The 44128-nt window shown below is 31.8% G+C and carries 42 protein-coding genes and 1 pseudogene; 41 read left to right on the forward strand and 2 right to left on the reverse strand.

The genetic code is table 11. From position 1 onward, the window contains the following. Positions 1 to 236: 236 nt before the first annotated feature. The 35 genes and pseudogenes from KSU54_RS13205 (at position 237) to KSU54_RS13370 (ending at position 36546) form a co-directional block, all read left to right on the forward strand. Positions 237 to 1706 carry a glycoside hydrolase family 1 protein gene (locus KSU54_RS13205; RefSeq protein ID WP_003535051.1) on the forward strand — a complete coding sequence of 490 codons (1470 nt, stop codon included), beginning with the start codon at positions 237 to 239 and terminating at the stop codon, positions 1704 to 1706. 2 nt (positions 1707 to 1708) lie between these two features. Then, positions 1709 to 3305: pseudogene (locus KSU54_RS13210) on the forward strand (PTS transporter subunit EIIC). Positions 3306 to 3309: 4 nt separating this feature from the next. Then, positions 3310 to 3495, forward strand: a complete 186-nt coding sequence (locus KSU54_RS18960) for a hypothetical protein (protein WP_003535049.1) — start codon at positions 3310 to 3312, stop codon at positions 3493 to 3495. 491 nt (positions 3496 to 3986) lie between these two features. Further along, positions 3987 to 4601, forward strand: a complete 615-nt coding sequence (locus KSU54_RS13215; protein WP_008792395.1) for a CDP-alcohol phosphatidyltransferase family protein — start codon at positions 3987 to 3989, stop codon at positions 4599 to 4601. Then, positions 4598 to 5458: a phosphatidylserine decarboxylase gene (locus tag KSU54_RS13220; RefSeq protein ID WP_003535047.1), complete on the forward strand. Its 861-nt coding sequence runs from the start codon at positions 4598 to 4600 to the stop codon at positions 5456 to 5458. The genes KSU54_RS13215 and KSU54_RS13220 overlap by 4 nt, the downstream gene beginning before the upstream one ends. Before the next feature lie 16 nt (positions 5459 to 5474). Next, entirely contained in the window at positions 5475 to 6245 is a 771-nt protein-coding gene (locus tag KSU54_RS13225; RefSeq protein ID WP_003535046.1) for a ParA family protein, read from the forward strand. Beyond that, complete coding sequence (locus KSU54_RS13230; protein WP_003535045.1) at positions 6235 to 7212, forward strand: ParB/RepB/Spo0J family partition protein; 978 nt, start codon at positions 6235 to 6237, stop codon at positions 7210 to 7212. Before KSU54_RS13225 ends, KSU54_RS13230 begins: the two co-directional genes overlap by 11 nt. A 163-nt stretch (positions 7213 to 7375) precedes the next feature. After that, on the forward strand, positions 7376 to 8149 hold the full coding sequence (locus KSU54_RS13235) for an EFR1 family ferrodoxin (protein ID WP_003535044.1): 774 nt from the start codon (positions 7376 to 7378) through the stop codon (positions 8147 to 8149). A gap of 176 nt (positions 8150 to 8325) precedes the next feature. Then, complete coding sequence (locus KSU54_RS13240; RefSeq protein ID WP_003535043.1) at positions 8326 to 9018, forward strand: ABC transporter ATP-binding protein; 693 nt, start codon at positions 8326 to 8328, stop codon at positions 9016 to 9018. A gap of 1 nt (position 9019) precedes the next feature. Then, positions 9020 to 10579 carry a putative ABC exporter domain-containing protein gene (locus tag KSU54_RS13245; protein WP_224209052.1) on the forward strand — a complete coding sequence of 520 codons (1560 nt, stop codon included), beginning with the start codon at positions 9020 to 9022 and terminating at the stop codon, positions 10577 to 10579. A gap of 247 nt (positions 10580 to 10826) precedes the next feature. Further along, positions 10827 to 12179: an MATE family efflux transporter gene (locus KSU54_RS13250; protein ID WP_003535040.1), complete on the forward strand. Its 1353-nt coding sequence runs from the start codon at positions 10827 to 10829 to the stop codon at positions 12177 to 12179. A gap of 136 nt (positions 12180 to 12315) precedes the next feature. After that, positions 12316 to 12744, forward strand: a complete 429-nt coding sequence (locus KSU54_RS13255) for a heme-binding protein (protein WP_003535038.1) — start codon at positions 12316 to 12318, stop codon at positions 12742 to 12744. A 35-nt stretch (positions 12745 to 12779) separates the two neighbouring features. Further along, positions 12780 to 13811 carry a Gfo/Idh/MocA family oxidoreductase gene (locus KSU54_RS13260; protein WP_003535036.1) on the forward strand — a complete coding sequence of 344 codons (1032 nt, stop codon included), beginning with the start codon at positions 12780 to 12782 and terminating at the stop codon, positions 13809 to 13811. A gap of 316 nt (positions 13812 to 14127) precedes the next feature. Next, on the forward strand, positions 14128 to 15432 hold the full coding sequence (locus tag KSU54_RS13265; protein WP_008792391.1) for a PTS sugar transporter subunit IIC: 1305 nt from the start codon (positions 14128 to 14130) through the stop codon (positions 15430 to 15432). Positions 15433 to 15542: 110 nt separating this feature from the next. Beyond that, the gene (locus tag KSU54_RS13270; protein ID WP_003535032.1) at positions 15543 to 15983 is read left to right on the forward strand and encodes a flavodoxin; all 441 of its coding nucleotides are present in this window, start codon (positions 15543 to 15545) and stop codon (positions 15981 to 15983) included. Between the two features lie 112 nt (positions 15984 to 16095). After that, complete coding sequence (locus KSU54_RS13275; protein ID WP_003535030.1) at positions 16096 to 17574, forward strand: 6-phospho-beta-glucosidase; 1479 nt, start codon at positions 16096 to 16098, stop codon at positions 17572 to 17574. Positions 17575 to 17980: 406 nt separating this feature from the next. After that, positions 17981 to 19288, forward strand: coding sequence for a PTS sugar transporter subunit IIC (locus KSU54_RS13280; RefSeq protein ID WP_003535028.1), 1308 nt, complete (start codon positions 17981 to 17983; stop codon positions 19286 to 19288). 15 nt (positions 19289 to 19303) lie between these two features. Next, positions 19304 to 19579 carry a hypothetical protein gene (locus KSU54_RS13285; protein ID WP_003535026.1) on the forward strand — a complete coding sequence of 92 codons (276 nt, stop codon included), beginning with the start codon at positions 19304 to 19306 and terminating at the stop codon, positions 19577 to 19579. 115 nt (positions 19580 to 19694) lie between these two features. Further along, complete coding sequence (locus KSU54_RS13290) at positions 19695 to 20546, forward strand: MurR/RpiR family transcriptional regulator (protein WP_008792388.1); 852 nt, start codon at positions 19695 to 19697, stop codon at positions 20544 to 20546. Between the two features lie 122 nt (positions 20547 to 20668). Beyond that, a complete protein-coding gene (locus KSU54_RS13295; protein WP_003535023.1) occupies positions 20669 to 22141 on the forward strand; it encodes a family 1 glycosylhydrolase in 1473 nt (490 codons plus the stop codon). Positions 22142 to 22246: 105 nt separating this feature from the next. Next, positions 22247 to 23074, forward strand: coding sequence for a MerR family transcriptional regulator (locus KSU54_RS13300; RefSeq protein ID WP_003535022.1), 828 nt, complete (start codon positions 22247 to 22249; stop codon positions 23072 to 23074). Positions 23075 to 23094: 20 nt separating this feature from the next. Then, a complete protein-coding gene (locus tag KSU54_RS13305; protein ID WP_117791913.1) occupies positions 23095 to 24066 on the forward strand; it encodes a serine hydrolase domain-containing protein in 972 nt (323 codons plus the stop codon). Between the two features lie 54 nt (positions 24067 to 24120). Continuing rightward, positions 24121 to 24534, forward strand: a complete 414-nt coding sequence (locus KSU54_RS13310; RefSeq protein ID WP_117791914.1) for a DNA helicase UvrA — start codon at positions 24121 to 24123, stop codon at positions 24532 to 24534. An 8-nt stretch (positions 24535 to 24542) separates the two neighbouring features. Continuing rightward, positions 24543 to 24731: an ATP-binding cassette domain-containing protein gene (locus KSU54_RS13315; RefSeq protein WP_003535017.1), complete on the forward strand. Its 189-nt coding sequence runs from the start codon at positions 24543 to 24545 to the stop codon at positions 24729 to 24731. 40 nt (positions 24732 to 24771) lie between these two features. Continuing rightward, positions 24772 to 24999 (forward strand): hypothetical protein, encoded by a 228-nt coding sequence (locus KSU54_RS13320; protein ID WP_029481898.1) that lies wholly within the window; start codon positions 24772 to 24774, stop codon positions 24997 to 24999. A gap of 191 nt (positions 25000 to 25190) precedes the next feature. Next, positions 25191 to 26900 (forward strand): bifunctional diguanylate cyclase/phosphodiesterase, encoded by a 1710-nt coding sequence (locus KSU54_RS13325; protein ID WP_003535014.1) that lies wholly within the window; start codon positions 25191 to 25193, stop codon positions 26898 to 26900. A 39-nt stretch (positions 26901 to 26939) separates the two neighbouring features. Then, positions 26940 to 27506: a DUF2232 domain-containing protein gene (locus KSU54_RS13330; RefSeq protein ID WP_003535012.1), complete on the forward strand. Its 567-nt coding sequence runs from the start codon at positions 26940 to 26942 to the stop codon at positions 27504 to 27506. 41 nt (positions 27507 to 27547) lie between these two features. Further along, positions 27548 to 29509 carry a DHH family phosphoesterase gene (locus tag KSU54_RS13335; RefSeq protein WP_003535009.1) on the forward strand — a complete coding sequence of 654 codons (1962 nt, stop codon included), beginning with the start codon at positions 27548 to 27550 and terminating at the stop codon, positions 29507 to 29509. Continuing rightward, positions 29509 to 29955 carry a 50S ribosomal protein L9 gene (gene rplI, locus KSU54_RS13340; RefSeq protein WP_003535008.1) on the forward strand — a complete coding sequence of 149 codons (447 nt, stop codon included), beginning with the start codon at positions 29509 to 29511 and terminating at the stop codon, positions 29953 to 29955. Before KSU54_RS13335 ends, rplI begins: the two co-directional genes overlap by 1 nt. Positions 29956 to 29964: 9 nt before the next feature. Further along, positions 29965 to 31338, forward strand: coding sequence for a replicative DNA helicase (gene dnaB / locus KSU54_RS13345; RefSeq protein WP_003535006.1), 1374 nt, complete (start codon positions 29965 to 29967; stop codon positions 31336 to 31338). A gap of 11 nt (positions 31339 to 31349) precedes the next feature. After that, positions 31350 to 31940 carry a thymidine kinase gene (locus KSU54_RS13350; protein WP_003535004.1) on the forward strand — a complete coding sequence of 197 codons (591 nt, stop codon included), beginning with the start codon at positions 31350 to 31352 and terminating at the stop codon, positions 31938 to 31940. Between the two features lie 363 nt (positions 31941 to 32303). Continuing rightward, entirely contained in the window at positions 32304 to 33380 is a 1077-nt protein-coding gene (gene prfA / locus KSU54_RS13355) for a peptide chain release factor 1 (protein ID WP_003535002.1), read from the forward strand. Then, a complete protein-coding gene (prmC, locus tag KSU54_RS13360; protein ID WP_003535000.1) occupies positions 33380 to 34237 on the forward strand; it encodes a peptide chain release factor N(5)-glutamine methyltransferase in 858 nt (285 codons plus the stop codon). Before prfA ends, prmC begins: the two co-directional genes overlap by 1 nt. A 47-nt stretch (positions 34238 to 34284) precedes the next feature. Then, the gene (locus KSU54_RS13365; RefSeq protein ID WP_009299395.1) at positions 34285 to 35034 is read left to right on the forward strand and encodes a MurR/RpiR family transcriptional regulator; all 750 of its coding nucleotides are present in this window, start codon (positions 34285 to 34287) and stop codon (positions 35032 to 35034) included. Positions 35035 to 35121: 87 nt separating this feature from the next. Next, entirely contained in the window at positions 35122 to 36546 is a 1425-nt protein-coding gene (locus KSU54_RS13370) for a 6-phospho-beta-glucosidase (protein WP_003534996.1), read from the forward strand. Positions 36547 to 36578: 32 nt separating this feature from the next. Here the strand turns inward: KSU54_RS13370 and KSU54_RS13375 are convergent, their stop codons facing one another. Continuing rightward, the gene (locus KSU54_RS13375) at positions 36579 to 37025 is read right to left on the reverse strand and encodes a hypothetical protein (RefSeq protein ID WP_003534994.1); all 447 of its coding nucleotides are present in this window, start codon (positions 37023 to 37025) and stop codon (positions 36579 to 36581) included. Between the two features lie 9 nt (positions 37026 to 37034). Then, positions 37035 to 37535, reverse strand: a complete 501-nt coding sequence (locus tag KSU54_RS13380; RefSeq protein WP_003534992.1) for a CarD family transcriptional regulator — start codon at positions 37533 to 37535, stop codon at positions 37035 to 37037. A 257-nt stretch (positions 37536 to 37792) separates the two neighbouring features. On the opposite strand from KSU54_RS13380, the gene KSU54_RS13385 reads away from it, so the two are divergent. From KSU54_RS13385 to KSU54_RS13410, 6 genes are all read left to right on the forward strand, one after another. Further along, positions 37793 to 39343 carry a prolyl oligopeptidase family serine peptidase gene (locus KSU54_RS13385; RefSeq protein WP_003534990.1) on the forward strand — a complete coding sequence of 517 codons (1551 nt, stop codon included), beginning with the start codon at positions 37793 to 37795 and terminating at the stop codon, positions 39341 to 39343. Between the two features lie 129 nt (positions 39344 to 39472). Further along, on the forward strand, positions 39473 to 39847 hold the full coding sequence (locus KSU54_RS13390; protein ID WP_003534988.1) for a YbaN family protein: 375 nt from the start codon (positions 39473 to 39475) through the stop codon (positions 39845 to 39847). Continuing rightward, positions 39840 to 41576, forward strand: a complete 1737-nt coding sequence (locus KSU54_RS13395) for an ABC transporter ATP-binding protein/permease (protein WP_009299401.1) — start codon at positions 39840 to 39842, stop codon at positions 41574 to 41576. Before KSU54_RS13390 ends, KSU54_RS13395 begins: the two co-directional genes overlap by 8 nt. Then, entirely contained in the window at positions 41560 to 43206 is a 1647-nt protein-coding gene (locus KSU54_RS13400) for an amino acid ABC transporter ATP-binding/permease protein (protein ID WP_003534984.1), read from the forward strand. Before KSU54_RS13395 ends, KSU54_RS13400 begins: the two co-directional genes overlap by 17 nt. Further along, positions 43206 to 43499, forward strand: a complete 294-nt coding sequence (locus KSU54_RS13405) for a nitrous oxide-stimulated promoter family protein (RefSeq protein ID WP_008792380.1) — start codon at positions 43206 to 43208, stop codon at positions 43497 to 43499. Before KSU54_RS13400 ends, KSU54_RS13405 begins: the two co-directional genes overlap by 1 nt. Positions 43500 to 43563: 64 nt before the next feature. Further along, positions 43564 to 44058: a GNAT family N-acetyltransferase gene (locus KSU54_RS13410; protein ID WP_003534981.1), complete on the forward strand. Its 495-nt coding sequence runs from the start codon at positions 43564 to 43566 to the stop codon at positions 44056 to 44058. Positions 44059 to 44128 lie beyond the last annotated feature (70 nt).

A 44128-nucleotide genomic window follows, 5' to 3' on the forward strand; every position in this document is an offset into this window, starting at 1 on the left:
AAAGAAATGAAGAAAGAAAACAAAAAAGAGAGAAGAAGATAACAAAAGGAGAAAGGAGGAAATAAATCCCTTTGAGGGATGGCGAGAGTCAAAAGCGATAGCTTGAACGAAGAGAAAGCAGCGCCTTGAGACGCGAGCAAGCAATATAGGCTTATAGCCTCAGAGAAAACCACGTCTTTTAGGCGTGGTTTTTATTATACTAACAGTGTGATAAGACAGGTACAGGAGGACAAAATATGAATTATCCATTTAAAATGTATTGGGGAAGTGCCAGTGCAGACTTTCAATATGAAGGTGGATTTAATGAAGGAAAAAGAGGACTCATTACACATGACATTGTGACTGATGGTTCGTACACAACCCCTAGAAGGCTTACATACAGATTGCCGGATGGAACGTTAGGTTCAGTTGCATATAGAGAATCATTTCCAGAAGGTGCAGTAGGGTGTATTCACGATCATGTTTATTATCCTAGTCATAATGCGGTTGATTTTTATCATCACTATAAAGAGGATATTAAGTTATTAGCAGAAATGGGATTATCAATGATGAGATTTGGAATCTGCTGGACAAGAATTTATCCTACTGGTGAGGAAAAAACTCCGAATGAAGAAGGTTTACAGTTTTATGAAGATGTCATTGATGAATGTTTAAAATACAATATTGAACCAATGATTACAATTTGCCATGATGAGCTTCCTTTATATCTTGCTAATAAATATGATGGCTGGTCTAATCGAATAATGATTGATTTGTATGAAAAGTTATGTAATGCGTTATTTGAAAGGTTTAAAGGAAAAGTCAAATACTGGCTTACGTTTAATGAACTTAATGTACTTCAAGGATTCTCGCATCTGGGTACAAGAAATTCAGATGCTCAAACTACTTGGCAGGCAATTCATCATTTGTTTATCGCCAGTGCCAGGGCTAAAATTTTAGCAAAAAAAATTATGCCAAAAGCAATGTTAGGAGCAATGTATGCAACTAGTCCATCGTATCCTAAAACGTGTCATCCTGATGATCAACTTGCATGGATGAAACAAAGGAGAAGACTATTCTATTTTTCAGATGTAATGCTTAGAGGTTATTATCCAAGCTTTGCACGAAGTTTCTGGGATGAATATAAGGTGACTATAAGAATGGAAGAAAATGATGAAGAAATCTTAAAAGAAGGAACCTTAGACTTTTATTCATTTAGCTGTTATAGATCAACAACGATTGGGAAAGACGATAAATTAGGAATCATCGCATTACCATTCGGTGAAAATCCATATTTAAAATCTACACCCTGGGGATGGCCTATTGATCCAGTTAGTATACGATATGTGTTAAATGAAGTGTATGATCGTTATCAAAAACCAATTTTTATTGTCGAAAATGGTTTGGGCGAAGTCGATAAACCGGATGAAAATAATTTTGTAAACGATACATATAGAATCAATTATCTAAATGACCATTTCTTAGAAATAAAAAAGGCGGTAGAAATTGATAGGGTACCAGTTTTAGGATATACCATGTGGGGAGGCATCGATCTAGTATCACTAAGCACTGGTGAGATGAAAAAACGTTATGGCTGGGTCTATGTGGATATGGACGATAAAGGAAATGGCTCTAAAAAGAGATATCCCAAAGCATCATTTTACTGGATGAAAGAGTTTATTAAATCAAATGGAAATATTTTAAAAGAAAATAATCAGGGGGAATGATCATGACTTATACAGAATTAGGAAAACAAATCATTGCGTATGTAGGTGGTAAAGATAATGTAAAAAATATCATGCACTGTATGACTCGCTTACGCATGAATTTAAAAGATAATACTAAAGTAGAAATTGAAAAACTAGAGGCTTTAAAAGATGTATTAAAAGTGCAGTTTAAAAATGAACAATTACAGGTAGTAATTGGACCACAGGTAAGTGAAATTTATCAGACGATTGAAAAAGATTTCAATTTTTCTGAAGCAGATAATTTAGAAGAAAAAGAGAAACAAGGAATTGTCAAAAGCTTTTTAAATATATTATCAAGTGTATTTGTGCCAGTTATTCCTGCAATTGCTAGTGCTGGTATGTTGAAAGCAATCATTGCATTAATTAAAGCATTTGAGATTATTCCTCAAGATAATGGTGTCTTTATCGTATTTAATATGATGGCAGATGTTGCATTTTATTTCTTACCAATCTTGTTGGCAGCATCAGCATCAAAGATTTTTAATACGAATCGAATGATTTCAATTGTATTAGCAGCTACTCTCATTCATCCGACTTTTACAACTCTTGTTGCTGATACAGAAGCATCATTATCATTCTTTGGTTTACCAGTACCTTTGATTAATTATGCTAGTTCAGTTGTACCGGTAATTTTGTCAGTATGGATTTTATCTTATATATATCGTTATGTAGATAAAATAATGCCAAATGCACTAAAAGTAATTTTTACTCCAACAATTTCACTTTTAATTATGGCTCCATTAATGCTGGTTGTGTTAGGGCCTCTAGGTAACTATGTTGGTGTACTTATTTCATATTGTGTGGGAGGACTATTTACATTTAATCGCTTTATTGGGGGATTTATCTTATCATTCATTAGACCATTGTTAGTAATTACAGGTATGCATCAGGCATTTACCCCTGTTATTTTTCAAAATTTGGCAGAACGCGGAGGAGATTTCTTGCTTCCTACAATGATGATGTCTACAATGGGTCAATTTGGTGCAGTTGCCGCAATGATTTTTAAAACAAGAAATAAAGAAAAAAGAACAATTAGAACTTCTGCAAGTATATCAGCTGTCTTAGGAATCACAGAACCAGCTTTATATACAGTTCTTATCCACAATAGAAAAGCATTAATATCAGCTTGTTTAGGTGGAGCACTGGGTGGTGCATTTATTTCGATGACCGGTTTTGAACTGCCAGCATTTGCTTCTAGTAGTATTGTTAGTTTACCAATTTATTTACAGGTAAATGTTACAAATGTAATTATTGCTTTCTTGATTAGTATTATATCGTCTTTTGTTATTGCAATGCTTCTTGTGAAAACTGAAAAAGACGAGATTGTTGAAACAAATGGTATAATTTCTCCAATAGCAGGAAAATTAATTTCACTAAGTGATGTTAATGATGAAACTTTTTCAAAGGAAGTAATGGGAAAGGGGTTTGCAATTATTCCGGCAGAAGGAAAAGTTATTGCACCGTTTAATGGTACAGTAAACGCAGTATTTCCAACTAATCATGCAATCGGAATCAGGAGTAGAGCTTTTAATTCATGTAGGTATTGATACTGTGGAATTAGGGGGGGAAGTATTTTGAAGCAATGGTAAAACAAGGCGCAAAAGTTAATAAAGGTGATGTCCTGCTAGCATTTGATTTAAATGAAATTAGTAAACATTACGATTCAACTACCTCAGTAATCTTTTTAAATAAACCGGATGCTCGCTTAAATTCGGATATCAATAAGGATGTTATGTTAGGCCAAACACTAAATATTGATTTTAACTAAAACTAAATAAACACATCTAGATAAAAAGCAGGTAAAGAGTTGTTCTGAACTGCTCCCTCCTAGGTGACAAGTCATTAATTTACTTGTCTACTTAGAAGGGAGCATATCATTCATCAGTTTACCTATTTTTTCTTTTATAATAATATAAATAAAATCACTTCATAAATATATAGGAAAAGTTTGGAAATGAGACTAAATCTATAGTATAAAAATTATAACTCATAATAATAAAGATTGTTTAAAAAGAAAATTTTGATATAATGCATAGAAGTAACTAAATATTAAGAGGTGCAAGATTGATAGGGCAATTAAAAATTGGTTAGAATAATTAAAAAATATGTTTAATTAGCGAACTGCTCAATTGCTTTATTTTATATCAATTAATCAAATAAATTTAGATTTATTAAGAGACAAAAGATAGATTAATGTACCTTATTAGTTAAATATGTGCTATACTGTTTTTGTTGAAAATTTTATTAGGGAGTAGAAAAATGATCGGTTATTATAGTTATACGGTTATTCTTACATATTTGTCATTGATATTTGCAATGGCAGGGATTCATTTATCTTTTAATGGGATGTATCAATGGGCATTTATTTGCTTAATTATGTGTGGTATTTGTGATACTTTTGATGGTATGGTAGCACGTAGTAAGAAAAATCGTACAGATGAAGAAAAGCGTTTTGGAATCCAGATAGATTCTTTATGTGATTTAGTGGCGTTTGGAGTTTTTCCGGCTATTTTAGGGTATAATGTTGGATTAAGTTCAATTGGATGGCTAGCAATAGAGATATTTTATGTTCTAGCTGCGGTTATTAGACTTGCATATTTTAATGTTAAAGAAGAGACAAGACAAAAAGAAACAACAGAAAAGAGAAAGTATTATCAAGGCTTGCCAGTGACAACATCATCATTTATTTTGCCGATGGCATATGCTTTGCGATATGTTATTTTTCAGTTGGATTATCTTTATGGTGCTTTGATGTTGATTACAGGGATTTTATTTATTGTTGATTTTAAAGTTCCTAAAGTACAGTCAAAAGGCTTAGCGGCTTTAGGGGTATTAGTTATTGTAGAGTTGATTCAAATCGTGGTGACAAAATGATAGTCGTTGATCGTTTAGGGAATGTTCAAACTAACGGTGAGGGCCAAAATAACTTATTAAAGAAACTTTATGGCACATTTCTTGGTAGATGTGCTTTAAAAATCCTTGTATGCAAGTTTGTTAGTGATTTAGGTGGCTGGTATATGAATTCTAGTTTATCAAAACGAAGAATTGCACCGTTTATTAAAGAAAATAAAATAGATATGTCGCAGTATGAACAAAGAGAGTTTAAGAGTTATAATGACTTTTTTACTCGTAAAATAGTTGATGGAAAACGCCCTTTTTTAGCTGATGATAATGTTTTGATTAGCCCAGCTGATTCTAAGTTATCATGTTATAAAATTGATCAAGATAGCCGTTTTATGATTAAAGATACAAGGTATTCATTGGGGGAATTATTAGAAGACGATGAGTTAGCTAAGGAATATATGAATGGTTATTGGATGATTTTTAGATTGACAGTAGATGATTATCATCGTTATAGTTTTATTGATGATGGGAAAATTATAGGAAATAAATATATTAAAGGTAGATTTCATACAGTTAATCCTATTGCTAATGATTATTATCCGATTTATAAGCAGAATAGTCGCAGCTATACGATAATTGAATCTAAAAATTTTGGTAAAATGATTCAAATGGAAGTTGGTGCGATGATGGTTGGTAGAATCGTTAACCATGATAAGAAACAATGTTTTAAAGGTGAAGAAAAAGGTTACTTTGAATTTGGCGGTTCAACAGTAATTATTTTATTAAAAGAAAATCAAGTTGTTATTGATAACGATATAATTGAAAATAGTATGAATGATAAAGAGACCGTAGTTAAACTAGGTGAAACTATTGGGAAGAAATATTAATGAGGGAGGCTAAATAATGACAAAGATAATTGCGATTACAAACCAAAAAGGTGGCGTTGGTAAGACTACGACGAGTATTAATTTAGCGGCCGCTCTAGCAAATGCTAAAAATCGGGTTCTTCTTGTGGACATGGATCCACAGGCTAACGCAACTCAAGGGATTGGAATTGACCGCGATCATATTGAATTATCAACATACAATATAATTGTTGAAGAGTGTAATATTAATGATGTTATCGTTCCTTCATATATTGCTAAATTAGATGTAGCACCAGGTAGTATTGATCTAGCAGGGGCGGATCTTGAATTAGCGAACGTAAAAAAAGGTCGTGAACAACGCTTAAAAAAAGCGCTTGATAAAATAAAGGATAGATACGATTATATTATTATTGATTGTCCACCAGCATTAGGTTTATTAAATACAAATGCACTTACTGCGTGTAATTCGGTTTTAATACCAGTTCAGTGTGAGTATTATGCATTAGAAGGATTGACACAATTATTAAATACTGTTTTATTAACTCAAAGTGTTTTCAACCCACAATTAACAATTGAAGGAGTATTACTAACAATGCTTGATCAAAGAACCAATTTAGGGGTTGAAGTATCACAGGAAGTACGCAAATATTTTAAAGAAAAAGTTTATAAAACAGCGATTCCAAGAAATATTAAATTATCAGAGGCCCCTTCTGAAGGACTAGCTATTTTTGATTATGATAATAATTCTGAAGGAGCTCGCGCTTATCGAGATTTTGCAAAGGAAGTGTGTAAACGAAATGCCAAATAATACAACAAAAAGTGCCCCAGCAAAGATGGCGGCTAAAAAAACAGCAACTAAGAAAACAGTAACTACAACTAAAAAGCCTGCTGCTCGTAAGCCGGCAACAACTAAAAATAAAAAGTTAGGTAAAGGGTTAGATGCTATTTTTGGTGGAGATATTAGTACTTTGATTGATGATATTGAAAAAAATACACCTGAATCAAAACAGATAACAGTTTCTTTAGAAGAAATTCGTCCTAATCCTTATCAGCCTCGTAAATTATTTGATGAAGAAAAGCTACAAGAACTTGCAATTTCGATTAAAGAACACGGTGTTTTTCAACCGGTGATTTTAAAGAAATCAATCCAGGGATATGAAATTGTGGCTGGTGAAAGAAGATGTCGGGCGGCTAAAATTGCGGGATTAGTAGAAATACCTGCAATTATTGTAGATTTTACAGATCAACAAATGATGGAAATTGCATTATTGGAAAATATTCAAAGAGAGAATTTAAATTCTATTGAAGAAGCTAAAGCCTACCAAATGATGATGGAGAGATTGAATCTTAAGCAAGATGAATTAGCTAAAAGAATTGGTAAATCAAGAAGTTATATTGCAAATACGTTAAGATTATTACAATTACCTGAAATGATTCAAAATTATGTACTTGAAGGAAAAATTACAATGGGGCATGCTCGTTGTTTAATTACTCTTCCTCAAGAAAAAGCCGAAAGTTTAGCTGCTCGTTGTATTGAAGAAGGCTTATCAGTTCGTGATGTTGAAAACATTGTTAAGGGAATTGAATTAGGCAATAGTCGTAAAGATCGTCCTAAAGTTGAAAAACCAAAGGAATATGTCTATGTTGAAGGGTTATTAAGAAAGAAATTTAGAACTAAGATCAAGGTTGATGAAAAGGCTGTAACAATCAAATATACTGATACTAAAGATTTAAATCGGATTTTAGAGTTAATGGGAGTAATTGAGGAAAGTTAAGCTTCGATATCATTAAGTTAAGTATTTGATGACACGTGAGGAGTTCATAAAAACATGAGCCCCTCTTTTTCTGTGTTTGAAAGAATACTATCAAAATTAGTTAATTTGGTTATACTTATAATTAAGAATTCTAAAAGTAGTAAAGTATTTATAGGGGGTTAATATGAAGACAGGAATCTATTATTTTTCAGCAACCGGCAATAGTTTGACAACAGCAAAACTATTAGCAGCATCTCTTGATGGGCAATGTGATGTTATATCGCTTGCAGCACTTCACAATAAACAAGATATCGAAGTTGATTATGAGCGAGTGGGGTTTGTTTTTCCAATATACTATGGGGATATGCCATATCTTATAAGGGATACTATTAGAAAAATGAAATTTAAGCAGAATACTTATATTTTTATATTCACAACATATAGAGGACATCCCGGAGATGTAGCAAAAAGATTTGATAATCTTTTACAAGAAAAAAATTTAAGTTTAGCACTAAGTAAGGGAATCCCAATGCCTGGTAATAGTTATTTGAGTACTGTTGAACAAATAAAAGACACATTAGCTAATCAAAAGACAAATATCAAAAAACTTGTAAAATCAATAATAGAACAAGATAAGATAGATTATTCATTATTACCTGAAGTTGAAAATTCTGCAGTATATAAAGCTTGTAATATGCGTGGAATTAAAGTTGACGAGAAGTGTATCGGGTGCCAAACATGTATAAAAGTTTGTCCAATGAATAATATTGAGTTGATTGAAGGAAAAATTAAAATTAAAGATAATTGTATGACCTGTTTAGCGTGTTTTCATTGGTGTCCAACAGCAGCGATATATATGTCTAAAGAAAAAGAAATTGAAAGAAGAGAGAAATATCATCATCCAGATGTCCGTTTAACAGATATTATCAAGCAAAAGTATAATGAATTTGTAGAGTAAGCTTCTTATTGTTGATATTTAAAATAGCTGTTTATTATATTTAAGCACAATAATTTATTTGGTGAGTATAGCTATTTAGTGCCATTTTCTTAAAAAGTATTAATTATTGCATGAATGGTTGACAGTGCCCTAGGTCGTTAGAGTATAGTGAATATATAGACTAGGGGGAATTTGAAATGATTGAAGTAAATGGTTTAACAAAAATTTATGATGGCTTTAGAGCTGTTGATAATGTTGATTTAGTTGCTAAAGGGGGAAAAGTCACAATCTTACTTGGACCAAATGGGGCTGGTAAATCAACAACGATCAAAAGTATTGCTAATCTTTTGAAATTTGATGGAGAGATTAAAATTTGTGGTTATCCTAATGATAGTATTGAGGCTAAACGTTGTTTTGGATATGTTCCAGAAACACCGATTTTGTATGATCTGCTTACTATTGATGAGCATATTGATTTTATTGGAAATGCGTATCGAGTAGACAATTATCACGAGATTGCGAATAAATATCTTGAATTATTTAAATTAACAGGGAAAAGGAAAAGCATGGCTAAAGAGTTATCCAAAGGGATGACACAGAAGCTGAGTATGTTATTAGCACTTTTAATCCAGCCACAAGCTTTATTAGTCGATGAACCGATGGTGGGATTAGATCCAGCTAGTATTGAAGATGTTTTAAAAATTTTTACGTTGCTAAAGGAAGAAGGTTGTGCAGTTTTTGTTAGTACCCATATCATTGATATTATTAAGGATATTTATGATGAAGCTTATATTATGAATAAAGGTAAAATTATTAAACACGTTTTACGTGATGAATTAGAAGATGAATCGTTAAAACAATATTTCTTTGAGTTAACGGATGGTGAGTAAGATGAAACCGTTATTAAAACTATGGTTATTAAAAATCAAAGGGACAATCAGAAACTTATTTAAACGTAAAGCAAGTGGAGTATTTGTTATTATTATGATTCTATTCTATGGTGCAATGATCGTTAGTTTATTCAATGTGGATGCAGGTCAAATTATGGCTGTTAATAATATAGATTTGCACATGGGAATTTTATTATTAATTGGTTTTCAAGCAATTATGCTATTTGCAACATTGATGCAGTCAAAAAAAGCTTTATTTACAGGTGAGGATGCATTCTATCTTTTTACAGGTCCTTTTACTAGAAGACAAGTAATGAGCTATTTAACTTTCCAAACAATTATTCAGGCCTTTCTACTTGCTTTGATTAGTTTAGTATTTTTAGCTGCATTTAGCGGTGGTGCCGGATTTAATTTTATTTTTATTGTGCTAGCTTACTTAGCATCTGTTATCACTGTTTTGTTTTTCTTATTATTAACAGATTATCTTTATGTTTTATCAATTGGGGATAAGAAATATCGTAAGTATTCGAAAATCATTCCTGGTATTATTATTGCTTTTGTTGTAATTATCGTTTTGGTTTTATATCTTCAAACGGGTAATTATCATACTTTGTTTATGGATTTTGTGCAATCAAATTTATTTTATGTAGTTCCTATTTTTGGGTGGATGAAGTTAGCTTTGATTGCTTATGTTGAGCATAACTATTTGTTAGTAACATTAGGATATCTTTTGTTGTGTGGAGCTGTAATCTTAGTATATGTTTTATTTATTGGTTATCGAGGTAATTTTTATGAACAGGCTTTACAAGATTCTCTAGATTTATCAAAACGAATGAAAGCGGCCAAAGCCGGAGATCAGGAGGCTTTAAGAAATAAGAAAGTAAAGCTTGGGATTAAGGGGGAGTTTCGCCAAGGGGCTTATGCTGTAATGTCAAAAAATATTTTATTAATGCGTAAAACTAATAGTTTTATTAGTGTTAGTGATTTGATTTCAATTGGAATATATATTGCAGTAACAATAGCAGTTGACGTTGGGTTTGGAATGTTTATTTATATGATGGTAATTTGGATTTTTTCTTCTTTACAAAATTCAGATTTATCTAAAGAATTAAAAAATTATCAAATTTATTTAATTCCTGATAAGCCGTTTAGTAAATTGATTGCGGTAATCATTCCAACATTTATAAAGATATTTGTTGTTGCAGCTGTTTCTTTTATTGCAATGGGCCTATATTATCATCAAAGTCTAATGATGATCATTGTCTATCTATTAAATGTTATTGGTTATACTAGTATCTTTATTAGTGGAAGTGTACTATCTGTTAGACTTTTAAAGAGTCGAACTTCACCAATGATGGAGAATTTTATGCGAATGATAGTGATGTTGATTGGTGCGATTCCAAGTGCTGTAATCACTACTGCCATCTTGTTGAATAGCGGCACTACCGTGGCGATGATGGCAGCTAGCTATGTTGCACTATTTGTAAACTTTGCAATATCGTTTTTGATTTTATATGGATGTCGTAATATGATGAATGGACGAGAATTAAAAAGTGAATAAATAATATGGGTATTGATTAGTTTTGATCAATACCTTTTTAATTTTGATATTACAGATATATTAACTATTTACTGTTATTAAAATTGTATATAATGAAGTATTCATAAAACGTAGTTGAATAAGTGCTACGTTTTATTTTTAGATAAAGTAAAACTTGGAAAATAAGCTTCTTTTCAGTTTTTGAAAATCCCTTGCCTTAAAGTATAGTAGAAGATTTATAATAAGTGAGAAAATTGGGGGATTTATTATGGAAAAAAAGAGAATTGATATTTTGAACGGAAGTATTTGGGATAAAATACTGGCATTTGCATTACCGTTGGCAGCAACAAGTGTGTTGCAGCAGTTATTTAATTCTGCAGATGTTGCTGTTGTAGGACATTTTTCAGGAAGTAATGCTTTGGCAGCGGTTGGGAGTACTAGCCCGATTACTAATTTATTTATTACAATATTTGTTGGTTTATCAATCGGAGCAAATGTTGTTATTTCGCGGTTTTTAGGGGCTCAAAATGAAAAAGATACTAGTAAAGCAGTGCATACTTCAATATTACTTTCGATTATTAGTGGGATTGTCATTGCTTTAATTGGTGAAGTTATTGCAGTCTGGCTATTGAAAATTATGTCAACACCAAAAGAAGTACTCGATCAAGCTGCTTTGTTTTTACGAATTACGTTTATTGGAATGATTTTTTTAACGATTTATAATTTTGAAGCAGCAATACTAAGGGCCGGTGGAGATACAAAACGACCACTATACTGCTTATTGATTTCTGGTGTTGTAAATGTTACTTTAGGACTATTTTTCGTTGTTGTTTGTAAATTAGATGTTGCAGGAGTAGCATTAGCAACACTGATTGCAGATGCAACTAGTGCTTTATTATTATTTTATATCTTAACTAAAGAACAGGGACCATTGAAATTATCGTTAGAAAAACTAAAAATAGATAAGACTATTACTAAAGATATCTTATTTACTGGGATTCCTGCAGCTATTCAAGGGATGTTATTTAATGTTTCTAATATTATTATTCAATCAGGAATAAACAGTTTAGGAGCTGATGTTGTTGCGGCTTCAACAGTTGGTTTGAATTTTGAAATTTATGTATACTATTTAATAACTGGATTTTCACAAGCTAGTATTACATTCAATAGTCAAAATTATGGAGCAGGCAACTATAAAAGATGTATCAAATCTACTCGAGGCTGTATGATCTTAGGGACTATTTTTACAGTCTCATTAAGTATGATATTTATTGTTTTTGATCGGTTCTTTGCAGGTATATTTACCTCAAATCCTAAAATTGTCGAGTTGGCGACAATCAGAATGACATATATATTAATTTTTGAAGTTTTAAATATGACAATAGAAATTATGTCAGGTAGTCTAAGGGGGTTAGGCAGTCCTATGATTTCAACATTATTATGTGTTATTTTTACTTGCGGGGTTCGGTTAGGTTATATGTTTTTAGTCTTCCCGCATTTCAATACATATAATATGTTATTGATTATTTATCCAATTAGCTGGGCTTTAACAGCTTCATCAATTATAATTGCATATTTTGTTACTAAGAAAAAGAAATTTAATAATTTAGTGGGAGTTTAATTAAACTCCTTTTTATTTAGGTCTAAAGGTACTTATAAATTGTTATTTATGGTTTTAAAATAGAACTTTAGATACTAAATAAGGGGAATAAACAAAACCTCTAAATATTTATGATATAAATAAATGGGGTGATAAAATGGAAAAACTAATTGCTTTTAATAAGTTTGATAATGAAGATGCTTTTTTGCTTGGTTGTAATTTAGTTGAAAAAGTAAAAAAAGAAAACTTAAAAAATATTAGAATCAGAATTGTTTTAAATCAAGATATTGTTTTTCAATATTTGATGAATGGCAAAAAAGGTGATCAATGGTTAAATCGTAAACAAAACACAGTAGAACTATTTAAATTGCCAACTTATCAAATTTGGCAAGAGAATGAACGAAGTCATTGTTATCAGCAATACACTAATGATGAAAGATATGTGATATGTGGTGGTGCTTATCCTATTATTGTTGGTAAAGGGATGATTGGAAGTGTTATTGTATCTGGATTAGCTCATAATGAGGATCACCAAATAATTGTTGATGTTTTATCAAAATATCATGATGAGAAAAATAAAATATAAATATTATGAATAATAGAAAGGAGTAGTATCTGAAAATGATTAATAATAGATTAGTTTTAGCTTATATTGGGAATGGCAAAAGTGCTAATCGTTACCATTTACCTTTTGTCTTACAAAGATCAGATAAGTTTATTGTTAAAAAGATATTTGATATTAGGATTAGACATGATTTATGGAAAACTATTGATGGAGTTGAGTATGTTGAGGATGTTAATAAGATATTGAATGATCCTAAAATAGATATGGTCGTTATTTGTACAGCTCATCACTTACACTATGATTATGCAAAAATGGTCTTAAATGCTGGAAAGCATTGTTTAGTTGAGAAACCATTCATGGAAAATAGTGCACAGGCTAAAGAGATTTTTGCTCTTGCTGATGAGAAAGGGCTGTATTGCTCAGCATATCAAAATAGGCGCTATGACAGTGATTTTTTAACGGTACAAAAAGTAATAGAGAGTGGGAAATTAGGAGATTTATTAGAATTAGAAATGCATTTTGATTATTATCGTCCGGAGGTTCCAGAAAAAATCAATCATTTTGATCCTGCAATGTCATATTTATATGGGCATGGTTGCCATACATTAGATCAGGTTATTAGTTATTTTGGAAAACCTGATACAATTAATTATGATGTTCGTCAATTATTAGGAGAGGGGCGTTTTAATGATTATTTTGATCTAGATATGTATTATGGAACGTTGAAAGTGTCTGTTAAATCAAGTTATTTTAGAGTTAAAGAAAGACCTAGTTTTGTTGTATATGGTAAGAAGGGAATGTTTATTAAACAGAGCAAGGATCGTCAAGAAGAACATTTAAAATTATTTTATATGCCGACGAATAAAGATTTTGGAGTTGATACACCGGAGCATTATGGTACCCTTATCTATTATGATCAAGATGGTTTTTATCACGAAGAAAAAGTGGTTAGTGTAACAGGGGACTATGCCCGAGTGTATGATGGTATCTATGATTGTATTGTTAAGCATCAGCCTCAGATTATTACTCATGAACAAACATTATTACAAATGGAAATATTGGAAACAGGTATTTCAAAGTTAAAATAATAATTTATTTGTTTTTAGGTTGTAAAGATTACTCAGTCGAGTAATCTTTTTTATTTTATACGATTTTAATAGTACATTACAATTTGTGTAAAACTAATTGAGTATCTAATTATTTACTAAAGATTTGAAAACTTAAATAGGACTAAAAGTACGAAATATTTTACTGATAAATCTAAATAATTGAACTTTTATTCCTGTATCTAGACAATTTATTATTTATGATTATTTTTTTGCTAAGATGAATATGGCTTGAAAAAACTTAATTATCTGCTAGCGAAGATTAAGTACAATGTTTTTAAAAGAGGAGAAGAATTTTATGGATAAATTTCAAGATATATTGATGAAAGTAGGCGTTTTTGCTGCTGAAAATCGTTATCTTTCATCAATCAAGAATGCATTTCAGACTTTTGTTCCATTTACTATTATTGGAGCAATTGGTGTATTATGGTCAAATGTTATTTGTAATGATACCACGGGATTAGGGGCCTTAGTACCAGCGGTAATGAATTTAAGTTTTTTAAATCCAGCTTTTAATGCACTAAATTTTGCGACAATTGGATGTATCAGTGTTGCAATCACATTTTTAGTTGGTGGTGAAATTGGAACAAGTCGAAAAAGCAGTCCAATGTTTTGTGGTTTATTAGCAGTCGTTTCATTATTAACTGTAACTCAAACATCATTAGATATTAAAGCGGGAGGTGAATTAATTCAAACTGTGAGTGGAATCTTTACTAGTTCATTAGGGAGTCAAGGACTATTTACAGGAATGATCGTAGCGATAGTGGCAGTAGAATTATTTTGTGGATTATTTAAACTTGATAAGTTAAAAATCAAATTACCAGATCAAGTACCACCACAAATTGCTAAATCATTTGAATATTTAGTACCTGCATTTATTGAAATTTTGATTATTTCTTTAGTTGGTTTGGGGGTAAATGCGGTATCGGGAGTCTACATTAATGATGTTATTTTTAATGTTATTCAAAAGCCATTACTATATATAGGTGGTTCTTTACCGGGTGTACTAACATTTATGTTTATTAGTTTAGTATTTTGGTCAATTGGATTACATGGTGATAACATGATTGGTGGTGTTTTCAATCCTATTTTAACAACTTTAGCTGTTGAAAATCTTGATGCAATTAAAGCAGGGTTGGAGCCAAGTAATATTGTCAATAATACATTTCATCGGGCTTTCTTCGCCACTGGTGGAACAGGATGTATGTTAGGTTTGACGATAGCTATGTTAATAGTTTGTAAACGTCCAGAAAATAAATCAATTGCACGAATTGCTTTAGTACCTGAATTATTTAATATTGGTGAAGTTAGTATGTTTGGGGTTCCTATTGTAATGAATCCAACTTTAATCATCCCATTTATTTTAGCACCGCTAGTTACTGTTATTTTTGGTTATGTTCTTACAATGCTTCATATTTGTCCAATTATGTATGTCGATTTACCGTGGACAATGCCACCGTTGTTAATTGCATTTTTAGGATCTGGGGGTAATTTTATGGCGCCAATTTGTCAATTAGCAGGAATCATTTTATCTGCATTGATCTATTTACCTTTTGTTAAGCTATATGAAAAACAACAGGCACAAATTGAACAAACAGCATAGATGCTTAATAAGCATTACTACTAATAAAAACTAAGTATTAGACTTTATTTAAAGTCATCTTATAATAAAGGTATAGAGATATACCTTTATTATTGTTTAGGAGGAAATGTATGAGTAAGAAATTAGTTGCGTATTTTAGTGCTAGTGGTGTTACAAAAAAAGTCGCACTTAGACTGGCTCAAGAAGAATTAGCGGAATTATTTGAAATTTGTCCAAAGATCGAGTATACAAGTGCTGATTTAAATTGGATGGATGATAATAGTCGCAGTTCTTTAGAAATGAAGGCGCAAAGCTGTAGACCAGAGATTTTAAACAAATTGGATAATCTTGATCAATATGAGATAATCTATCTAGGTTTTCCAATCTGGTGGTATGTTGAACCTCGAATTATTGATACCTTTTTGGAAAGTTATAATTTTTCTAAAAAACAAATTGTACCTTTCGCTACATCTGGAGGTAGCGGTATCAGTAATGTTGTAGAAAATTTAAAAGCTCATTATCCGGAGCTTAATTTTGCTGATGGCAGATTATTAAATAATTATATTGATTAACGAAAGTGGTAGAAAAATCTACTGCTTTTGTTTTTCATAAGATGAAACAAATAAGAAATTAATAATCAATAGTGCTAACATTAAAATAAATTAGAATACGGAGGTCGATAAAATGACAAAACAATTTCCTGAAGGATTTTTATGGGGTGGTGCCACTGCTGCTAATCAATTTGAAGGTGGTTGGAAAGAAGGTGGAAAAGGTATTTCGGTAAGTGACGTGGCATTATTTACGGATCCTAAAAGTTTAAAAGAGTTAACTGATGTACATGGATTATGTGATATTACTGATGAAATGATTGATCAGGCATTAGCAACGGATGATGAAGTTTATTATCCCAAACGACATGCTAGTGATTTTTATCATCACTGGAAAGAAGATATTAAATTATTAGGGGAAATGGGATTTAAGGTTTATCGTTTGTCAATTGCCTGGAGTCGGATATTTCCCAATGGTGATGAATTAGTACCTAATGAAGCGGGATTAAAATTCTATGATGACATATTTGACGAGTGTGCAAAGTATGGAATTGAACCATTAGTAACAATGTCACACTATGAACCACCACTAGAGTTTGCAAGAAAGTATAATGGCTGGTATGATCGTCGAGCAATAGATTTTTTTGTTAGATATGTTGATGTAATAACTAGACGTTATAAAAATAAAGTTAAATATTGGCTTACATTTAATGAGATAGATTCAATTATTAGACATCCATTTATGACTGGTGGTTTGATTGAATCAAGATTTAAACCGGAAGAATTTGAAGAAGTATGTTTTCAGGCTATGCACCATCAATTTGTTGCTAGTGCTTTAGCGACTAAGGTCACTCATGATAATATTCCTGATGCAAAAGTGGGGTGTATGTTGACTAAATTAACGTATTATCCATATACATGCAAACCTGAAGATGTTTTAGAAGCACAACAAAGAATGCGCTCAATTTACTGTTTCTCTGATACCCAAGTTCATGGTGAGTATCCAGCATATTTATTAAGTATGTATAAAAATAAGGGCTTCAATATTAATATGACAGAAGAAGATTTAAGAATTATGAAAGAATATCCAGTTGATTTTATTTCATTTAGTTATTATTCATCTAGCTGTGTGGCTAAAGATGATACTGGATTAAATAAAACTGCAGGTAATACTGTAACTGCAATTAAAAATCCTCATATTCCTAGTTCTGATTGGGGTTGGCAAATTGATCCAATTGGTTTAAGAGTATCATTAGTTGATCTATACGATCGTTATCGTAAACCGTTATTTATTGTAGAAAATGGCTTGGGGGCTAAAGATGAATTGATTGATGGCAAGGTACATGATGATTATCGAATTGATTATTTAAAACAACATTGTCAAGCAATGTATGAAGCCATTCATGAAGATGGTGTTGAGCTAATGGGTTATACCACATGGGGATGTATTGATTTGGTATCTAATTCAACAAACCAAATGTCTAAACGTTATGGTTTTGTGTATGTTGATGTGGATGATTATGGTAATGGTTCATATAAACGTTATAAAAAAGATTCGTTTGACTGGTATAAACAAGTTATTGCGACAAATGGGGCATCTATACTAGAGGACTAAGTCCTCTTTTTATTATTTTATGATTCAAGTTGTTTATAAAAAATGATTACAATTAAAGATAAGCATCATGATAATGGATTCAAAGAGGTATAACTGAAGGTATGAGGATTGGACTCAAATTAGGAAAAGTAATCGGCTTAGAATAAGATATTTTAAAACAGGTAATTGTGAAGGATAGTAAATAAATTTAGATTGAGTTGGCTGTTAGAGAGAAAGTTTTAATAGTTTTTATTTATTAAATTTTGAACGAAATTTTCAAAAAGTAAAACTAAATATTGAATATCTTGACGTTTTTCAACCAAAGCAATTTTCTACGGTAGAACTAAAATTTGTTAGCGGTTACAATCATTCTATAAATTAAATTTTGTGCACAATAAAATTTTAATTGATAAAAGGAGAAAGAGTTATGAGTATGACTGATCGTCTTACCGAGGGGCTATTAAAGGTCGCTTCAAAAATTTCTAATCAACGTCATATGACAGCGATTAAAAATGCATTTACTGCTTTGCTGCCAATTATTATTACGGGAGCATTTTGTACGCTGTTTAGTAATGTTGTGTGTAGTACAACTACTACAGGAATCAGCTTAGCTAAAATTGATGGATTTGCTTGGCTTGAAGAATTGACACCATTATTTACCGCAGCTAATTACGCTACTTTAAATTTCTTTACGATTGGTACAGTAGTGTTAATAGCAATTGAAATGGCTAAACAATTAGGACATAAAGAGACAGTGGCACCAGTTGTTGCAATTTCTGCATATGTATCTTTGTGCGATTCGTTTACTAAAGTTGCAGTTGAGGGAGTAACTGATTTAGTTGAAGTAGTCAATGTATTGCCGCGTGAGTTTACTAATGCACAAGGATTATTTTTAGGAATGATCGTAGCTATTGTTTCAATGGAAATATATTGTCGCTTAGCAGATAGTGGAAAATTAGCAATTAAAATGCCCGAATCAGTGCCATCAAATGTTTCATCAGCATTTAATGCATTATTTCCGGCAGTACTTACAATTTTGATTATTTCGGCCTTTGGACTTTTATTTACAAAAGTAACAGGGAATTCAATTTACAATATGATTTCAACATGGATTCAAGCGCCGTTAAGAGGTATTTTGACAGGATTACCGGGATATTTATTAATATTCTTCCTTTCAACTTGTTTCTGGGTTATTGGTATCCATGGTACTCAAGTATTAAAACCGGTTTATCAAGCAACCATGTTAGAAGCTGTTATCGCAAATACTGATGCTGCAGCTAATGGTCAAACCCCACAATTTATTTTAAATGAAACATTTATTAGTTGTTTTACAACAATGGGTGGAGCAGGCTGTACGATTGGACTATTATTTGCTATGCTGCTGGCATCAAAACGTTCCGACCATCGAACAATTGCTAAACTATCTTTAGCCCCTGGGCTATTTAATATTAATGAAACAATGACTTTTGGATTGCCAATTGTATTAAATCCAATTTTTATGATTCCATTTATTTTAACACCTGTCATTACCGCAACATTTGCATATTTTATGACAGTAATTGGTTTCTGTGGAAAAATGATTTATGCAGTTCCGTGGACTACTCCACCATTACTAATTGCCTGGTTAGGTTCGGGAGGAAGTATTGGGGCAGTTATTACTCAAGCCCTTTGTGTAGTATTATCATTTATCGTTTATTTACCATTTGTTTTTGCTGCAAATAAGCAAGAAAATTAATCAAGGAGAATAGAGATGGCAACAAAAGTAATCAAACAGAACAATCGGGGATTGACTCTACGACAACAAAATATTTTAAGGATGAAAGAGGAGCTCAATAAACCAGATGAAAAAGCATTACATCCTTTCACTAAATATAAAATCATCACATATTTTTTAGTTATTTTATTTCCACCTATTGCGATGTATCGTGTTTGGAAAAAGGATTCTACTTTTGATATCACAGAAAAAATTGGGCAAACTTTGACTTGTGTGCTCTATGTTTGCTATCTAATTCAATTAATTTTTTAAATCTCCAGTTAAAACTGGGGATTTTTAATTAGTAATTTTTAGAAAATGAAAAAAATGTTGCTTCGTCAATAAAAATATTATAATGAAGAAAAATAAGATACGCGAGGATAGAGAGATGATTATTGATAAAATGAATACCCTAGAAAATCTTACTAATCAAGAAAAAGCAGTTGTCGACTACATTATTGCTAATCCTAAAGCTTTATTGGAAATGAGTGTTAATGAGTTAGCTAATGCAAGTTATACTAGTGCATCGACAATTACAAGATTATGTAAAAAATTAGGTACTAAAGGATATGCTGATATGAAATTTATTTATGTATCAGAATATCCTGAAATGATGAAATTAAAGGATTCATTAAAAGTAGTACCATTCAGTCGAAATAGTGGAATTGACGATATTATTCATACTATGCCGTTAATTTATTCACGTGCTATTGATCATACTCGCAGCATGCTCGATCGTAATACGGTTATTCGCGTAAGCAACTTAATGAAGCGAGCACAAGTAATTGATTTATACGGTGATGGAATCAATTTTGAAATTGCTCGTAATATTTGTTACAAACTTGACGAAATCGGAATTTCAGCAAATGCTTATAACAGTATCCAGTGGAATCACTGTAAAAGATTGCAGCAAGATAAAATTCCTTCATTTTCAATCTTATTATCACATACTGGTAAAAATCCGAGTATGGTTGATGCTGCGAAACGTTTAAAACAATATAATATCCCTAGTTTATCAATAACCGGGAATGTTGATAAGCGGTTATTGAATCTAACAGATTATAATTTTCAAATTATGATAACAGAAAATACCTTTGAATTTTCAACAGTAATTTTTACTATGTCATCACTATATATTTTAGATATCTTAGTAGCATCTTTAATTGTTCATAATTACGATAAAATAGAACGGCATCTTGAAGAATTGATTGGGCAGCGCTATGATTGGCAAAATGACTAATGGTTGATAATTTCAAAAAAGCTTAAAACAAATTATAATATTTGATAATTCTAACCGAAACAATATATCGATATGGGCAACTGCTGATTAAAAACTTATAATAAAATTATATAGGAGGAGTTATGATGAGAAAATTTCCAGAAGGTTTTTTATGGGGCGGTGCAACTGCAGCTAATCAAGTAGAAGGTGGCTGGAAAGAAGGTGGAAAAGGTATTTCGGTTTCTGATTGTGCCCGTCATCACCTTGATGTTGATGTTGAAAATTATAAAGCTCATAATCATATTACTAGTAAAGATATTGAAGAAGCATTAGCAAGTGATGACGATAGTTTGTATCCAAAACGGCATGGGAGTCAGTTTTATTATCATTATAAAGAAGATATTAAAATGTTTGCAGAAATGGGGTTTAAAGTTTACCGGATGTCGATTGCCTGGTCGCGAATTTTCCCTAATGGTGATGATGAACAACCAAATGAAGCGGGCTTAAAATTTTATGATGATGTATTTGATGAGTGTGCAAAGTATGGAATTGAACCACTTGTAACAATGTCACATTATGAACCCCCATTAAATTTAGTATTAAAATATAATGGCTGGTATAATCGTAAATTAGTTGGATTCTTTGAAACGTTCGTAAAAACAATTTGTGAACGTTATAAAAATAAAGTTAAATATTGGCTTACTTTTAATGAAGTGGATAGTATGATTCGTCATCCTTATACTACTGGTGGTTTGATTGAAGATCGTTTTCCAGGAATTAAATGGAATCAGGTAATTTTTCAAGCAATGCACCATCAATTTGTAGCTAGTGCGTTAGCAACAAAAATTTGTCATGAAATTATTTCTGATTCAATGGTAGGGTGTATGTTGACTAAACTGACATACTACCCTTATAGTTGCAAACCAGAAGATGTCTTACAAGCCCAACAAGATATGAGAGGTACATATTGTTATAGTGATACTCAAGTATTTGGTGAATATCCTGCTTATTTATTAGCAAAATTTAAAAATGAGGGAGTAGAAATTGTAAAAGAACCTGGTGATGATGAAGTGATGAAAAAGTATCCTGTTGATTTTGTATCATTTAGTTACTATATGTCATCATGTTCAGCTGCTAGTAGCGAAGGTTTAGATACAGCAGTTGGAAATACTGTCACAGCAGTTAAAAATCCTTACTTGCCTTCAAGTGAATGGGGCTGGCAAATTGATCCAATTGGTTTAAGAATTTCAATGGTTGATTTATATGACCGTTATCGTAAACCGTTATTTATTGTAGAAAATGGTTTGGGTGCAAAGGATGTAGTTTTACCTGATGGAACTATTGATGACCAATATCGGATTGATTATTTCGATTGTCATTTTAAAGAAATGCTTAATGCTATTGAAATTGATGGAGTCGAATGTTTAGGATATACTTCTTGGGGATGTATTGATATTGTTTCAGAATCGACAAAGCAAATGAGTAAAAGATATGGCTTTATTTATGTAGATGCTGATGATTACGGTAAGGGAACATACAAACGAATTCCTAAAAAAAGTTTTTATTGGTATAAAAAGGTAATTGAAACTAATGGAGCATGTTTATTTGAGGACTAAGGTCCTCTTTTTTGTGGATTATAAAAAACTTAATTAGATTACATTGACTTTCCCCTTAGGGCAAGGTGTAAGATGAACATAGAGATTAGTAGGAGGTACTAATTTATGTTATCAATTGGGGAGTTTTCAAAGATATGCCAAGTTTCGACTAAAACATTACGATATTATGCTGAAATTGGGCTAATTTTACCCGATGAGATCAATCTGGAAAATGGTTATCGATATTATTCTATTGATCAGTTAGAAACAATGTTATTTATTAATCGCTTAAAATCATATAATTTTTCACTAGAAGAAATTAAAGAAATTCTTGAAACAGAAGAAGCACAGGATGAAAAATTATGTAAAGCTTTAATGAAAAAGAAAAAGGAGATTGATTTAAAAATCCAAAATTATCAAAATTCTTTAGCGCAGCTGCATGAGGATATCACAACTCTCCAACAAGGAAAATCAATTATGTCGTATCTAGATAAAATTGATGTGCAGCTAGTAGAAATACCGCCTATGAATTTACTGAATATTCGTAAAATGATTCAAGAAGATGAATTTGCTGAAGCATACAGTAATAGTTTTGGACAATTGTTTAGAGAAATTATGACCGATAAGTTAACAGTAACCGCGCCACCGATGGTACTTTTCCACAGCTCAGAATTTACTTTACAAGGGTTAGATACAGAATTTGCCATTCCTGTACAAGAAACAAATAATAGAACTAGAGAATTTGTACCGGGAACATGTCTTAAAACGGTTGTTCATGGCTCTTATTCTAATTTGTCTTCGGTATATATTAAACAATGTGAATGGGCGGAAAAAATAGGTTATAAAAATGATGCCCCTTTGTATGAAGTATATGTAAATGATCCATCACAGGTTACAAGTGACAAAGAACTTATTACTGAAGTTTATTATCCAGTAAGTAAGCTTAAAGTTTGATGAAAATAAAGGAGAACTAGATGAACCAAGAGAAAATAATGCAGTTAGAAGAAATCATTAATACAAAATATGATAATATTACAGGAATTATTGGATTAAAAAATGGTGTAACAAAATATGAAAATTATTTTAATGGGGGTAACGTAAATAGTACGGTACATGTTGCTTCTGTTACTAAAAGTATTATTTCAATTTTAATCGGGATAGCTTTAGATAAAGGTTATATAGAAAAAATTGATCAAAAGATTATAGATTTTTTTCCGAATTATGTAATAAAAAACAATAATTTGGCAATTCAAAAAATTACTATTAGAGATATGATGACGATGACTGTACCTTACAAATATCAAGAAGATTCTTATATTAAATATTTTACAAGTAAAGACTGGGTTACTTTTTCCCTTAATTTACTAGGTGATTGTGGTGAAATTGGAAAATTTCAGTATGCTCCATTAATTGGGCCAGATATATTATCAGGTATTTTAGTTAATACTACAGGAAGATCAGTATTTGATTTTGCTACTGAATATTTATTTACACCACTTGGAATTGAAGTTAAAGATAAAATCACTTTTAGCAGTGAGGAGGAACAAGTAGCTTTTCTTAAAGCTAAAGATATTAACGGCTGGGTGATAGATTCATGTGGCATTAATGCAGCAGGATGGGGACTTACGTTATCAACTAGGGCGATGGCTAAAATTGGGCAATTATATCTAAATCAAGGACGATGGAATAAGCAACAAATTGTTTCAAAGCAATGGGTTATTGATTCAATAAAAAAACAAAGTTATAATGATGAACTTAATTTAGCATATGGATATTTATGGTGGCTGCATCAAGATGGTTTTATGGCAATGGGTGATGGGGGAAATGTTATTTATGTAAATATCATGAAAAAAATAGTAATATCGATTACTGCTACGTTTAAACCAGATGTTAATGATCGAATTGAATTTATTAAAGAATATCTAGAACCGCTATTTGATGAATAATTAAATAAGAACAGATAACTTTAAAGTTATCTGTTCTTTAAATAGGGGAATATAATGGACAAAATAAAAATTAGAGGTTTGATTCAAAATAATCTTAAAAATATTGATTTAGATATTCCCAAACATAAAATTGTAATCTTTACTGGGGTATCAGGGCCGGGAAAGTCTAGTATTGTTTTTGATACGATTGCCACAGAGTCAGGTCGTCAGCTAAATGAAACTTTTGCGGCTTTTATAAGGGGAAAATTGCCACAATATGTTAAACCAAATCTTCAAAGTATTGAAAATTTGTCACCAGCGGTTATTATCGATCAATCTTCTTTGGGTGGGAATATTCGTTCAACAGCTGGAACAATTAGTGATTTGTATACTGATTTACGCATTTTATTTTCTCGTATTGGTAAGCCTTATTTTGGCAGTGCCGCGCGTTTTTCTTTTAATGATCCCGCCCAGTATGTTCGGGATTAGGAGAAGTAATGACAATTGAGGAGGTTCTTGACTTCTTTGATAATGCTAAAATTACTAAGAAGCTTCAACAATTAGTCGATGTGGGATTATCGTATATGACCTTAGGTCAGTCTTTAACAGCTTTATCTGGTGGTGAGATCCAAAGGATCAAGTTAGCTCAAGCTTTGAATAAAAAAGGGAATATATATATTAGATGAGCCGACGACAGGATTGCACCCGTGCGATATAACGAAATTGATGAAATTATTTAATTCGCTTGTCGATAGCGGTAATACAGTTATTATAATTGAACATAATCTTGATGTAATTAAACAGGCTGACTGGATCATTGATATTGGTCCTGAAGGTGGTAAAAATGGAGGCAAAGTTGTATTTCAGGGAACCCCCAAGGAAATGATTACAACTTCTCAGACCCTTACAGCAAAGAGTATACGGGAAACGACGGAGTTATTAGAGAAAAAATAAACTGTTCTTAAGATAGTTTATTTTATTTTAAATTTTTGTATTAAGATATAATTTTAGGGTTTCCTTTTTTTAGGTGAATAATGTAAATTATTTGGTTATTATCAGACTTTTTGTCGATAATCTCACAATTGAAGAAGTGATATTATTGTGATATAATTTTCAAGTATCTTACAAAGAATGGAGGTCTGGAAATGGAATATCAAGATAGACTGTTTAATCAGAAAAATAGAGCATCTATGGATAAAATCATTAATAATTTACCAGGTGGGATTATTGTTTTTGAAATGCAGGAAAATAAGATTAAAACATTATTTTCAAATGACGGAACTTATCAGTTATTTGGATATAGTAAAGAAGCTTTTAAAACGGTTTTCCATAGTGATGTTTTTGAAATTGTTTATCAACCTGATTTAGCACCTCTACAAGAAGAATTTTATGAAGCTACTAAGAATAGAGAATCATTTGAGCATGGCTGCCGTTGTTTTCGTAATGATGGGACATTGATGTGGACATATTTTAGAGTGAACTATATTGGCACTGAAGATGGCCGAAATGTGTTTGTTGGATTGATTACCGATAGTTCTAAAGAACGCCTGCTAGAAGAAAAATCGCGAATTAATGAGGAAATGTATCATATTGCATTTAATCAAAGTAATGTATTTTTATTAGAATATGATCATCGTAGTAAACAGGTTTCTTGTTCAAGTGAAAGTAGTGCAGCGTATTTTGATTCAGCTGCTTTTTCAAATATCCCAGAATCATTGATTGATAGTGATTTGATTCACGAACGTTCATTTGATGATTTTTATCATTTTTATCATCAGATTATTGGTGGCGTAAAAACAGGGGAAGTTAAATTAAAAATGCGTGCACTTAATAGTGATAAATATATTTGGATTCATGTTAAATTCACTAATATTTTTGATGATGACAATCAGCCGATCAAAGCCGTTGGAGTTTACCAAAATATTGATGAGCAAGTGCGACTTGAGTCACGTTATCTTCAAGAAATTAAATATCGTCAAAAATTAATGCAACGCTCAATTACAAATCTTGAAGTTAATTTAACTACTGATGAAGTGATTAAAGCACACAATGTTACATATAATCTTTTAGGATTAGATGAAAAAGCAAGTTATAGTGAATTTATTAAAAAGATGGTTACATTAGTTGCTGATGAAGATAAACACTTATTTTTAGATACTTTTGGATTGGATAATGTACGTCAAGCTTACCATGATGGTAAAGATGATCTGAGAATTAGTTTTTTATTTTATCGTCCAACGAAAAAGCGTTATGGTTGGGTATCTACGCATATGATGTTTTTATATAATGAAGAAACTAATCAGTTGATGGGCTTTTTTTATGCTAACGATATTGATGATGATAAACGTAAGACGATTGAATTGACACGGCAGGCGCGGACTGATGCTTTAACCGGATTAATTAATCGTCGTGAATTGGAACGGGTAATTACATCAGAGATTCAGTTAGTTGAACCAGGTAATTATGGAGCCTTATTTATGATTGATGTAGATAATTTTAAATTAGTTAATGATGCAAATGGACATAGTGCTGGTGATGAAACGTTACGTTTTGTTGCTAATCGATTAAAGTCATTATTCCGTGGTGATGATGTTGTCGGTCGTTTTGGGGGCGATGAATTCATGGTCTATATGAAAGAAGTAGGAGCTAAAAAAGATGTTATTTCTAAGGCAAAACAGGTTAGTGAGGCACTAGCAACGACTTGTCCAGGAAGTAAAATTGATATTTCATGTTCAGTTGGTGTCACTTTTGTCGAGACTCCTCGAGTGATATTTGATGAAATTTATCATCAAGCTGACAGTGCTGCTTACGAAGCTAAAAAGAATGGAAAAAAGAGCTATCATATTTTTGAATAAAATGCCTGCGGGCATTTTTCTTTTAAGGAGGAAATTAAGGTGAATGGTAATAAAGTTAAAGTCATGGCACAAGGTGCGATGTTGGCATCATTATTTGGTGTACTAGGAGTTATTAATCTTTATACTGGGAGTATCTTTGATATTGTTTTAGCTTATGTTATGGTTATTGGGCTTGTATATTATACTTATTTATATGACTATCGAGCAGGATTGAGTGTTTTAGCAGTTACTTTTGTAATTTTATTTTTAGTTGGTGAATTATTTTTTACATTTTATGTTACTTTTACTTTAGTGATGGGGATATTTTATGGGTATTGTCTAAAACATGAAAAGCAGAAATGTTTTTCTAAATATGGCTTAATGATCATTTCAGCAATAAAAAACTTTTTAATTTTCTTTCTATTGGGAGGATTATTAGGAATCAATGTTTATCAAGAGGGACTTGAGATGTATAGAGAGATTATTTCGTTAATACCAATGTTAAAAAATATTCTAACACCGGAAGTATCATTTGCATTGCTGTGGATATTTCTATTTATTAGTGAATCTTACATCGTTCGTGTGTATTCAAATATAATCGTAAGCAAATTGATGAAAAGAAAGTAAAATTAATGTATAATGATATTATTCTAGAGGTGGTGAGCTAAATGACAGTAAAGATGACACGAATAAAGAATGTAGTGATTGCTTTATTATTGATTGAATTTATATTTGCTTTGATGGGATATGTATTTCTTTCTAGTAATACATCTTTAGTTCTGGCTACATATATATTTATAAAGAATGTTATTGTTCTAGGATTTATCTTTTATTCATCAAGTTTGGCTAATGAAAATAATTTAAGTGTTAGTGAAGCGTTAAATAATGAAGCTAAAAATGCCTTTATTTTTGGTGGAATCGGCCTGATTAAATATGATGAAAACCGGAATATTTCTTGGATCAGTGATTTATTTACTGAGATGAAATTAAATATTGTTGGTAAAAAATTATTAGAATGGCAACCGTTATTAGCTTCTTTATTTGAAGATGATGATATTAAGGTGATTGATATCAATTCTCGTAAATTTGAGGTTTATAATAGTAAGGAAAGCCGTTTATTATATTTAAAAGATGTAAGTGATTATGTAGGGATTAGTAAAGAGTTTGAAGATCAGCAGGTTTGTGTTGCGTATATTACGGTTGATAACTATGAAGAGTCGATTGAACAGGCTGATGAACAAACAGCTGCTTCAATTCAATCAACAACACGCCAGATCGTATTAGATTGGGCAAAAGAAAATGGAATTGTTTTGAAACGCTATAAAAGTGATGGTTATATTGCAATGTTTAACGAAAGGACTTATCGTAAACAGGTTGAAGATAAGTTTAAGATCTTGGATTATTTTAAAGAACAAGCAGAGCAGTTAGGACAAATGATGACATTATCTATTGGAATTGGACGAGGAAGTAATATTCTCCGTGAACTTGATGAGCTGGCTTTTTCTGCGCTTTCGCTGGCTTATTCTCGAGGCGGAGATCAGGCTACAGTTAAATCAAATGATGAACCAATTCGTTTCTTTGGTGGAAATAGTGAAAGCTATGAAAAATCAAATAAAATTCGTGCCCGTGTAATTGCTCAATCATTAGCGGGATTGATTCGTCAGGCTAATAATGTTTTAATTATGGGGCATAAACAATCGGATTTTGATTCTTTTGGTGCTTCAATCGCAATGTATTCAATTTGTAAAGCCTATGGGAAAAAGGCACACATCATTATTGATTATGATTCATTGGAAGAAAAGACTGGGGTAATTGCTCGGAGCCTGCGTGATGATGAACGTTATCGTGGAGTTTTTATTACACCGGCTAGAATTAATGAATTTAATCACAGTAAAACCTTGCTGGTGAATGTTGATAATCATAAACCGTCATTAGCAATCGATGCTAATGCACTTGATATAATTAAAAATAAAGTTGTAATTGATCATCATCGTCGTGGTGAGGAATTTATTGAATTACCATTGCTGACGTATTTAGAGCCGGCAGCTTCGTCAACTGTTGAGTTGATTGTAGAATTATTTGATTATCAAAAAGAAAATGTTTGTGTGACTGAACGTGAAGCGACAATCATGTATGCGGGAATGTTGATCGATACTAATTATTTTAGGACACGTGTAGGAACTAGAACATTTCAGGCTGCAGCTAAATTAAAAGAGATGCAGGCGAATGTATCAGAAGCTTATAAATATCTAGAAGATGATTATGATACGACTCTAACAAAATTGTCAATTACGCAAACAGCATATCGTTATGGTGAAAATATCTTGATTGCTTTTGGACGTCAAGATAAAATATATAGTAGAACATTGTTAGCAAAGGCTGGTAATGAGCTATTAGGTATTAGTGGAGTTAAGGCGGTATTTACAGTAGGTCGTACAGGTAAAGAAGAGGTATCTATCAGTGCACGAAGTACCCGTGATGTTAATGTGCAGTTAATTATGGAAAAATTAGGTGGAGGCGGTCATTTTTCTATGGCAGCTTGCCAATTAAAGTATGAAGATGTAACGATTGCAATTAATTTATTAGAGGAAGCAATCAACGAATATTTAGATGAAAGGACGAATGAATAATGAAAGTTATTTTATTACAAGATGTAAAAAAAGTTGGTAAAAAAGGAGAAGTTGTTAAAGTAGCCGATGGGTATGGACAAAACTTCTTAATTAAAAACAAGTTAGCAGTTTTAGAAACAAATACAAGTCGTAAAATTGTTGAGAGTCAAAAAGAAGCAGAGCACCAACAAGATTTAGAAAATCAAGCAAAAGCTAAAGAATTAGCTAAAGAAATTGAAAGCATTACTTTAGAATTTACTTTAAAATCAGGTAAAGATGGTAAAACTTTTGGTAGCGTTTCTACTAAACAAGTAGTTGAACAATTAAGAGAAAAGTATGGTATTAAAATTGATAAAAGAAAATTTATTGATGCTCATCCAATTGGAGCATTAGGATATACTAAATTAAAAGTAGATTTATATAAAGGAATTATTGCAACAATCAATGTTCATTTAAAAGAACGATAGGAGAAATGTATGGCCAATCGAGAATATCCTCATGACATAGAGGCAGAAAGATCATTATTAGGTTCAATGCTTATTTCAAAAGATAAGTGTATTGATATCTTGAATAAAACAGTTGAAGATGATTTTTATGATGACAGTCATCAAGCAATCTTTAAGGCAATGGCTGCAATCAATGAAGAAGGCACTCCAGTAGATGTTACCACGGTAACATCTTATCTTATGGATCATAGCCAGCTAGATAAAATAGGTGGTGTTGATTATTTGCTTAGATTAAGTGAATCTGTACCAACTGTAGCGCATAGTGAATATTATTTGAAGATATTACATAATAAAGCAACATTGCGAAGAATTATTCGCGAGACAACTCAAATTGCTGAAAATGCTTATGGTGATGTTGAAAATATTGATGCTTTTATTGATGAAACTGAAAAAACGATTTTAAAAGTAACTCAAGATCGAAGTGCTGGTGAATTTAGAGATATTCGAGGGGTTATTAAAAGTGTTACGGATCGTTTAAATTTACTCCAAAAAATTGATGGAAATATATCTGGGGTAAAATCTGGGTTCCGTGATCTTGATAAGATTACATCTGGTTTTCAAAAGGGAGATCTAATTATTTTGGCTGCACGTCCAGCGATGGGGAAAACAGCCTTTGCCTTGAATCTAGCCCATAATGCAGCGTATAAAGCTGAGGAACCGGTTGCTATTTTTTCCCTGGAAATGCCTGCTGAACAGCTTGTTCAGAGGGTTATCTGTTCAATGGGGGGAATAGAAGGTTCTTCTATGAGAACAGGTGAAATTTTAAAAACAAATGCAAATAAATATTATGCCGCAGCAGAACGAGTATCTAAATGTAATATGTACATAGATGATAGTCCGGGTATTAAAATCAATGATATTGTTGCAAAAAGTCGTAAATTAAAAAGTGAGCATGGCTTAAGGATGATTGTAATCGATTATTTGCAATTGATTACAACTGCTTCTAAAAATAAAGAAAATCGACAACAAGAAGTATCTGAGATTTCAAGAACGCTAAAGGCATTAGCCAGAGAACTTGAAGTACCAGTTATTTCATTATCACAATTATCACGTTCAGTTGAACAACGACCTAATAAACGGCCGATGATGTCTGACTTAAGAGAGTCTGGGGCAATCGAGCAGGATGCCGATATTGTTTCGTTTATTTATCGTGAAGATTATTATAAAGATCCTGGAGAAGAATCAGAAGATAATGGATTAACAGAAATCATTATTGCAAAACATCGTAATGGGGCAACAGGTGAAGTTAATCTTGCTTTTGAAAAGAATTATAGCCGTTTTTCTGATTTGGCTCAAATGGGTCCAGACGGAACAAGTGAAGGCGTGCGTGATCTTAGAAGTTAAGGAGGAATTAGATGTATCATCAATACCGTGAAGGTTGGATTGAAGTAATTAGTGGATGTATGTTTGCAGGAAAAACAGAAGAGTTGATTCGACGCATCAATGTATTAAGCTATGCTAAGAAGAATATTATTGTGTTTAAGCCTAAAATAGATAATCGTTATTCTGATAGTGAGATAGTTTCTCATTCTGGTGCTAAAGTACCTTGTTTAGTAGTTGAAAAAGCCCAGGATATCTTAAAGAAAATTGAAGCTGATACCGAAGTAGTAGCAATAGATGAAGTGCAGTTTTTTGATAAAGATATCGTTGAAGTTTGTGAATATTTAGCTGATAAGGGAATTCGCGTAATGGTTGCAGGCTTAGATAAAGATTTTAGAGGTGAGTCATTTGGCGTGATGCCTGAATTATTGACTCGGGCAGAGTTTGTCACAAAGTTAACAGCGGTTTGTGCTAAATGTGGGGCCCCGGCGACAAGAACACAACGTCTAGTTAATGGTAAACCAGCAGGATTTGAAGACCCTATCGTGATGGTTGGGGCTGATGAAAGTTATGAACCAAGATGTCGTCATTGCCATCAAGTTCCTAATAAACCGCATAAATTCTAATTATGAGAGATTTTTATAGTTTGGGTTATAAAAATATAAAGAAGCAGGTTTTAATTTGGTTTTAGTGCTGTCAAGTAGACACACTGGTTAAATTCAACCTTCTTTTAAAAAGTACGGCCTAAAGCAAAATAAAGACAAGTTACGTTAGTAACTTGTCTTCGTTTTTATGATTAAAGGGAGGGTAGTTTTCTTACTACACTAATATCATAAAATAGCTAGGTGAACTGAATGTGAACTAAATAATAATATTAGAAATATTTAAAAGTTTTAAAATGTAAATAAAAGACGATGAATTCAAACAAAATTTATTTTGCTTATTTAGTATGTTTATTATATAATATGAGAGGTTTGGAGGTATAAATCATGAATGAGAGTATGTTAGATCGTTTAAAAACAATGGAGAATAGATATGAAGAATTAGGACATATGCTGATGGATCCAGATATCGGTAGCGATATTAAGAAAATGACGGAAGTTACAAAAGAACAGTCATCACTTCAAGCAGCATATGATTTATATCAAGAGTATAAAGAAGTAGAAGCTGGGATCAGCGATGCTAAAGAATTAGCTAAAGAAAGTGATCCTGAAATTAAAGAAATGGCTAAAATGGAGTTAGCGGAGTTGGAAACACGCTTACCTGAGATTATAAGCAAGTTAGAAATTGAATTAATTCCAAAGGATCCCAATGATAATAAAGATGTAATTATGGAGATTCGTGGTGCTGCTGGCGGTGATGAAGGAAATATCTTTGCAGGAGATTTATATCGGATGTATGTAAAATATGCAGAGTCTCAAGGTTGGAAAGTTGAAGTAATGGAAGCTGTTGATGCCGAAGCAGGTGGCTATTCATTAATTTCTTTCATGGTAAAGGGTGAAGATGTTTATGGTAAATTAAAATTTGAATCTGGATCTCACCGAGTACAACGGGTTCCTAAAACCGAAACGCAAGGACGTGTCCACACTTCAACAGCAACTGTTCTAGTAATGCCGGAAATGGAAGAAGTAGATGTTGAAATTAATAAAAGTGATTTAAGAATTGATACATATCGTGCTAGTGGTGCAGGAGGTCAACATATTAATAAGACTGATTCTGCAGTAAGGATTACCCATCTTCCAACTGGAATTGTGGCAGCTAGTCAAGATGGACGTTCACAACACGATAATAAAGATAAAGCAATGAAAGCTTTAGTTTCACGAATTTATGATTTTTATCAGCAACAACATGACGAACAAGTTGGTAGTGAAAGAAAGAGTAAAGTTGGGTCTGGTGATCGTGCTGAAAAAATCAGAACATATAATTATCCTCAAAATCGAGTAACTGATCATCGTATTGGTTTAACGATCCAACAATTAGATCGTATTGTTGATGGAAAATTAGATGATATTATTACAGCTTTGATTAATGAAGACCAACGTTTAAAAATGGAAGGTCAACATTAATGGCAACTGTAAAAGAGCTGATTAAATTAGCAGAAAGCAGATTAGATGATGCTAGTAAAGATGTTAATGTTGCTAAAGTGCTGTTTTATCACCTTGCTGATAAACAACCGCATGAGTTATATTTAATGTATGATGAAGAAGTCAGTTCAGAACTAGAAGCCAAGTTCTTGGCAGGTATGGAAGAATATTATCAAGGAAAACCAATTCAGTATATAAAAGGCGTAGAAAACTTTTTTGGACGTGATTTCAAAGTTAATGAAGACGTTTTGATTCCACGTTATGAGACTGAGGAATTAGTGGAAAATATTTTATATCGTATTGATGACTATTTTGCTGAATATCAAAGCATTACTCTTTGTGATGTTGGAACGGGTAGTGGGGCGATTGCAACTAGTCTTGCTTTAGAAGAACCGCGTCTAAAAGTTTTCGCAACTGATATTTCTTTAAAAGCAGTTACAGTCGCTAAAGATAATGCAAAGAATCTGGGTGCTAATATTGAATTTATGGTTGGAGATATGTTAGAGCCATTATTAGAAAATGAAATAAAGGTTGATATTTTTGTTTCTAATCCCCCATATATTCCTCAAGAACAAGAAATCGAAGCAATGGTTAAAGATAATGAACCACATGTGGCTTTATTTGGTGGTAATGATGGGCTATATTTTTATCGTAAAATATTTCAGGGAGTCGAGCCATTATTGCAGGAACGGGCTTTATTAGCATTTGAAATGGGATTTGATCAACGGGAGCTTATGGAAGCAGCTCTTCAAGAATATTTTCCTAACGATCCCCATGAAATCATTAAGGATATTAATGGAAAAGATCGTATGTTATTTATTTATCGTAATCTTAAATAAGCACCGAAAGGTGCTTTTGTTGTATAATGAAATAAAGGTGGGATATGATGATCATTAATAAGTTAAACGATATTATCAATAATAGTCAAACGAGTGATCCTAGATATATGATCTCTAGCTTTATTAAACAAAATATTCTTATAATTAATTCCTTAACTATTAAGGAAGTAGCTGATGGAAGTCATGTTTCTAAAGCCATGGTCTCGAAGTTCGTTAAAGAATTAGGTTATGATAACTTTGCTGAGTTAAAAGAAAGTTGTTCGATGTATGTCGGAAGTCTTGGATTAAAGGATCGATATTTTCAGTTAGATAGTGATTTTAGAAGTAATAGTTCAGATTTAGTTGTGCGAATGAATAATTTATTAACCAATACAGTACATCAGATCAATTATAATGATCTAGATATGCTCGTAGAAGATATTAGAAATTGTTCTTGCCTATTTTTGTTAGGTCATGGAGAGGCAAAAGGACTATGTTCAATGATCCAAATTGAATTGGATGCACTTCAAATACCGATTATTGTAGTAGATGTTGATTTTAGAAAAGAATATCGAATTGGTGATCACGCTGTATTTTTAATTATCAGTGTTAATGGTAATACACTAATGTATAATCACCGAACAATTACTAAAATATTAAAGCAAAAACAAAAGGCTTGGTTAATAACTTGCAATCAAGAAATTGCTTTTGCTGGGAAAAAAATTTATGTTCCCTCTGTTGATTCTACATTGAATAAGATAAATATCCGCTTTGTGACAGATTTGATTATTGCCAGATTGCAACAAAACCAAGAGTAAATATTTTAGTTCACAGTTTGTGAACTATTAAGTATTTATTCTTTTTTTATAGTAAGGTAAGGATATAGTAAAAAGGAGGAATGAAAGATGGCTTTTTCAAAAGATTTTTTATGGGGTGGAGCAACTGCTGCTAACCAATGTGAAGGTGGATATAATGAAGGGGGACGTGGTCTTGCTAATGTTGATGTAGTACCTCATGGTAAAGACCGTTTTCCTGTTTGCTTAGGAATGAAAGAAATGCTAGATTTTGAAGAGGGATACTATTATCCCGCTCAAGTTGGAATTGATTTTTATCATCATTATCAAGAAGACATTAAACTATTTGCTGAAATGGGGTTTAAAACATTTAGACTATCGATAGGGTGGACTCGTATTTTTCCTAACGGTGATGAAAATGAACCGAATGAAGAAGGCCTAAAGTTTTATGAAAATGTTTTTAATGAATGTCATAAATATGGAATAGAGCCCTTAGTAACGATTACTCATTTTGATATGCCTATTCATTTAATTAAGAAGTACGGCGGATGGAAAAATCGTGAATTAATTGAAATGTATAAAAAATTAGTTACTGTTCTTTTTACAAGATATAAAGGTCTAGTAAAATATTGGTTAACTTTTAATGAAATCAATATGATCTTACATATGCCATTTATGGGGGCAGGACTGATGTTTAAAGAAGGCGAAGATCAAAAAGAAGCTAAATATATTGCGGCTCATAATGAATTAGTAGCAAGCGCTTGGGCTACCAAGATTGCTCATGAAATTGATTCTAATAATATGGTAGGATGTATGCTGGCTGGAGGCGAATATTATGCATATAGTTGCCATCCTGCAGATGTTTGGGCTTCTATTAATAAAAATCGGGAAAATATAATGTTTATTGATGTTCAAGCACGTGGATATTATCCAAACTATGCTTTAAAAATGTTTGAACGTGAAGGTATCAATATTGGTATTACCACAGAAGATAAAGAAATTTTAAAGAATAATCCAGTTGACTTTATTTCTTTTAGTTATTATTCATCACGTTGTATTTCAACACAAGGAAATGTTGAAAAAACTTCTGGAAATGCTTTTGAGGGAACTAAAAACCCCTATTTAAAAACTAGTGAATGGGGTTGGGCAATCGATCCGTTAGGATTAAGAATCACATTAAATACTTTATATGATCGTTATCAAAAACCACTATTTATCGTTGAAAATGGTCTTGGTGCCAAAGATACAATTGGAGCTGATGGTTCAGTAAATGATGATTATCGAATTGAATATTTAAGAGAACATATAATAGAGATGGATAAGGCAATTAATGAAGATGGAGTTGAATTATTAGGCTATACACCTTGGGGATGTATTGATTTAGTGTCTGCTTCAACTGGTGAAATGTCAAAACGCTATGGATTTATCTATGTTGATCGAGATGATCAAGGGAACGGTTCATTAAAACGTTCAAAGAAAAAAAGTTTTGCCTGGTATAAAAAAGTTATTGCTTCAAATGGAACTGATTTAGATTAATTAAAAACATTGACTCATAAAAGTCAATGTTTTTAATTTTCTAAAATTTTCTGTTTTATGTATGTTTCAATCTTAGGTAGTGGAATATTTAGAAGAAGTGATATTTCTTCATGAAAAATATTTTTGGCTGCTTTAAAATATTTTAGTTCATAATTTTGAGTCTGTTTTTTTTGGTGACGAATATAGATTGTTTTAATTAGCTTGATCCACTCAACTTCATCATATTTATCTAGTGACTTTTGGTAAAGCTCTTGTCGATATCGTTCACTAGTTATGTTTAAAGTACGAATATATGGAATTCGTTCAACAATTTCCTCCATTTCAGAAGCTGTTATAACCTTTCGGACAAGTTCGGTGATATTCGTAATGATTGTTTCATTGGTTTGCCAAGTTGTTAAAATGCAAGTGTGATTGTGAATAGCGATAATTTGATAAAGATGATTGTTTTTATGAATAATATAGTCATTAATTTTATACATAAATGCTCCTTAATTTTCTTTCAAAGTTTCTAAAATAAATGGTAAAATTTGTTCTGGCTTTAAATTGAGTGTATGACAAAATTCATCATAAAGCATTTTTTCTGCGGTTTGTAAAAAATGCTGATCTTGAACATGAAATTTTTTTCCGGCTTTTTCTTGTTTTTGTTTATTTAAATACAAAGTTTTGGTCAATTTAACTAATTGTTCATGATTCCCATGATTAATAATATCATTATATTTTTGTTTTCGAATATTTTTATCATTGATCCAGATTGTTTCATTATCTGGCATCGTCTTAATTAATTCATAAATATCTTTCTTAGATAATACTTTTCGCATTTTTGATAAAGCCTCTTCATTATCTGTTGGGACAAGAATAGTTATATGATCATCCAATGGGGTTAAAAAATAATATTGCTTATCGATATTGTTAAGTTTGCGAGTAACAATATCCTTGATCTTACAAACACCTTCACGTCCATATAAAACGGTATCGCCAATTTTGTACATATAAATTCCTCCATATAATAAAAAAGTGTAGCTGCAACTGGACTTACGTTCCGCAAACTACACGTTGAGATAATATAATTATATCATTTAAAAAAATAATTTCATGTATCAATTTTAAAATCATTATCATAAATAGATTTTAAATTCAATAGTTTTTTTAATTTTTAGGTACCTATTTATGGTACTTAGTAAGTATTTTTGTAATCGCTTTCAATGAGAAAGGGTGATAAACTAAATATATCGAGGAGGAAAGAGATATGAAGAGATTAAAGAGATTATTAGCGATGGTCGTAAGTTTCGCATTAGTAGCAACAACATATTGCACCCCATTATTTGCTGTTGATGCTCCAGATACTTATAGCTGTCAATTATATGGGGAAGTGACAGATGCGGGTGAGGTCGTATCAAAAATGGTAATTGACTATGGTGCTGCTAAAAAGGTTACAGGTGTAGGGTTAGATACATTTACTGTTCATGCTAAAGCATCAACAGAAGATATTCGTCAAGGTACACAAGATACTAGCTATGGTGATTATGATCTTGACCGTAAAATTGTTAAAGTAGAAGTTGAAGGACAATATGTAAACATCTATTTTAATCAAAGTGAAGGGGCCACTTTAGCTTATTTAAGTTCAGGTAGAAATTATCCGGCTGAATTAACTTATACGGTTACACAAAATAAGCCAGTTACTTTAACAGCTGCAGATGGTACAGTTATTAACGATTCATATACCGGTAATTATACTTGTGATAATACTGTAATAAATGCAGAAACTGCTAAATTTGAATCAGTTAAAGTAAAGGATGGAATTAATTATCAATATTATGATGCTGGTAGTGCAGATTCATTGATTGTTTGGTTCCATGGTAATGGTGAAGGTGATTATTTATCTTCTGGCAACAATGTTGCACAAATGTTAGCTAATCGTGGTACAGTTGCTTGGGCTACAGATGAGACTCAAAATATTTTTGGAGGGGCTCATGTTATGGCTTTCCAAGCACCAGATACTTGGTATTATGCACAAAATGATGGTTTATTAGAAAAAGCGTATAATGAAATTAATGAAGTAATCAAAGCTAAAAATATCGATCCTGATAAAGTGTTTGTTTCGGGATGTTCAGCTGGTGGTTACATGACAACAAGAATGTTGATTGCTTATCCAGATTTATTTGCTGCTGCAATGATCAACTGTCCTGCATTAGATGTAGCAGATGCTCGTGGTGGAGAAACTCCAACTGATGCAGAATTAGCAAGTATTAAAAATTCTGATACTGCAATTTGGTTAGTTCAAGGGAAAACAGATAGCAGTGTTAAACCAGAAGATTGCTCAATCCGTTTATTTAATGCTTTAACAGATGGACAAGAATTAATTACTTCAGAACATAAACAAGATTTAAATTCTGATTTTACAACTTCTGAAACTAAAGATGGAAAATATAAATTATCTTTATATGAAACAGTAGCAGTAACAGATCCTAGTACAGGAGCAAGTTCTAATAAATTAGAATTTGCAGAAGATTATGATCAAGATGGTGTAGCAACATTAGTTCAATATAGTGATCACTGGTCTTGGATCTATACATTAAATAACAATCCTAAAGATGCTAAAGGTGTTAGTATTATGAATTGGGCTGCTGAATATGGAAAAACAGCAGAACAACCAACACCTGCACCAGTACCAGAAACACCAGCTGATACACCTAAAACTTCAGTTAAGACTGGTGATAGTGTGAGCCTTGGATTATACGCAATAACTACATTAGCAGGACTTTGTGGAATTGCATTATTAAAAAAGAGATATAATTAAAAGTAGTGAACTTAGTTGAGAAACTAAGTTCTTTTTTGATTAAATTGTTAAATTAGACTAACTTATTATTGAAAAGATGAAAAGTAAATGTTAAAGTATGTTAGATGAATATAACATAAGGAGAACGATATGAAATATCTATATTTTATGCTAGGAATAATATTTACAGGGATTGGAATGATTGGCGTAGTTTTACCAGTTTTACCAACAACTCCTTTTCTTTTAGTGGCAATGTTCTTTTTTACTAAAAGTTCTTCACGGGCTAAAGTCTGGTTTGAAGGGACAAAAATTTATCAAAATCATTTAAATGACTTTGTAACTAAAAGAGCTATGACATTGAAAACCAAAGTGATGTTGTTATCGTTTGCAAGTACGATGTTATTAATTGCATTTTTAATGATGGATAATATTTATGGAAGGATAACAATTGTTTTATTAGTAATATTTAAGTATTATTATTTTGCATTTCGAATTAAAACAATTAAAGAAGTGAGCAATGATTAATAAAAGATTAGTTAGTTATTTAAAAGAGGATAAAAAATATATTTATTTACAAGTTTTGATGCAGTGGCTGGCATTGATTAGTCAAGTAGTAATTGTTGCAATTATAGCTAATATGATCAATGAACTTTACCAGGGGCATCAAGTAAATAATTTTAGTATTAAAATCATAATCATAATTGTATTAATTTTGATTAAAGGTTATTTTGGTAAATTAGTATCATCTTTTTCTTTTAAAGCTGCAAAAAATATTAAAGGAAAACTAAGATGTGATATTTATCAGAAAGTATTATTATTAAATAATCATTATAGTGATGTAATCAGTACGGCTTCATTAACGCAATTAATGAGTGAAGGAGTTGAACAATTAGAGATTTATTTTGGTAAATATTTGCCACAGTTTTTCTATAGTATGTTAGCACCACTGACACTGTTCATTATTTTGGGACGAGTAGAATTCAAAGCAGCCCTAGTATTGTTTGTTTGTGTTCCTTTAATTCCGGTATCGATCGTCTTAGTTCAAAAGTTTGCTAAAAGATTATTAAATAAGTATTGGGGTCTTTACGGGAATCTTGCTGAACGCTTTTTAGATAATGTTCGCGGCTTGACAACATTGAAAGGGTATCAAGGGGATCAAGCTAAACATCTTGAAATGAATGAAGAAGCACAACGATTTAGAAATATTACGATGAAGGTTTTGGTAATGCAGCTAAATTCTATCAGCATTATGGATCTTGTTGCTTATGGTGGTGCAGCACTAGGAATTATTATTTCACTATACAGTTATCAAGGTGGAGCAATTGATTTAGGGCAAACATTTATGATGATCATGTTATCAGCAGAGTTTTTCATTCCGTTAAGACTGCTAGGATCATTTTTCCATATCGCTATGAATGGTAATGCCGCAAGTGAGAAAATTTTTAGGTTATTAGATACACCGGTAAATGATCATAAAGAATTAGAAATTACTGAGATTGAAAAAATTGAAATTACTAGACTGTCGTTTGGATATGATGAAGAAATAGTATTGAAGGATGTTAGTTTAGAAATTGATGAACCTGGTATTTATGGTGTGGTTGGAAGCTCAGGGAGTGGTAAAAGTACGATTGCTAAATTATTAATGGGTTATTATGATAATTATCAAGGTGTTTTAAGCTACAATGGAAATCAAGTCAATCAAGTCAAACATCAAAGTTTAATGAAACAAATAACAATGGTTGAACATAATCCTTATATTTTTGCAGGAACTGTCCGTAGTAACTTAAGTGATGGGAATGATAACTGTGATGATAGTATAATGATTGAGGTATTAAAGAAAGTTAATTTATGGAATTATTTTGATGGAGTTAATGGTTTGGATAGTGAAATTGAAGAGCGTGGAAATAATTTGTCTGGTGGACAAAAACAACGTTTAAGTATTGCCCGAGCATTATTGCATGATACTAGTGTTTATATTTTTGATGAAGCGACATCTAATATTGATATTGAAAGTGAAGAAATAATTATGAAAGTAATTGAGCAGATGCGTGATGAAAAAATTGTTATTTTAATTTCACATCGTTTAGCAAGTGTCGAAAATTGTAAATGTAACTATGTCTTTAGTCAAGGGAGATTAATTGGCTGGGGAAATCATAAAGAATTGATGAGAAATAATCCAGAATATATAGAGTTAGTTAATACCCAAAAAGAAATTGAGAATTATGGAGGCCAGGCAAATGCAAAAACGGAGTAATTTAAAAGTAGTAATCAGTTTGATTGCTTTAGTCAAATCAATGCTCTTAATCATGCTTGGAGCAATTATTTTAGGTGTTATTGGCTACTTGGCTGCTATTTTTCTAACGGTAATAGCAGGAGAAATCATGATTAAAGTAATTAAGCATGAGACTTTTACTAGTTTATTATATTTATTGATTGCTTGTGGAATTTTAAGGGGCTTTCTACGTTATGGGGAACAATGGTGTAATCATTTTATCGCATTTAAATTATTAGCGATGATCCGAGATATTGTTTTTGCGAAACTTAGAAAATTAGCACCAGCAAAACTTGATGGTAAAGATCAAGGAAACTTGGTAGCCATGATTACTAGCGATGTAGAACTTTTAGAAGTGTTTTATGCACATACAATTTCCCCAGTGATGATTGCTTTAATTGTTTCGATTATTATGATTATCTATATTGGATATTATCATTTTGCTTTAGGTCTTTTAGCAAGCACTGCTTACCTATTTATTGGTGTAATTATTCCTCTAATTGTTGGTAAGAAGTCGGGAAATATGGGGTTAAATTATCGGAATGATTATGGTAAGTATACTAGTTATGTACTAGAGTCTGTCCATGGTCTAAGAATTATTGATCAATTTTCCCGTGGTAATAAACGCCTAAAAGAAATAGATAAAAAAAGTGAGTTATTAAATGAGCAAAATAAAGAATTAAAAGATCTTGAGGGTCAATATCGAATGATTGGAGATATTTGTGTTAGTTTATTTTCACTAGCAATGTTTATCTTAGGATATTATTTATATCGCCAAGGATCAATTGAATTTAATGGCGTTTTAATTAGTACGATTGCTTTAATGGCATCATTTGGACCAGTCTTGGCTTTATCTTCATTAGCACATAATCTAGTTATTACTTTTGCAAGTGGAAATCGTGTTCTTGACTTATTAGCTGAAGAACCTCAAGTTGAAACTGTAATCAATGGATATCAGGGGAATTTAGGAACGATTGAAATAAATAATTTATCATTCAAATATGAAGCTGAAACGATTTTAGATAAAATCAATTTAAGTATTAAACCTGGTGAAATCATTGGAATTGAAGGACGAAGTGGAAGTGGTAAAACAACGCTATTGAAATTATTGATGCGTTTCTATGATCCTACTGACGGAGAAATTCTGATTAATGGTCATGACATCAAAACATGGCAAAGTGATTCTTTAGCGAAATTAATTAGTTATGTTACCCAAGATACATATGTTTTTAATGATAGTATTATCAATAATATTAAATTAGGGATGGAAACTAGCGATGAGGCTGTGATTGAAGCTTGTAAGAAAGCCAATCTTCATGAATTTATTATTAGTTTAAAAGATGGTTATGAAACAATGATCGGGAGCCTTTATCAGTCTTTATCAGGGGGACAGCTGCAAAGATTATCTCTAGCTAGAGCTTTTTTACATGATGCACCATTGATTCTATTGGATGAACCAACTAGTAATCTTGATAGCTTAAATGAAGCTTTAGTATTAAAATCACTAAGTGATAATCATCAAGGGAAAACCATTATTATGGTTAGTCACCGACCTTCATCATTAAAAATCTGTGATCGAATTATTAAAATAGAACAGGGGCGACAGAGTTAATGACGATTGATCAAGAAAAAGAATTAATTAGTATAATGATTAAAATCTATGAAGATGGTAATAAAGTCGATTTAAGTGATTTAAAAAATTATGCTTTTAAGCGAATTGAATTTTGCCCTCGTAAAGAGGAAAAGACATTTTGTTCATCATGCCCGATTCATTGCTATCAAAAAACATATCGGCAGCAAATTCGAGAAGTTATGAAATATTCAGGAAAAAGAATTATCTTCAAACATCCAGTCATTGCCTTCAAACATGTAATAAATACGCTAAAATATAAAATAATGAGCTAAAATAAACCGATTGTACTAGGTAATGATATTATGATATGATATCTAGAGGAATCGGGGTGGCTTGATGGAAAATCTAGAAACACAACGCTTGATAATTAGAGAGTTGGAAATAAAAGATGCTATGCGTTTGAGTGAATATCGTGATAAAAGGGAAGTTGCTTTCTATCAATCATGGTGGCGGTACCCTTACCAGAAAGCCTTAAAAAGAGTAGAGTATTGTGTTAAACATCCTTTTGATGGAAGTCGTGGTAATTATCAATTAGGTGTAGTATTAAAAGAAAATAATATTTTGATAGGTGATTATTTTTTAGAGGTCTTAGAATCTAATTCTATTACGATCGGTTATACTTTTGATAGTGATTATTGGCAACATGGCTATGCAATTGAATCGATGCGAGCACTTTTATTGGAGTTAAAAAATAGATATAATTTTAAAATTGTTTTTGCTCATGTTTATGATGACAACATAAGATCTATTCGTTTGCTTAAAAATCTTGGATTTGTTCAATATGAAACATCTAAGATCATGGGGGATATTGGATTTAAATTAAGATTATAACAACTGGTGTAAAACGGCTCCGTGTCAATAGTGGAGGGGCTTAAGAGATAGCGAAAGCTATCTCTTTTCT

Source organism: Erysipelatoclostridium sp. MSK.23.31 (assembly GCF_019125875.1).
In the GTDB taxonomy this organism is placed as follows: Bacteria; Bacillota_I; Bacilli_A; order Erysipelotrichales; family Coprobacillaceae; genus Thomasclavelia; species Thomasclavelia ramosa.

Bases quoted from the DNA above. Each gene is read 5' to 3' on its own strand.
- KSU54_RS13370 (WP_003534996.1), top strand. From the start codon at position 35,122: ATGGCTTTTTCAAAAGATTTTTTATGGGGTGGAGCAACTGCTGCTAAC.
- KSU54_RS13300 (WP_003535022.1), top strand. From the start codon at position 22,247: ATGTTATCAATTGGGGAGTTTTCAAAGATATGCCAAGTTTCGACTAAA.
- KSU54_RS13400 (WP_003534984.1), top strand. From the start codon at position 41,560: ATGCAAAAACGGAGTAATTTAAAAGTAGTAATCAGTTTGATTGCTTTA.
- KSU54_RS13385 (WP_003534990.1), top strand. From the start codon at position 37,793: ATGAAGAGATTAAAGAGATTATTAGCGATGGTCGTAAGTTTCGCATTA.
- KSU54_RS13280 (WP_003535028.1), top strand. From the start codon at position 17,981: ATGAGTATGACTGATCGTCTTACCGAGGGGCTATTAAAGGTCGCTTCA.
- KSU54_RS13325 (WP_003535014.1), top strand. From the start codon at position 25,191: ATGGAATATCAAGATAGACTGTTTAATCAGAAAAATAGAGCATCTATG.
- KSU54_RS13275 (WP_003535030.1), top strand. From the start codon at position 16,096: ATGACAAAACAATTTCCTGAAGGATTTTTATGGGGTGGTGCCACTGCT.
- KSU54_RS13305 (WP_117791913.1), top strand. From the start codon at position 23,095: ATGAACCAAGAGAAAATAATGCAGTTAGAAGAAATCATTAATACAAAA.
- KSU54_RS13390 (WP_003534988.1), top strand. From the start codon at position 39,473: ATGAAATATCTATATTTTATGCTAGGAATAATATTTACAGGGATTGGA.
- KSU54_RS13405 (WP_008792380.1), top strand. From the start codon at position 43,206: ATGACGATTGATCAAGAAAAAGAATTAATTAGTATAATGATTAAAATC.
- KSU54_RS13295 (WP_003535023.1), top strand. From the start codon at position 20,669: ATGATGAGAAAATTTCCAGAAGGTTTTTTATGGGGCGGTGCAACTGCA.
- KSU54_RS13265 (WP_008792391.1), top strand. From the start codon at position 14,128: ATGGATAAATTTCAAGATATATTGATGAAAGTAGGCGTTTTTGCTGCT.
- rplI (WP_003535008.1), top strand. From the start codon at position 29,509: ATGAAAGTTATTTTATTACAAGATGTAAAAAAAGTTGGTAAAAAAGGA.
- KSU54_RS13235 (WP_003535044.1), top strand. From the start codon at position 7,376: ATGAAGACAGGAATCTATTATTTTTCAGCAACCGGCAATAGTTTGACA.
- KSU54_RS13260 (WP_003535036.1), top strand. From the start codon at position 12,780: ATGATTAATAATAGATTAGTTTTAGCTTATATTGGGAATGGCAAAAGT.
- KSU54_RS13335 (WP_003535009.1), top strand. From the start codon at position 27,548: ATGACAGTAAAGATGACACGAATAAAGAATGTAGTGATTGCTTTATTA.
- prfA (WP_003535002.1), top strand. From the start codon at position 32,304: ATGAATGAGAGTATGTTAGATCGTTTAAAAACAATGGAGAATAGATAT.
- prmC (WP_003535000.1), top strand. From the start codon at position 33,380: ATGGCAACTGTAAAAGAGCTGATTAAATTAGCAGAAAGCAGATTAGAT.
- KSU54_RS13410 (WP_003534981.1), top strand. From the start codon at position 43,564: ATGGAAAATCTAGAAACACAACGCTTGATAATTAGAGAGTTGGAAATA.
- KSU54_RS13220 (WP_003535047.1), top strand. From the start codon at position 4,598: ATGATAGTCGTTGATCGTTTAGGGAATGTTCAAACTAACGGTGAGGGC.
- dnaB (WP_003535006.1), top strand. From the start codon at position 29,965: ATGGCCAATCGAGAATATCCTCATGACATAGAGGCAGAAAGATCATTA.
- KSU54_RS13270 (WP_003535032.1), top strand. From the start codon at position 15,543: ATGAGTAAGAAATTAGTTGCGTATTTTAGTGCTAGTGGTGTTACAAAA.
- KSU54_RS13215 (WP_008792395.1), top strand. From the start codon at position 3,987: ATGATCGGTTATTATAGTTATACGGTTATTCTTACATATTTGTCATTG.
- KSU54_RS13255 (WP_003535038.1), top strand. From the start codon at position 12,316: ATGGAAAAACTAATTGCTTTTAATAAGTTTGATAATGAAGATGCTTTT.
- KSU54_RS13365 (WP_009299395.1), top strand. From the start codon at position 34,285: ATGATCATTAATAAGTTAAACGATATTATCAATAATAGTCAAACGAGT.
- KSU54_RS13230 (WP_003535045.1), top strand. From the start codon at position 6,235: ATGCCAAATAATACAACAAAAAGTGCCCCAGCAAAGATGGCGGCTAAA.
- KSU54_RS13395 (WP_009299401.1), top strand. From the start codon at position 39,840: ATGATTAATAAAAGATTAGTTAGTTATTTAAAAGAGGATAAAAAATAT.
- KSU54_RS13290 (WP_008792388.1), top strand. From the start codon at position 19,695: ATGATTATTGATAAAATGAATACCCTAGAAAATCTTACTAATCAAGAA.
- KSU54_RS13320 (WP_029481898.1), top strand. From the start codon at position 24,772: ATGAAATTATTTAATTCGCTTGTCGATAGCGGTAATACAGTTATTATA.
- KSU54_RS13315 (WP_003535017.1), top strand. From the start codon at position 24,543: ATGACAATTGAGGAGGTTCTTGACTTCTTTGATAATGCTAAAATTACT.
- KSU54_RS13285 (WP_003535026.1), top strand. From the start codon at position 19,304: ATGGCAACAAAAGTAATCAAACAGAACAATCGGGGATTGACTCTACGA.
- KSU54_RS13375 (WP_003534994.1), bottom strand. From the start codon at position 37,025: ATGTATAAAATTAATGACTATATTATTCATAAAAACAATCATCTTTAT.
- KSU54_RS13250 (WP_003535040.1), top strand. From the start codon at position 10,827: ATGGAAAAAAAGAGAATTGATATTTTGAACGGAAGTATTTGGGATAAA.
- KSU54_RS13205 (WP_003535051.1), top strand. From the start codon at position 237: ATGAATTATCCATTTAAAATGTATTGGGGAAGTGCCAGTGCAGACTTT.
- KSU54_RS13380 (WP_003534992.1), bottom strand. From the start codon at position 37,535: ATGTACAAAATTGGCGATACCGTTTTATATGGACGTGAAGGTGTTTGT.
- KSU54_RS13350 (WP_003535004.1), top strand. From the start codon at position 31,350: ATGTATCATCAATACCGTGAAGGTTGGATTGAAGTAATTAGTGGATGT.
- KSU54_RS18960 (WP_003535049.1), top strand. From the start codon at position 3,310: ATGGTAAAACAAGGCGCAAAAGTTAATAAAGGTGATGTCCTGCTAGCA.
- KSU54_RS13225 (WP_003535046.1), top strand. From the start codon at position 5,475: ATGACAAAGATAATTGCGATTACAAACCAAAAAGGTGGCGTTGGTAAG.
- KSU54_RS13240 (WP_003535043.1), top strand. From the start codon at position 8,326: ATGATTGAAGTAAATGGTTTAACAAAAATTTATGATGGCTTTAGAGCT.
- KSU54_RS13310 (WP_117791914.1), top strand. From the start codon at position 24,121: ATGGACAAAATAAAAATTAGAGGTTTGATTCAAAATAATCTTAAAAAT.
- KSU54_RS13245 (WP_224209052.1), top strand. From the start codon at position 9,020: ATGAAACCGTTATTAAAACTATGGTTATTAAAAATCAAAGGGACAATC.